Annotated in this window: 47 protein-coding genes and 2 tRNA genes (2 of these 49 cut by a window edge); 28 read left to right on the plus strand and 21 right to left on the minus strand. The window is 71.3% G+C overall.

The window, feature by feature from the left end; all coding sequences use genetic code 11:
* From ACIRB7_RS06575 to ACIRB7_RS06595, 5 genes are all read right to left on the minus strand, one after another.
* Positions 1–340 carry the 5' end (the start) of a carbohydrate ABC transporter permease gene (locus ACIRB7_RS06575; RefSeq protein WP_403593251.1) on the minus strand. It extends 566 nt beyond the left edge of the window, so the window shows 340 of its 906 coding nt (coding positions 1–340); its start codon is at positions 338–340; its stop codon lies beyond the left edge, outside the window.
* Between the two features lie 3 nt (positions 341–343).
* Positions 344–1303 carry a carbohydrate ABC transporter permease gene (locus ACIRB7_RS06580; protein ID WP_403593254.1) on the minus strand — a complete coding sequence of 320 codons (960 nt, stop codon included), beginning with the start codon at positions 1301–1303 and terminating at the stop codon, positions 344–346.
* A gap of 19 nt (positions 1304–1322) precedes the next feature.
* Complete coding sequence (locus ACIRB7_RS06585) at positions 1323–2666, minus strand: ABC transporter substrate-binding protein (protein WP_403593257.1); 1344 nt, start codon at positions 2664–2666, stop codon at positions 1323–1325.
* 53 nt (positions 2667–2719) lie between these two features.
* Positions 2720–3946 carry an ROK family transcriptional regulator gene (locus ACIRB7_RS06590; protein ID WP_403593260.1) on the minus strand — a complete coding sequence of 409 codons (1227 nt, stop codon included), beginning with the start codon at positions 3944–3946 and terminating at the stop codon, positions 2720–2722.
* A 182-nt stretch (positions 3947–4128) separates the two neighbouring features.
* Positions 4129–5190 carry a mechanosensitive ion channel family protein gene (locus ACIRB7_RS06595; protein ID WP_403593263.1) on the minus strand — a complete coding sequence of 354 codons (1062 nt, stop codon included), beginning with the start codon at positions 5188–5190 and terminating at the stop codon, positions 4129–4131.
* A 259-nt stretch (positions 5191–5449) separates the two neighbouring features.
* On the opposite strand from ACIRB7_RS06595, the gene ACIRB7_RS06600 reads away from it, so the two are divergent.
* Positions 5450–6013: an HNH endonuclease gene (locus ACIRB7_RS06600; protein ID WP_351209886.1), complete on the plus strand. Its 564-nt coding sequence runs from the start codon at positions 5450–5452 to the stop codon at positions 6011–6013.
* A gap of 98 nt (positions 6014–6111) precedes the next feature.
* On the opposite strand, the gene ACIRB7_RS06605 is transcribed toward ACIRB7_RS06600, so the two are convergent.
* A complete protein-coding gene (locus tag ACIRB7_RS06605) occupies positions 6112–9279 on the minus strand; it encodes a beta-N-acetylglucosaminidase domain-containing protein (RefSeq protein WP_403593267.1) in 3168 nt (1055 codons plus the stop codon).
* A 239-nt stretch (positions 9280–9518) separates the two neighbouring features.
* On the opposite strand from ACIRB7_RS06605, the gene ACIRB7_RS06610 reads away from it, so the two are divergent.
* The 3 genes from ACIRB7_RS06610 to ACIRB7_RS06620 are packed head-to-tail and all read left to right on the plus strand — an operon-like array spanning position 9519 to position 12086.
* The gene (locus tag ACIRB7_RS06610) at positions 9519–9716 is read left to right on the plus strand and encodes a hypothetical protein (RefSeq protein ID WP_403594370.1); all 198 of its coding nucleotides are present in this window, start codon (positions 9519–9521) and stop codon (positions 9714–9716) included.
* Between the two features lies 1 nt (position 9717).
* On the plus strand, positions 9718–11838 hold the full coding sequence (gene malQ, locus ACIRB7_RS06615) for a 4-alpha-glucanotransferase (protein WP_403593269.1): 2121 nt from the start codon (positions 9718–9720) through the stop codon (positions 11836–11838).
* A gap of 20 nt (positions 11839–11858) precedes the next feature.
* Positions 11859–12086 carry a hypothetical protein gene (locus tag ACIRB7_RS06620; RefSeq protein WP_351209892.1) on the plus strand — a complete coding sequence of 76 codons (228 nt, stop codon included), beginning with the start codon at positions 11859–11861 and terminating at the stop codon, positions 12084–12086.
* 228 nt (positions 12087–12314) lie between these two features.
* Here ACIRB7_RS06620 and ACIRB7_RS06625 read toward each other — a convergent pair whose 3' ends face one another.
* Positions 12315–12821, minus strand: coding sequence for a MarR family winged helix-turn-helix transcriptional regulator (locus tag ACIRB7_RS06625; protein WP_403593272.1), 507 nt, complete (start codon positions 12819–12821; stop codon positions 12315–12317).
* Positions 12822–12941: 120 nt separating this feature from the next.
* Here ACIRB7_RS06625 and ACIRB7_RS06630 point away from each other — a divergent pair, with 120 nt between their 5' ends.
* The 4 genes from ACIRB7_RS06630 to alc are packed head-to-tail and all read left to right on the plus strand — an operon-like array spanning position 12942 to position 17011.
* On the plus strand, positions 12942–13898 hold the full coding sequence (locus ACIRB7_RS06630) for an EamA family transporter (protein ID WP_403593275.1): 957 nt from the start codon (positions 12942–12944) through the stop codon (positions 13896–13898).
* A 5-nt stretch (positions 13899–13903) separates the two neighbouring features.
* Positions 13904–14893, plus strand: coding sequence for a DMT family transporter (locus ACIRB7_RS06635; RefSeq protein ID WP_403593278.1), 990 nt, complete (start codon positions 13904–13906; stop codon positions 14891–14893).
* Positions 14894–14903: 10 nt separating this feature from the next.
* Positions 14904–15830, plus strand: a complete 927-nt coding sequence (locus ACIRB7_RS06640; RefSeq protein WP_403593281.1) for a LysR family transcriptional regulator — start codon at positions 14904–14906, stop codon at positions 15828–15830.
* 59 nt (positions 15831–15889) lie between these two features.
* Entirely contained in the window at positions 15890–17011 is a 1122-nt protein-coding gene (gene alc, locus ACIRB7_RS06645) for an allantoicase (RefSeq protein WP_403593284.1), read from the plus strand.
* Between the two features lie 130 nt (positions 17012–17141).
* On the opposite strand, the gene pepN (ACIRB7_RS06650) is transcribed toward alc, so the two are convergent.
* Both pepN (ACIRB7_RS06650) and ACIRB7_RS06655 read right to left on the minus strand, forming a co-directional pair.
* Positions 17142–19718, minus strand: a complete 2577-nt coding sequence (gene pepN / locus ACIRB7_RS06650; RefSeq protein WP_403593287.1) for an aminopeptidase N — start codon at positions 19716–19718, stop codon at positions 17142–17144.
* Between the two features lie 153 nt (positions 19719–19871).
* Positions 19872–20888 carry an aspartate-semialdehyde dehydrogenase gene (locus ACIRB7_RS06655; protein ID WP_403593290.1) on the minus strand — a complete coding sequence of 339 codons (1017 nt, stop codon included), beginning with the start codon at positions 20886–20888 and terminating at the stop codon, positions 19872–19874.
* Between the two features lie 169 nt (positions 20889–21057).
* On the opposite strand from ACIRB7_RS06655, the gene ACIRB7_RS06660 reads away from it, so the two are divergent.
* Positions 21058–21597: an RNA polymerase sigma factor gene (locus ACIRB7_RS06660; RefSeq protein ID WP_403593292.1), complete on the plus strand. Its 540-nt coding sequence runs from the start codon at positions 21058–21060 to the stop codon at positions 21595–21597.
* Between the two features lie 2 nt (positions 21598–21599).
* Positions 21600–22337 (plus strand): hypothetical protein, encoded by a 738-nt coding sequence (locus ACIRB7_RS06665; protein ID WP_403593295.1) that lies wholly within the window; start codon positions 21600–21602, stop codon positions 22335–22337.
* 69 nt (positions 22338–22406) lie between these two features.
* Here the strand turns inward: ACIRB7_RS06665 and ACIRB7_RS06670 are convergent, their stop codons facing one another.
* Entirely contained in the window at positions 22407–25721 is a 3315-nt protein-coding gene (locus tag ACIRB7_RS06670) for a S8 family serine peptidase (protein ID WP_403593297.1), read from the minus strand.
* A 181-nt stretch (positions 25722–25902) separates the two neighbouring features.
* Complete coding sequence (locus ACIRB7_RS06675) at positions 25903–26445, minus strand: CGNR zinc finger domain-containing protein (RefSeq protein WP_403593300.1); 543 nt, start codon at positions 26443–26445, stop codon at positions 25903–25905.
* Positions 26446–26659: 214 nt separating this feature from the next.
* Between ACIRB7_RS06675 and ACIRB7_RS06680 the strand changes: the two genes are divergently transcribed.
* From ACIRB7_RS06680 to ACIRB7_RS06690, 3 genes are all read left to right on the plus strand, one after another.
* Positions 26660–27220 (plus strand): HPP family protein, encoded by a 561-nt coding sequence (locus ACIRB7_RS06680; protein ID WP_403593303.1) that lies wholly within the window; start codon positions 26660–26662, stop codon positions 27218–27220.
* A gap of 44 nt (positions 27221–27264) precedes the next feature.
* Positions 27265–27429 (plus strand): hypothetical protein, encoded by a 165-nt coding sequence (locus ACIRB7_RS06685; protein WP_403593306.1) that lies wholly within the window; start codon positions 27265–27267, stop codon positions 27427–27429.
* 270 nt (positions 27430–27699) lie between these two features.
* A complete protein-coding gene (locus tag ACIRB7_RS06690; RefSeq protein WP_403593308.1) occupies positions 27700–28845 on the plus strand; it encodes a serine hydrolase domain-containing protein in 1146 nt (381 codons plus the stop codon).
* A 16-nt stretch (positions 28846–28861) separates the two neighbouring features.
* On the opposite strand, the gene ACIRB7_RS06695 is transcribed toward ACIRB7_RS06690, so the two are convergent.
* A complete protein-coding gene (locus tag ACIRB7_RS06695) occupies positions 28862–29869 on the minus strand; it encodes a hypothetical protein (protein ID WP_403593311.1) in 1008 nt (335 codons plus the stop codon).
* A gap of 185 nt (positions 29870–30054) precedes the next feature.
* Complete coding sequence (gene pepN, locus ACIRB7_RS06700; RefSeq protein ID WP_403593314.1) at positions 30055–32616, minus strand: aminopeptidase N; 2562 nt, start codon at positions 32614–32616, stop codon at positions 30055–30057.
* 157 nt (positions 32617–32773) lie between these two features.
* Here pepN (ACIRB7_RS06700) and ACIRB7_RS06705 point away from each other — a divergent pair, with 157 nt between their 5' ends.
* Positions 32774–33409: a DsbA family protein gene (locus ACIRB7_RS06705; protein ID WP_403593320.1), complete on the plus strand. Its 636-nt coding sequence runs from the start codon at positions 32774–32776 to the stop codon at positions 33407–33409.
* Between the two features lie 123 nt (positions 33410–33532).
* Here the strand turns inward: ACIRB7_RS06705 and ACIRB7_RS06710 are convergent, their stop codons facing one another.
* The 3 genes from ACIRB7_RS06710 to ACIRB7_RS06720 form a co-directional block, all read right to left on the minus strand.
* On the minus strand, positions 33533–34177 hold the full coding sequence (locus ACIRB7_RS06710) for a superoxide dismutase (protein WP_403593322.1): 645 nt from the start codon (positions 34175–34177) through the stop codon (positions 33533–33535).
* Between the two features lie 191 nt (positions 34178–34368).
* Positions 34369–35826 (minus strand): amino acid permease, encoded by a 1458-nt coding sequence (locus ACIRB7_RS06715; protein WP_403593325.1) that lies wholly within the window; start codon positions 35824–35826, stop codon positions 34369–34371.
* A 114-nt stretch (positions 35827–35940) separates the two neighbouring features.
* The gene (locus ACIRB7_RS06720) at positions 35941–37314 is read right to left on the minus strand and encodes an amino acid permease (RefSeq protein ID WP_403593328.1); all 1374 of its coding nucleotides are present in this window, start codon (positions 37312–37314) and stop codon (positions 35941–35943) included.
* Between the two features lie 254 nt (positions 37315–37568).
* On the opposite strand from ACIRB7_RS06720, the gene ACIRB7_RS06725 reads away from it, so the two are divergent.
* Positions 37569–38162, plus strand: coding sequence for a biotin transporter BioY (locus tag ACIRB7_RS06725; RefSeq protein ID WP_403593331.1), 594 nt, complete (start codon positions 37569–37571; stop codon positions 38160–38162).
* 74 nt (positions 38163–38236) lie between these two features.
* Here the strand turns inward: ACIRB7_RS06725 and ACIRB7_RS06730 are convergent, their stop codons facing one another.
* Positions 38237–39673: an amino acid permease gene (locus tag ACIRB7_RS06730; protein WP_403593334.1), complete on the minus strand. Its 1437-nt coding sequence runs from the start codon at positions 39671–39673 to the stop codon at positions 38237–38239.
* A 196-nt stretch (positions 39674–39869) separates the two neighbouring features.
* Between ACIRB7_RS06730 and ACIRB7_RS06735 the strand changes: the two genes are divergently transcribed.
* Together ACIRB7_RS06735 and ACIRB7_RS06740 are read left to right on the plus strand one after the other, a co-directional pair.
* Positions 39870–40358, plus strand: coding sequence for a ribose-5-phosphate isomerase (locus ACIRB7_RS06735; protein WP_403593337.1), 489 nt, complete (start codon positions 39870–39872; stop codon positions 40356–40358).
* 75 nt (positions 40359–40433) lie between these two features.
* Complete coding sequence (locus tag ACIRB7_RS06740; protein ID WP_403593339.1) at positions 40434–41243, plus strand: Fpg/Nei family DNA glycosylase; 810 nt, start codon at positions 40434–40436, stop codon at positions 41241–41243.
* Between the two features lie 20 nt (positions 41244–41263).
* Here the strand turns inward: ACIRB7_RS06740 and ACIRB7_RS06745 are convergent, their stop codons facing one another.
* Complete coding sequence (locus ACIRB7_RS06745; protein ID WP_403593342.1) at positions 41264–42493, minus strand: GNAT family N-acetyltransferase; 1230 nt, start codon at positions 42491–42493, stop codon at positions 41264–41266.
* 106 nt (positions 42494–42599) lie between these two features.
* Between ACIRB7_RS06745 and ACIRB7_RS06750 the strand changes: the two genes are divergently transcribed.
* Positions 42600–43745: a PP2C family protein-serine/threonine phosphatase gene (locus ACIRB7_RS06750; RefSeq protein WP_403593345.1), complete on the plus strand. Its 1146-nt coding sequence runs from the start codon at positions 42600–42602 to the stop codon at positions 43743–43745.
* Between the two features lie 167 nt (positions 43746–43912).
* Complete coding sequence (locus tag ACIRB7_RS06755) at positions 43913–44107, plus strand: hypothetical protein (protein WP_015033610.1); 195 nt, start codon at positions 43913–43915, stop codon at positions 44105–44107.
* 57 nt (positions 44108–44164) lie between these two features.
* Here the strand turns inward: ACIRB7_RS06755 and ACIRB7_RS06760 are convergent.
* Positions 44165–44235, minus strand: a tRNA-Gly gene (locus ACIRB7_RS06760).
* A gap of 132 nt (positions 44236–44367) precedes the next feature.
* Here ACIRB7_RS06760 and ACIRB7_RS06765 point away from each other — a divergent pair.
* The 5 genes from ACIRB7_RS06765 to clpX all read left to right on the plus strand — a co-directional run bounded on the left by ACIRB7_RS06765 (position 44368) and on the right by clpX (position 49025).
* A tRNA-Pro gene (locus tag ACIRB7_RS06765) sits at positions 44368–44444 on the plus strand.
* A gap of 171 nt (positions 44445–44615) precedes the next feature.
* The gene (gene tig / locus ACIRB7_RS06770) at positions 44616–46001 is read left to right on the plus strand and encodes a trigger factor (protein WP_403593348.1); all 1386 of its coding nucleotides are present in this window, start codon (positions 44616–44618) and stop codon (positions 45999–46001) included.
* A 241-nt stretch (positions 46002–46242) separates the two neighbouring features.
* Positions 46243–46860, plus strand: coding sequence for an ATP-dependent Clp protease proteolytic subunit (locus ACIRB7_RS06775; RefSeq protein ID WP_073807395.1), 618 nt, complete (start codon positions 46243–46245; stop codon positions 46858–46860).
* Positions 46861–46922: 62 nt separating this feature from the next.
* Positions 46923–47585, plus strand: a complete 663-nt coding sequence (locus ACIRB7_RS06780) for an ATP-dependent Clp protease proteolytic subunit (protein WP_403594373.1) — start codon at positions 46923–46925, stop codon at positions 47583–47585.
* Positions 47586–47741: 156 nt separating this feature from the next.
* A complete protein-coding gene (gene clpX, locus ACIRB7_RS06785) occupies positions 47742–49025 on the plus strand; it encodes an ATP-dependent Clp protease ATP-binding subunit ClpX (protein ID WP_024755522.1) in 1284 nt (427 codons plus the stop codon).
* Between the two features lie 64 nt (positions 49026–49089).
* Here clpX and ACIRB7_RS06790 read toward each other — a convergent pair whose 3' ends face one another.
* Positions 49090–50055, minus strand: coding sequence for a hypothetical protein (locus ACIRB7_RS06790; protein WP_403593352.1), 966 nt, complete (start codon positions 50053–50055; stop codon positions 49090–49092).
* Between the two features lie 138 nt (positions 50056–50193).
* Here ACIRB7_RS06790 and ACIRB7_RS06795 point away from each other — a divergent pair, with 138 nt between their 5' ends.
* Positions 50194–52815, plus strand: a complete 2622-nt coding sequence (locus ACIRB7_RS06795) for a valine--tRNA ligase (protein ID WP_403593355.1) — start codon at positions 50194–50196, stop codon at positions 52813–52815.
* Between the two features lie 82 nt (positions 52816–52897).
* Here the strand turns inward: ACIRB7_RS06795 and ACIRB7_RS06800 are convergent, their stop codons facing one another.
* Positions 52898–55483, minus strand: a complete 2586-nt coding sequence (locus ACIRB7_RS06800) for a YfhO family protein (RefSeq protein ID WP_403593358.1) — start codon at positions 55481–55483, stop codon at positions 52898–52900.
* Positions 55484–55699: 216 nt separating this feature from the next.
* Here ACIRB7_RS06800 and ACIRB7_RS06805 point away from each other — a divergent pair, with 216 nt between their 5' ends.
* From ACIRB7_RS06805 to ndk, 3 genes are all read left to right on the plus strand, one after another.
* Positions 55700–57199, plus strand: coding sequence for a bifunctional folylpolyglutamate synthase/dihydrofolate synthase (locus tag ACIRB7_RS06805; RefSeq protein ID WP_403593360.1), 1500 nt, complete (start codon positions 55700–55702; stop codon positions 57197–57199).
* Positions 57200–57204: 5 nt separating this feature from the next.
* Positions 57205–57570: a DUF4233 domain-containing protein gene (locus ACIRB7_RS06810; protein WP_403593363.1), complete on the plus strand. Its 366-nt coding sequence runs from the start codon at positions 57205–57207 to the stop codon at positions 57568–57570.
* A gap of 66 nt (positions 57571–57636) precedes the next feature.
* On the plus strand, positions 57637–57671 hold the beginning of the coding sequence (gene ndk / locus ACIRB7_RS06815) for a nucleoside-diphosphate kinase (RefSeq protein ID WP_351209965.1). Its footprint extends 379 nt past the window's final position; 35 of the gene's 414 nt are visible here — the first part of the coding sequence; the start codon lies at positions 57637–57639; its stop codon lies off the right edge, out of view.

Here is a 57671-nt window from a genome sequence, read left to right on the forward strand (position 1 = left end):
GTATCGAGGACACCACGACGAGGACGGTGCCGAGTCCCGCGTACAGCAGGGAGTTCTTCCACCAGTCCAGGAAGCCCGGGGTCTCGAAGACCCGGACGTAGTTGTCCCAGTGCCAGCTGTTCGGCGTGAGGTCGGGGGTGAGTGCCTGCTGGTCGCTCATCAGGGACGTCAGGAAGACGAAGACGAACGGCAGCACGAAGAACAGGGCCGCGGCTATGCCGAGGGAGTGCACGGCGATCCAGTGCAGGAGCGCCCTGCGGCGGGCCGTCTTCTCGGCGGCTCCGGCGGTCGCCCCGCGCACGGGACGGTCGAGCGTCGATACGGGGTTTACGGAGGTCATGGATCAGTCACCCGAGCCGATCAGGCCGCCCCGCCGGCGCATGAGCAGCGCCGTGAAGGCCATGGAGAGGGCGAACAGGACGAGGGCCACGACGCTGGCCGCGCCGTAGTCGAAGCGGCCGAAGCCGAGGTCGTAGACCAGCTGCGGCAGCGTGAGCGTGGAGTCGTCGGGATGGCCCGGTTCGAAGGTCTGGCCGGAGCCGCCCATCACGCCCGAGGCGACCTTCGCCGCCACGATCGGCTGGGTGTAGTACTGCATCGCGCCGATGATCCCGGTGACCACCGCGAAGAGGATGATCGGCGAGATGTTCGGCAGGGTGACGTAGCGGAAGCGCTGCCAGGCCGAGGCCCCGTCCAGCTCCGCCGCCTCGTACTGCTCCTTCGGCACGTCGAGCAGCGCGGCCATGAAGATGACCATGAGGTCCCCGACGCCCCACACGGCGAGGACGGTCAGGGCCGGCTTGGCCCACGCGGTGTCGTTGAACCAGGAGGGCGCGGGGATCCCGACGGCCTCCAGGAGCGAGTTGACCGGTCCTGTGCCCGGGTTGAGCAGGAAGACGAAGGCGAGCGTCGCGGCGACCGGCGGTGCCAGGTACGGCAGGTAGAACAGGGTCCGGAAGATTCCGGCGCCGGTCTTTATCTTGGTGATGAGCAGCCCGATGCCGAGGCCGAACACGACCCGGCAGGCGACCATGACGACCGCGAGCCAGAGGGTGTTCTGCATCGCCGGCCAGAACTTCGGCAGGTCGGAGAAGACGTAGGCCCAGTTCTCCAGGCCCCGCCAGGTCGGCGGGTTGAGCCCGTCGTACTTCATGAAGGAGAAGTAGACGGTCGAGACGAGCGGGTACGCGAAGAAGACGCTGAAGCCGATCAGCCAGGGCGACATGAACGCCGCGGTACGAAGCGCGTTGCGCACGCGCTTCGACCGCAGCGCCGCCTGACGCCCGGCGAGGGTGTCGGACATGAGATACCGGTCCCGGGCCTTACTTCGCCTGCGCGATGTCGCGGTCGATCTGGGCGGCCGTCTCCGCGAGACCCTTCTTCAGGTCCGGGACCTGGCCCCTCTCGTACTTCTGGGCGAAGTCCTGGAAGGTGTCCTGGTACGTGGAGCCGTTCACCGCGCCGTCGGAGGTGGTGGACTGCGGGTGCTGGGCGATGTCCAGGAAGGTCTTGAAGCGCGCGTCGAACTTCAGGTTCGGCGACTTCAGCGCCTCCAGGGTGGAGGGGACGTTGCCGATGTCGTTGGCGAAGTTCACCACGGCCTCGGTGTTCATCGTCATGTACTTGACGAGTTCCCAGGCCGCGTTCTGCTTCTTGCTCTGCGGCGCGATGCCGATGATCGTGCCGGAGAGGTAGCCCTTGCCGTACTCGGCGACCTCGTCGTCGGCGACGGGCAGCGGCGCGACACCGACGTCGAGCTTCACGCCGGCGTCCTTGATGAAGTTGAGCCGCCACTCGCCGTCCAGCTGCATGGCGACCTGGCCGGTGTGGAAGGGGTGCTTGGCGCCCCACTCGTCACCGAAGGTGGTGCGGTACTTGTCCAGCTTCTTGAACCCGCCCAGGCCGTCGACCAGCGACTTCTGGTAGGTCAGCATCTCGGCGAAGCCGGGGTCCTCGGCGAGGAGCGACTTGCCGCTCTCGTCGAAGTACGTGTGGTCCCACTGCGACATGTAGTGGCTCGGGGTGGTCTCGTAGCCGAGGTAGTTCGGCATGAAGCCGAGCTGCTCGTAGCTGTCGCCCTTCTCCTTGGTCAGCTTCTTCGCGACCGTCGCGAACTCCGACCAGGTCTTCGGCGGGGCCTCCGGGTCGAGACCGGCCTTCCGGAAGGCGTCCTTGTTGTAGTAGAGCCCGTACGCGTCGGAGAGCAGTGGCAGCGCGCAGCGCTTGCCCTCGAACTGGGTGTAGTCCTGGAGGACCTTCGAGAAGGTCTTGTCGAGGTCGACCTTGTCCTTCTCCAGGAAGGGCTTCAGGTCCGCGAGGGCGCCGGTGTGGCAGAACTTGCCGATGTTGGACGTGGTGAAGGAGGCGGCCACGTCCGGCCCGTTGGAACCGCCCGCGCGCAGCGCCTGGCCGAGCTTGGCGTCGTTGATGTCGCCGACGACCTTCACCTTGATGTTCGGGTGGGCCTTCTCGAACCGGGCGACGTTGTCCTTGATGGCCTTGACCTCGGACGGCGCCGACCAGCCGTGCCAGAAGGTGATGGTGGTCTCGGCCTTGGGGTCGTCGGAGGCCGCGTTGTTCGCGGAGCCGGTACAGGCGGAGGCGAAGAGGGCGATCGAGACGGTGGCGGCGAGCGCGACGGCGGCTCTGCGGGGGCGTACGGGCATGGTGGTGTCTCCCTGTGGCGAAGGGCTTACGGCGGAAGGACGGAGCGAGTGGGTCAGCGCGAGGTGTCGAAGACCTCGTCGCGCGTGGTGGCGAGGGCGCTTTCGAGGGCGCCGCGCAGGACGGGCCGCACGGGTACGGCGCTGAGGACGAGCCGTGGCCGGGAGGCGGCGAGGTCGGCGAGTTCGGACTGCACGCGGGCGCGCAGGGGTTCGCCGCCGGCGACGAAGACGTCACCGGAGAGCACGATCAGCTCGGGGTCGAGGACGGCGACGATCGACGCGAGCCCGGTGGCGACCCGCTCGGCGTACCGGTCGAGCAGCTCCGCGTACCTGGCGTCCTCGCCGTGGGCCTCGGCGGCGTGGCTGAGCAGGGAGGACGCGACCGGGACGTACGGCTGCTCGGGCGTCTCGATCCCGAGGGCGCGGGCGATCCGGGGTACGGCCTGGACGCCGGCGAGTTCCTGGTAGCCGCCGGAGTTGGCCTTGGTGACCTGCCGTACGAGCGGGGTGCCGGGTACGGGCAGGAAGCCGACCTCGCCGGCGCCGCCGGTGAAGCCGCGGTGGAGCCGTCCGCCGAGGACGAGGGCGGCGCCGAGGCCCTCCTCGTTCCACAGCAGGGCGAAGTCGTCGTGGCCGCGGGCGGCGCCCACGCGCTGTTCGGCGACGGCGACGAGGTTGACGTCGTTCTCGTACTCGAACGGCATGGGCAGGACGGCGGCCAGCTCCTCCAGGAGCGTGGGGGAGTGCCAGCCGGGCAGGTGGGAGGCGTACCGCAGGCGCCCGGTGGCCGGGTCGAAGGCGCCGGGGGTGCCGATGACCAGGCGCCGGACCTCCTCGCGGGTGACGCCGGCCGCCTTGACGGCCCCGTCGAGGGCGTCGGTGACCTGGCGGACGACGCCGGAGGGGGCGCGGCCGGAGGAGCGGCCGGGGGTGCGGAGCTCGTACTCGCCGACGATCTCGCCGGTGATGTCGGCGACGGCGGCGTGGACGCGGTACTGGTTGACGTCGAGCCCGGCGGCGTACGCGGCCCGCGCGTTCACCGTGTAGAGCTGGGCGTTGGGTCCTGGCCGGCCTTCGGTGGTGCCGGTGGCGACGACGAGCCCGGCCGCTTCGAGGCGGGCGAGCAGCTGGGAGGCGGTCGGCTTGGACAGGCCGGTGAGCTTGCCGATCCGGGTGCGGGAGAGCGGGCCGTGCTCCAGGAGCAGGTCCAGGGCGGCGCGGTCGTTCATGGCGCGCAGTACGCGCGGTGTACCGGGGGTTCCCGGGGCCGTACCGGCCATGTCGGTCGCACCTGCCTTCCAGCACACTGTTAGGAAAGTTTCCTATTTGATGGGAGGAAGGTAAGGCGACCGTCGCCGGGGCGTCAATACCCGGGAACGCGAGACGCCCCCGAAGGCAACAGAAGTGTTACCCACGGGGGCGCCCGTCAGCCCGTACGCCGGGCCGGGAGGAGACCGGCTTCCTACTTGTTGAGGTCAGTCCTCGGCAGCGGGGTAGCCGCCGCCGACTGCGGCGAGGTCGCCGAGGAGAACGCCGACGGCGCCGCCATGCCCGCGGTCGGATCGGCCGCCGCCTCCTCGGCCTGCGCCGGAAGCCCGCCCACGATCCGGATGCCGGCCTCGTCCAGGCCCTTCTTGATCCGCCAGCGCAGCTCGCGCTCCACACTCAGCGCCTTGCCCGGCATCGTCTTCGCCGAGATGCTGACGGTCATCGAGTCCAGGAGCACCTCGTTCAGACCGAGCACCTCCACCGGACCCCACAGGCGCTCGTTCCACGGCTCTTCCTTCGCCATGGCCTCCGCCGCCTCGATGATCACGGAGCGCACCTTGTCCAGGTCCTCCGTCGGCCGGACCGTGACGTCGACACCCGCCGTCGCCCAGCCCTGGCTCAGGTTCCCTATCCGCTTGATCTCGCCGTTGCGCACGTACCAGATCTCGCCGTCCACACCGCGCAGCTTGGTCACCCGCAGACCCACCTCGACGACCTCGCCGGAGGCCACGCCCGCGTCGACCGAGTCACCGACGCCGTACTGGTCCTCCAGGATCATGAAGACACCCGACAGGAAGTCCGTCACGAGGTTCCGCGCGCCGAAACCGATCGCCACACCGGCCACACCGGCCGAGGCGAGCAGCGGCGCCAGATCGATCTTGAACGCGCCGAGGATCATCAGTCCGGCCGTGCCCAGGATCACGAACGACGCCACCGACCGCAGCACCGAGCCGATCGCCTCCGAGCGCTGCCGCCGCCGCTCGGTGTTGACGAGGAGACCGCCGAGGGCCGTGCCCTCCACGGCCTGCGCCGAACGGTTCATCCGCTCGATCAGCTTCGTCAGGGCGCGCCGGACGGCCATCCGGAGCAGCAGCGCGACGACCAGGATCAGCAGGATCCGCAACCCGGTGTTCAGCCAGGTGGACCAGTTCTGCTCCACCCAGCTCGCCGCGCTCGTCGCCTTCTCCGCCGCCTCGTCCAAGGTCGTCGGAAGGGGTTCGGGCTCGGTGGCAGCCGCCAGGGCGGACCAGGACACGGAAGACCTCCAGGCATCGTGTACGCAAGTCATCCACAGTAACGGGGCGCCAGGCATGGACCCGTCGTCCTGTTCGAGGGAGAGACGGACCTCACCCGGGCAGAGAGGAGAGGAAAGACATGCCGATGTGGTCGAGAACACCCCCCGGCCCGTCACCCCGGTCCTGATACGTGGTGGCGTTCCGACCAGGCATGAGGAGAGACTGAGAGCAGTTCGTCCCGGCGCGAGCCACGCGCCGCCGGCGTCATAGGAGGCATCCGTGCCGCATGTCCTGGTCCTCAACGCGTCGTACGAGCCGCTCGGCGTCGTACCGCTCCGCCGCGCACTCGTCCTCGTACTGGAGAACAAGGCTCTCTGCCTCGAGGAATCCGGCGCCTTCCTGCACAGCGAGACCCAAGTCGTCCCCGCGCCCAGCGTGGTGCGACTGAAACGCTTCGTGCGGGTCCCTTACCGGGGGCCCGTTCCCTTGACCCGCAGAGCCCTCTTCGCCCGTGACGGCGGGCGCTGCATGTACTGCGGGGCCGTCGCGACCAGCGTCGACCACGTCATCCCGCGCAGCCGCGGGGGCACGCACGCCTGGGACAACGTGGTGGCGGCCTGCCGCCGCTGCAACCACGTCAAGGCCGACCGGCACCTGCGTGAGATCGGCTGGAGGCTGCGCCACCAGCCGGCCCCGCCGACCGGCCTGGCCTGGCGGATCATCGGGACCGGACACCGGGACCCCCGCTGGCTGCCGTACCTCACGCCGTACGGCGCCGAGGACGTGATGGCCCGGATCGACTCCGTCGCCGACGCCCCCGTGAGGGCGCTGACGACGGGTTGAGCCGGGCCTTTCGCGTACGGGGGACCGGGGGCCGGTCGGGTTCGGACCGGGACCTTTCCCGTACGCGGGGGCCGCGCGGCTCGGGAGCGGCGCACCCCTCAGGGGGCGGGCCGCTCCTCCGGCGTGCCCGACGCGACGTCCGGCTTCTCCGGGGTACCTGCCTGAGCGTCCGGCTGCTTCTCCGACGTGCCCGGCTGCCCCTCCGGCGCGCTCGGCTGCTTCTCCGGCGGCGACGGCTTCGCCGGTTCCTGCGCCACGGCGTAGGTCTCCACCGACCACAGCGAGTAGCCGTACTCGGTCGCCCGCTTCTCCCCCTGCACCCGCAGGAAGCGCGTGTCCGCCGCGTCCATCCGGACCGACTCCCGGCCGCCCCGGCCCTCCGTGACCGTCGCCGCCGTCCGCCAGACGCGCCCGTCGGCCGAGACCTGGACCCGGTAGCGGGAGGCGTACGCGTCCTGCCAGTGCAGCACCACCTGCCCTATCCGGGCTGGCTCCGGCAGCTCCAGCTGCCACCAGGCGCCGTCCTCCGCCGGAGAGGACCAGCGGGTCGCCGGATCGCCGTCCGCCGCCGAGGACGCGGGGAAGTCCGCCGTCTCGTCGCCCGAGGAGGAGACCGTCGCCGTCCGCGCCAGGTCCGGGCCCGCCGTACGGGGAAACGCCCGTACCGTCAGGACCCGCTCCTCGCCCGCGAAGGACACCGGCACCCGGTACGCGCCCGCGGGGGTGCCCGGCGCCACCGACACCTCGAGGGGCACGGTCGTCCGCGCGCCGCGCTCCACCGCCGCCTGCTTCGGCAGGCGGACCGTGATCCCCTTCGGCGCCTTCGCTGTCAGCGGCCCGCGCACCTCGCCGGCGCGCAGGCCCGACAGCTCCACGTCCACCCGCTGGGCCGGGCCGCCGATCTCCGCGTCCGTCTCCGTACGGGCCAGGTCGAGGCCCGCCCGCGGACCGTCGGCGAACCACGGCACGAGGGAGCGCACCTCGGGAGCCGGGCCCTCGCCGCTCCACACCACCCGAAGCGCCTCGGCCGTCAGCCCCTTGAGCCCGGTCTGCGTCCAGCCGGACGCCGACAGCGGGCCGAGCGACCGCCAGCCCTCGCCCGGGACGTACGCCTCCACACGCGCGTGCGTGCTCCCGGCGCGGTCCGCGCCCGCCGCGTCCGGCTCGGCCGTCACCGCCGGCTCGGTCATCACCGTCAGGGCCTCCACGGGCCGCGCCCGGTCCAGCCGCACGGTGTACGAGCCGGTGTCGCGGTCGGCGGTGGCCGCGGGGGTCCGGTCGGCGCCGGTCCAGGCCGCGGCCCGGTCCACCGCGCGCGTGAGGAACGGGTCGAGCACCCCCGCGCCGACCGTCACCCGGCTCGCCTTCAGGTCCTTCCGCAGCGTTTCGAGGCGCAGCTGGGCCCGCCAGGCCGCCTCCCCGTCACCGGCCGTCTGGGCGAGGAGCATGTCGACGGCCGTCTCGCCCGCCAGGCCGTACCGGGAGAGCTGGTCCAGCCAGGGGCCGGTCTCGTCGTCGAGGGTGCCGTCGGCGGTGCCGGCGAGCCGCCCCGGCGCCTCGCGCATGACGGTGAACGCGGCCCGCAGTTCCCGCGCGGCCCGCTGCTCCGCCTGCCGCGCCTTGCCGTCGCCGCCCGTCCGGGAGGACCAGAACGCGGCCAGGAGCGGCTTCAGGTAGGCCGACTCGCCCGCCGGGTCGAGGACCGAAGAGGCGCCGTTCCCCGCGAGCGCCCGCAGCGCCTCGCGGGCGGCCGGCTCCGGGCCCGCGAGGTCGTCGACGGCCGCGCGCCAGGACTCCTGGGGCCGGTAGCCGCGCGGGTTCCAGGCGTAGTCGGCGGCGGTGAAGAGCGGGATGCGGGATGCCGCGGGCTGCTCCATGGCGAGGGCGAGGAAGGCGGCGGAGCCGGCGGCCACGCCCGGCTCCCGGCCCGTGGCGGGGCCGAGGAACAGCCGGTCCTGCGCGTAGTCGTTGACCGGGTAGTTGTCCATGGTGACCAGCGGGTGGCGCAGGGCGCCGCGGGCCCCGGCCAGTTCGCCGCCGGTGATGGTGCGCGGCACGACCCCGACGCCCGTCCACGCCACCCGCACGTCCGCGTCGAGGGTCTCGGCGAGCTTCGTGCGGTACGCGGTCGCGCCGTCCTGGTAGTACTCCGTCGGCATCACGGTCAGCGGCTCGGTGCCCGGGTGCCGTTCGGCGAGGTGGCGGGCGACCGTGTTCGCCACGCGCGCGTGGGCGGCGGCAGCGGACTCGGGGCCGCGGCCGAAGGTGTCGGCGTCCCGGTCGCAGTGCCACTCGTCGTACGAGGCGTCCTGGAACTGGAGCTGGAAGGCGCGCACCCCGAGCTCCCACATGGCGTCGAGCTTCCCGGTCAGCGCCTTCATGTCGGCGGCCGACGACAGGCACATGGACTGGGCGGGCGCCACCGCCCAGCCGAGCGTCACGCGGTTGGCGCGGGCCCGTTCGGCGAGCGCGCGGAACTCGGCCTGCTGGGCGGCCGGGTAGGGCTCGCGCCACTGCACCCCGCGGTACGGGTCGTCGCCGGGCGCGTACAGATAGCGGTTCTGCTTGGTCCGGCCGAGGAAGTCGATCTGGGCGAGCCGCTGCTCCGCGGTCCAGGGGCGGCCGTAGAAGCCCTCGGTGATCCCGCGCTCGGCGGTGCCCGGCCAGTCGCGCACGACGACCCCGGGGACCTCCCGGCCGGTTCCGACGAGCTGACGCAGTGTCTGCACGGCGTGGAACAGGCCGTCCTCGCCCACGCCGTCGAGGACGACGGTGTCCCGGCCCTGGAGGCGGCCCGTGGCGAGCCGGTAGCCGCCGTGCGGCAGATCGATCCGGTCGGGGACGCGCAGGGCGGCCAGCGCCTGCCCTGCGGCCTCGCCCGAGGGTCCCGAGGCCCGGAGGACGGGCCCGCGGCCCGGGAGCCCGCTGTGGACGGTCCGTACCCCCGCGGCCCGCAGCAGCTCGCGCAGCGCGGCGAGGGCGTACGGATCGGCGTCGCCGTCCGCGACCAGCGTCACGTCGTCCCCGAGACGTACGGAGGGCCCGGCGGCGGCCAGGGACTGCGGCCGGGGCCAGACGGCGGGGAGGGCGGCGGGCGCGCGGTCGGGCGAGGCGGCCGACGGGTCCACCGGAGCGAGCGGCACGGCCGGCGCCAGTGGTCCCCTCGGGGCCGCCTGGGCCGGGCCCGGGGCCACGCCGCCGAGGAGGCCGCCGATGACGGCGGCGGCCACGGCCGTCGCGGTGCGCTTCCTGCGCCCGAGGTGCACGGGGTCTCCCTTCGGCGGGGCCGGCCGCTCCGCCGGTTGGTCACGAGTGGGTCACGAGCCCACCACCCGTCGCACTGAGGTGTCAATGTGCGTGGCCGATGTGTCGCCTTTGCCCGGCGAGCCGTCGGCGAGGTGACGTCTCTCCCTCACTTTCCGCCGGTAAAACGAGGTGCGGTGGGTAGGCCTCAGTCGTTACCCCTGGTCCCACCTGTCGAGACGAAACCCGGGAGACCCCCGTGATCACCACCCCCCACCACCTCGGACGGATACGGATGCCGGAGCAGCCGGCCCGTACCGGCGAACCGCTGACCAGCGAACCGCCCCTGCCCGACGCCGAACCCCTCACCAGCGAACCGCCCCTGACCGAGGCGGCCCCCCTCACCAGCGAACCCACCGCCCCCGGCAGCGCGGGCGGCACGGAGTCCCCCGGAGTGTGAAGTGACCCTGGCCCGTCTCGCCGCCCGTCACGGCGTCGCCACCGCGTACAGCCCCTCCGAAGGTGTCACCGTGCCCGTGCCGGACGCGACCGTCGTGGCCGTCCTCGGCGCCCTCGGCGTCGACGCGACCACGCCGGAAGCGGTCACCGCCGCTCTCGACGCGGCGGACCGGGCCGACCGGGAGCGCCTGCTGCCCCCGACGCTCGTCCTGCGGCGCGGCGAGTCGCCCCTGCACCCGCCCGGCGAGTCGCCCACGCACCCGCCCGGCGACCTGCCGCCCGGCACCTTGCTCCGGGTCACCACCGAGGACGGCGCCGTCGTCACCGGCCAGGACTGGGAGCGGCTGCCCCTCGGCGTCCACACGGTCGAGGCGCAGGCCCCCGACGGGCGCACCGCCACCAGCACCCTGATCGTGAGCCCCGCGCGCGTGCCCGGCCCCGAGCACCGCGCGTACGGGCTCCTCGTCCAGCTCTACTCGCTGCTCTCGCACCGCTCCTGGGGCATGGGCGACCTCGGCGACCTGCGGGAACTCGTCACCTGGGCGGGCCGCGTCCACGGCGCCGGTTTCGTCCAGGTCAACCCGCTCCACGCGGGCGTGCCCGGCGCGCCCAGCGACCCGTCCCCGTACCGCCCCTCCTCACGCCGCTTCCCCGACCCCGTCCATCTCCGGATCGAGGAGATCCCCGAGTACGCCCTGGTCGGCCCCGAGCACCGCGAGGAACTCGACCGGATCCTCGCCGAGGCGGCCGAGCTGCGCGAGCGGGTCCTCGGCAAGGGCGCGGCGATCGACCGGGACGCGGTGTGGGAGCTCAAGCGGCGGGCCCTGGAGCTAGTCGTCGAGAGCGTGGAGCTCGGCCCCGGCCGGCGCGCCGACTTCCACGACTTCCTCGCCGCGCGGGGCCGCGCCCTGGAGGACCATGCCACCTACCAGGCCCTCGCCGAGCGGCACGGTCACCACTGGCGGGAATGGCCCGAGGAGCTGCGCGAGCCGCGCGCGGCCGAGGCCGCCGTGTGCGACGACCCCGCCCTCGCCACCCGGGTCGACTTCCACTGCCGGCTCGCCTGGCTGACGGACCGGCAGCTGGCCGCCGCCGCCGAAGCCGCCCGCGAGGCCGGGATGGAGGTCGGGATCGTCCACGACCTGGCCGTCGGCGTCCACCCGGAGGGCTCCGACGCCTGGGCCCAGCAGGAGGCCTTCGCGGCCGGCATGTCGGTCGGCGCGCCGCCCGACGCCTTCAACTCCCGCGGCCAGGACTGGGGCCTGCCCCCGTGGCGCCCCGACGCCCTCGCCGCCTCGGGCTACGCCCCGTACCGGGGGCTCCTCCAGGAACTCCTGCGTCACGCGGGCGCGCTGCGCATCGACCATGTGATGGGTCTGTTCCGGCTGTGGTGGGTGCCGGAGGGCCACGAGCCCACCCAGGGCACATATGTCCGGTACGACGCCGAGGCGATGCTCGCCGTCCTCGTCCTCGAAGCCCATCGCGCGGGGGCCCTCGTGATCGGCGAGGACCTCGGCACGGTCGAACCCGGCGTACGGGAGGAGCTGGCCCGCAGCGGGGTGTTCGGCACGTCCGTGCTCTGGTTCGAGCGGGACTGGGCGGGCACCGGCCGCCCGCTGCCCCCGGCCGAGTGGCGCGCCGAGTGCGTGGCCACGGCCACCACCCACGACCTGCCGCCGACGGCCGCCCGGCTCTCCGGCGACCACGTCACACTGCGCCACCGGCTCGGCCTGCTCGCCGGGGACCTGGAGCGCGAGCGGGCGACGGACCGGGCCGACACCGCCGAGTGGCTGGGCATGTTCCAGCGCCTCGGGCTGCTCCCGGAGGGTCCCGGGGACGAGGAATCCGAGATCAGGGCCGTCCACCGGTTCCTGCTGGGCACCCCGGCTCGCATGGTGGGGGTGTGGCTGCCGGACGCGGTGGGGGACCGCAGACCGCAGAACCTGCCGGGCACCTGGGACGAGTACCCCAACTGGCGGCTGCCGCTCGCGGCACCGGACGGGCAGCCGCTCACCCTGGAGCGGCTGGCCGCCTCCCCCCGGGCGCACGCCCTGCTGCGCGAACTGCACGCTCGTACGGCCGCGGGCGCCCGTACGGCACCCCCGGACGCGCGGCCCGTTTAGGTGTTCGCTACGTTTGCACCGTGGACAAGAAGAACGCTCTGCGCGCCGGCTCGCTCGCGGCCGGTACGACGCTGATGATGCTGCTCATGTCGTCCCCCGCGCTCGCTCTCACCCGCGACGACGGCGACGACCCGGCCCCCAAGCTGGAGGTCATCGAGACCCTCGGTCTGTTCGTGGTCGCCCCGCTGGTGCTGTTCCTGGTGATCGCCGGCCTGGTGATGGTGCTCGACAAGTCCAAGAAGGCCTGACCGCCTCCTCGTACGCTCCGCCGAGGGCGCCGCACGGTACGACGTACCGCGCGGCGCCCTCGCGTGCGTGCGGCCCTGAGACGGTGACGGCCCGCCCCGTCCCACGATGCCGGCCATCACGCGAGCCGGCCCGCCCCGTCGCACGATGCCGGCCGTCACGCGAGCCGGCCCGCCCCGTCCCACGATGCCGGCCGTCACGCGAGCCGGCCCGTCGCCCGAGCCGGCCCGTCACCCCGTGCTCGCGAGCAGCCTGCGCAGCAGCCCGGCCAGCTGGTCCGCCTCCTCCTCGCTGAGCGCGCCCTCCAGGGCGGCCCGCTGTTCCGCGAGCCCGGCCCCGACGGCCTGGTCCGCCAGCTCCTTGCCGCGCTCGCTGAGGGTGACCCGCAGCCCGCGCCGGTCGGTCGGGTCGGGGCTGCGGGTGAGCAGCCCGGCCTTCTCCAGCTTGTCGAGCCGGCCCGTCATCCCACCGGTGGTGATCATCAGCGTGGCGGTCAGCTCGCGCGGTGAGAGCGTGTACGGCTCCCCGGAGCGACGCAGCGTCGCGAGCACGTCGAACTCCCCGAGCGCCATGCCGTAGGGCGCGTACGCCTTGTCCACCTTGCCGCGCATGGCGTTGGCCAGCCGGTAGATCCGCCCGAAGACCGCCATGGGGACGGTGTCCAGGTCGGGGCGGACGGCCGCCCACTGGTCGGTGATGGCGTCGACGGCGTCGTGGGCGGGGCTCTGCGTGTCCATGGCTCCAGTGTTCCCTTCTCTCCTCCTCGATGGCAACTAAGCCACTTGCAAGTAAGTAGCTTAGTGGTAAGTTAATTACCGCCAAGCCAGTCCGGCATCCGCATCGAGGGGGAACCAGTCATGTCCCGCAAGGCAGCCGTCGTCGCGCTCACCGCCCTCGCCCCGATCTCCTGGGGCTCCACCTACTTCGTCACCACGGAGTTCCTGCCGCCCGACCGGCCGCTCTTCACCGGCCTCATGCGCGCCCTGCCCGCCGGACTCCTGCTCCTCGCCCTCACCCGCAAGCTCCCGAGGGGCGCCTGGTGGTGGAAGTCCGCCGTCCTCGGCGCGCTCAACATCGGCGCCTTCTTCCCGCTGCTCTTCCTCGCCGCCTACCGCCTCCCCGGCGGGGTCGCCGCCGTCGTCGGCTCCGTCGGCCCGCTCTTCGTCGTCGGCCTCGCCGCCCTCTTCCTGGGCGACAAGCCCACCGTGAAGTCCCTGGTCACGGCCGTCGCCGCCGCCTTCGGCGTCAGTCTCGTGGTCCTCAAGGCCGGGGCCGCGCTCGACCTCGTCGGAGTGGTCGCCGGGCTGCTCTCCGCCCTGTCGATGTCGGTGGGCGTCGTCCTCACCAAGCGCTGGGGTCGCCCGGAAGGCGTCGGAGCCCTCGCGCTCACCGGTTGGCAGCTCACCGCGGGCGGCCTGTTCATCCTGCCGATCGCCTTCCTGATCGAGGGGGCCCCGCCCGCCCTCACCGGCACGAACCTGGCCGGCTACGCCTACCTCGCCCTCGGCAACACCGCGATCTCCTACTTCCTCTGGTTCCGCGGCATCGAGCGGCTCAGCGCCTCCTCGGTCACCCTCCTCGGCCCGCTGTCGCCGATCACCGCCGCGATCATCGGCTGGGTGGCGCTCGGTCAGGCGCTCGGCCCGGTGCAGGTGCTCGGCATGGTCATCGCCTTCGGCGCCACCCTGGCGGGCCAGCTGGCACCCCGTACCCCGAAGAAGCTCGCTCCGGCCGGCGAAGGACCGTTCAACTCAACTGAACGGAATGGTCACAAAGTTTCGATGGACCTGGAGGTTTCGGGAGTGCGACGGTAGGCGGCATGAACCTGATCACCGCCCCCCGCCACCCGACCACCCCCACTACCACCACCCCGACCACTGTCACCACGACCGTCACCGAGAAGCCGGCGCCCGCGAGGAAGCTCGCACGGGGCGCCGGCCTCGGCGTGCTCCTCGCCCTGCTCGCCACCGTCGTCTGGTCCGGCAGCTTCGTCGCCACCCGCGACATGGCCGACACCGTCCCGCCCGTCCAGGCCGTCTTCTGGCGCTGGATCATCGCGCTGCTCGCCGTCGCGCCGTTCGCCGCCCGCCCGTTCCTGCGCCAGTGGCGGACGATCCGCCGTCACCTCGGCTTCGTGGCCCTCGCCTCGCTGTTCGGCGTCGCCCTCTACAACACCCTCGTGCACCAGGCAGGACTGACCACCTCCGCCTCCAACATGGGCATGATCATGGCCGCGTCGCCGGTGATCATGACGGTCTACGCCCGGCTCGGCGGCGAACGCCTCGGCGCCCGCCGCGTCCTCGGGATGCTGACCGCCGCCCTCGGAGTGCTCCTGCTCGTCGGAAAGGGCTCGCTCGCCGTGGACCTCTCCGCCGGCGACCTGTGGATGTTCGCCGCGGCCCTGTCCTTCGCCTCGTACAGCGCGCTGCTCAAGCGCAAGCCCGCCGAGATCGACGGACTCGCCTTCCTCTTCACCACCTTCCTGCTCGGCGCGCTGATGCTCGCGCCCGCGTACGCCGTGTCCGTCGCCGTCCAGGGCGGCTTCACCGTCGGCGCCGCGACCGTCGGCCCCCTCCTGTACGTCGGGGTCCTCTCCTCCGCCGTCGCCTTCTTCGCCTGGAACAAGGCGATCGCCCTCATCGGCGCGGCACGCGCGGGCGTCGTCTACTACCTCCAGCCCGTCTGCGTCGCCCTCCTGTCGTACGCGCTCCTCGGCGAACGGCTCGGAGTCCTCGGCGTCGCGTGCATGGCGCTCATCCTCGGCGGGGTCGCGCTGGCCTCCGCCACCGGGGCGCGGAAGGCCGGATAGGTTGCGGCCCATGACCGAGTGGGACATCAAGAAGCTCCAGATCCTCCGCACCCTCCGCGACCGCGGCACCGTCACCGCGACCGCGGAGGCGCTGCTCATGACCCCCTCGGCCGTGTCGCAGCAGCTCACCAACCTCGCGAAACAGCTCGGCGTACGGCTCCTGGAGGCCCAGGGCCGCCGGGTCCGCCTCACCGACGCCGCCCATCTGGTGCTGCGGCACGCGGAGGTGGTCTTCGCCCAGCTGGAGCGCGCCGACGCCGAACTCGACGGCTATCTGCGGGGCGAGGCGGGACAGGTGCGGGTGGCGGCGTTCTCGACGTCGGTGCCCGCGCTTCTCGTGCCCGCCGTACGGCAGTTGCGGACCGCGCACCCGGGGCTCGACGTCCGGATCCGGGAGGCCGAGGCGGCGGAGGCGTACGAGCTGCTCTCGGCCGGCGAGGTCGACCTGGCGCTCTCGCTCGCCGCCCACGCGCCCTCCGCGCGCGACCCCAAGTTCAGCCGGGTGCCGCTGCTCGCCGATCCGCTCGACGTCGCGCTGCCCGCCGGGCACCCCCGCGCCGACGCCCCCGGACTCCGCCTCGCGGACCTCGCGGCCGAGCCGTGGATCTTCGGCGGTTCGGGGCCCTGGTCCGAGATCACCACGGCCGCCTGCGAGGCCGCCGGCTTCGTGCCCGAGCAGGCCCACAGCGCCTCCGGCTGGACCGCGATCCTCGCCATGGTCGAGGCGGGGATGGGCATCGCCCTCGTCCCCCGCATGGCCTCCGCGGAACGCCGCGGCGGCACCGGGGTCGTCATGCGCGTCCTCTCCGCCGACCAGCCGCGCCGCCATGTCGTCGCGGCGGTACGGCGCGGGGCGGAGGAGGGCCCGGCGGTGGCACGCGTCCTGACCGCGCTGAGGCAGGCGGCGGCGGCTCGCGAAACCGTTCAGCAGGGCTGAACAGACCTGTCGAAAACATTCGATGGACCCGGGAGGCCGGACGGGAGGAGGCTCGCTCCATGAGCTTCGACGAGAACGCCGACCCGCACGCCAACGACGCCGCCCCGTACTCCGGAGGCGACCCGTACGCCGACTACCGCACCGGTGACTTCCCCTTCACCGATCTTGTCGACCTCGCCGACCGCCGCCTCGGCGCCGGTGTCGTCGCCGCGAACGACGAGTTCTTCGCGGAGCGGGAGAACCTCCTCGTCCGCGAGCGGGCCGTCTTCGACCCCGAGCACTTCGGCCACAAGGGCAAGATCATGGACGGCTGGGAGACCCGGCGCCGCCGTGGCGCCGACGCCGAGAACGTCTTCCCCGCCCCCGAGGACCACGACTGGGCGATCGTCAGGCTCGGCGCCCCCGGTGTGATCCGGGGCATCGTCGTCGACACCGCCCACTTCCGGGGCAACTACCCGCAGCGGGTGAGCATCCAGGCCACCTCCGTGGAGGGCACGCCCAGCCCCGAGGAGCTGCTCGACGCCAAGTGGGAGGAGCTGGTCCCGCCGACGCCGGTCCGAGGCCACGCCGCCAACGGCTTCACGATCACCGCCGAACGCCGCTTCACCCACGTCCGGGTCTGCCAGCACCCCGACGGAGGCATCGCCCGCCTCCGCGTCCACGGCGAGGTCGTGCCCGACCCCGAGTGGCTCCAGCTGCTCGGCACCCTCGACCTGATCTCCGTACTCAACGGAGGCTCGTACGAGGACGCATCGGACAGGTTCTACTCCTCGCCGACCCAGATCATCCTGCCCGGCACCTCCCGCAAGATGGACGACGGCTGGGAGAACCGCCGCCGCCGGGTGCGCGGCACCAACGACTGGGTGCGGTTCCGGCTCGCCGCGCAGGGCGCCGTCCGCGCCGTGGAGATCGACACCGCCTATCTGAAGGGCAACTCGGCGGGCTGGATCGCCCTCCAGGGCCGTAACGGCGAGGCCGGCGAATGGTTCGAGATCATCCCCAGGACCAAGCTCCAGCCCGACACCCTCCACCGCTTCAAGCTCCCCGCCCAGGCCGTCGTCACCCACGTCCGCCTCGACGCCTTCCCCGACGGCGGCGTCGCCCGGATGCGGCTCCACGGCACCCTGACGGACCAGGGCGCGGCCGACCTGCGCGCCCGGTTCACGACGCTCGGCGGCTGACACCGGGCGAAGGACTTCCGCCCGGCGGCAGCGGCAGCGCACCGACGCCCGCCCGCCGGGCGGACCTCAGGCACGGCGAAGGGGCGCCCCACGGGGGAGGCGCCCCTTCTCCGTACCTGGTTCGGCGGGATCAGACCGCCGCGGCCGCGTCCGCCGCCCGGGCCCTGAGCGCGCGCTCGACGCCCGCGCGGCACTCCGTCACCAGGCGTCGCAGCGCCGGCGCCGGGTCGTGCTCGGCGATCCACGCGTCCGTCGCGTCCAGGGTCTCCTGCGAGACCTGGAGCGTCGGGTAGAGACCGACCACGATCTGCTGGATCATCTCGTGGCTGCGGGTCTCCGCCACACCCTTGATCGACGCGAAGTACTTCGCCGTGTACGGGGCGAGCAGCTCACGCTGGTCGGACTGCACGAAGCCGCTGATGACGGCCTCCTGCACGGCGTTCGCCAGCTTGTCGTCCTCGACGACCGAGGCCCAGGCCTCCGCCTTCGCCGCCTCCGACGGACGGGCCGCGCGCGCGGTCGCCGCGTGCCGCTCGCCCGCCGCCGTGCGGTCGCGCTCCAGTTCGCCGGCGATCTCCGGCTCGTCGTAGACACCGGTCGCCGCGAGCCGGTGGACGAACGCCCAGCGCAGCTCGGTGTCGACGGCCAGGCCCTCGATCGACTCGCGGCCCTCCAGGAGCGCGGCGAGCAGGTCGAGCTGCTGCGGGGTGCGGGCGGTCGAGGCGAAGGCCCGCGCCCACGCAAGCTGGTGGTCGCTGCCCGGCTCGGCCGCCTGGAGGTGCGCGAGCGTGGCCTCGGTCCAGCGGGTGAGGCCGGCCTCCCGCCACTCCGGCGCCGCGTACAGGTCGATGGCCGCCTTGACCTGGCCCTGGAGCGACTGCACCACGCCGATGTCGGACTCCTTGGCGACACCGGAGAGGACGAGCTCCAGGTAGTCGCGGGTGGCCAGTTCGCCGTCGCGGGTCATGTCCCAGGCCGAGGCCCAGCACAGGGCACGCGGCAGCGACTCGGCGAAGTCACCGAGGTGCGAGGTGACGTTGGCGAGGGACACCTCGTCGAGGCGGACCTTGGCGTACGACAGGTCGTCGTCGTTGAGGAGGACGACCGCCGGACGGGCCTTGCCCTCCAGCTTCGGCACCGCGGTCAGCTCGGCGGCCGCGAGGTCGAGTTCGAGGCGCTCGGTGCGGACCAGCTTGCCGGCCTCGTCCAGGTCGTAGAAGCCGATCGCGATCCGGTGCGGTCGCAGCACGGCCTCGCCCTTGGCGCCGGCGGGCAGCGCGGGGGCCTCCTGCCGGACGGCGAAGGAGGTGATGACACCGCTGTCGTCGGTCTCGATCTCCGGGCGGAGGATGTTGATGCCGGCCGTCTCCAGCCACGCCTTCGACCAGGTCCTGAGGTCGCGCCCGGAGGTCTCCTCAAGCGCGCCGAGCAGGTCGGAGAGGCGGGTGTTGCCGAAGGCGTGCGCCTGGAAGTAGGCCTGCACACCCTTGAAGAACTCGTCCTGGCCTACGTAGGCGACGAGCTGCTTCAGGACGCTCGCGCCCTTGGCGTACGTGATCCCGTCGAAGTTGACGAGCACGTCCTCCAGGTCGTTGATCTCGGCCATGATCGGGTGCGTCGACGGCAGCTGGTCCTGGCGGTAGGCCCAGGTCTTCTCCGCGTTGGCGAAGGTCGTCCAGGCGTTCGGCCAACGGGTGCCGGGCACCGACGCCTGGCAGGCGACGGAGGTGTAGGTGGCGAACGACTCGTTCAGCCACAAGTCGTTCCACCACTCCATGGTGACGAGGTCGCCGAACCACATGTGGGCGAGCTCGTGCAGGATCGTCTCGGCACGCCGCTCGTACGCCGCGTCCGTCACCTTCGAGCGGAACACGTACTGGTCGCGGATGGTGACCGCGCCCGCGTTCTCCATCGCGCCCGCGTTGAACTCCGGCACGAAGAGCTGGTCGTACTTCGCGAACGGGTAGTCGTACGCGAACTTCTCCTGGAACCAGTCGAAGCCCTGCCGCGTGACGTCGAAGATGTGGTCGGCGTCGAGGAACTCGGCGAGCGACGGCCGGCAGTAGATGCCCAGCGGGACGGTCTGGCCGTCCTTCTCGTACGCCGAGTGCACCGAGTGGTACGGGCCGACGATCAGCGCGGTGATGTACGTGGAGATGCGGGGCGTGGGCTCGAAGACCCACACGTCATCCTTCGGCTCCGGGGTGGGGCTGTTGGAGATGACCTTCCACCCCGCCGGCGCCTTCACGGTGAACTGGAAGGTCGCCTTCAGGTCGGGCTGCTCGAACGAGGCGAAGACGCGGCGCGCGTCCGGGACCTCGAACTGCGTGTACAGATAGGCCTGGTCGTCGACCGGGTCGACGAAGCGGTGCAGGCCCTCACCGGTGTTGGTGTACGCGCAGTCGGCGACGACCTTGAGCTCGTTGCGGCCCTCCCTGAGGTGGGCCAGCGCGATCCGCGAGTCACGGAAGACGGCGGCGACGTCCAGCGAGTGCCCGTTCAGGACGGCCTCGTGGACGGCGGGCGCGACGAGGTCGATGAAGGTCGAGGCGCCGGCCTCGGCGGAATCGAAGCGGACGGTGGTGACGGACCGGTAGGTGCCGCCCTCCTGCGCACCGGAGAGGTCGAGTTCGACCTCGTACGCGTCCACGGTCAGCAGCGCCGCCCGCTGCTGAGCCTCTTCACGGGTCAGGTTCGTGCCAGGCACCCGGTCAACTCCTAGGTTTCGTGACGTTTGGCCCATCCTTCCACGGGCCGCCGTCGTGGCGCACGGCACATTTCCCCGGCCTGCCCGAACGAAGGAGGGGCGGCGCCCGTAACGGGTGCCGCCCCTCCTGGGGGTCGTACGGACCGGCCGGTGTCAGCCCTTGAGCTCGGCCGCGACCAGCTCCGCGATCTGCACGGCGTTCAGGGCCGCGCCCTTGCGCAGGTTGTCGTTGGAGAGGAAGAGCGCGAGGCCGTTGTCGACGGTCTCGTCCACGCGGATGCGGCCGACGTACGAGGCGTCCTTGCCGGCGGCCTGGAGCGGGGTCGGGATCTCGGAGAGCACGACGCCCTCGGCGTCCTCGAGCAGCTCGTAGGCGCGCTCGACGCTGATCGGACGCTCGAAGCGGACGTTGACCTGGAGGGAGTGGCCGGAGAAGACCGGGACGCGCACGCAGGTGCCGGAGACCTTGAGCCCGGGGATCTCCAGGATCTTGCGGGACTCGTTGCGGAGCTTCTGCTCCTCGTCGGTCTCGAAGGAGCCGTCGTCGACGATCGAACCGGCCAGCGGGACCACGTTGAACGCGATCGGGCGCTTGTAGACGGCGGGCTCGGGGAACTCGACGGCCCCGCCGTCGAACGCCAGCTGGTCGGCGGTCTCGGCCACGGCACACGCCTGGGTGCGCAGCTCGGCGACACCGGCCACGCCCGAGCCGGAGACGGCCTGGTAGGTGGTGGCGATCAGCGCGGTGAGGCCGGCCTCCTGGTGGAGCGGCTTGAGGACCGGCATGGCGGCCATCGTGGTGCAGTTCGGGTTGGCGATGATGCCCTTGGGGCGGTCCTTGATCGCGTGCGGGTTGACCTCGGAGACGACCAGCGGGACCTCGGGGTCACGGCGCCAGGCGGAGGAGTTGTCGATCACGACGGCGCCCTGGGAGGCGACCTTCTCGGCGAGGGCCTTGGAGGTGGCGCCGCCGGCGGAGAAGAGCACGATGTCCAGGCCGGTGTAGTCGGCGGTGGAGGCGTCCTCGACCGTGACGCCGTCCACGACGGTGCCGGCGGAACGGGCGGAGGCGAAGAGCCGCAGCTCGTCGAGGGGGAAGTTCCGCTCGGCCAGGATGCTGCGCATGACTGTGCCGACCTGACCGGTGGCTCCGACGATTCCGACCTTCACGGGGACTCCTCCGTACGTATGTGCAGGGTGCTGCCGGTCCATGATGCGTATGTCCCGGGGCGCCTTGTCCAATCCATTGTCCACAGGTCGGGACGTGGGACGGAGGCCGGATCGAACGTTTCGTGCCGCTTCCGCGTCACAGGGGGGACGCGGAAGGGAAGGAGGCACGGTGGCGGTAGTGAGGAAGGCCCGGCGCCCGGCGGCGGACGATGCGGCGGACGATCCGCTGGACGCGGCCCTCGTGGACCGGGTGAGAGCGGTCCTGGCACTGGGCGGGGTGCCGCACGCGGAGCTCCAGGACGGCGTGCAGCAGGTGCGGCTGAAGCTCCTGGAGTCCCGGGCGAAGGGACGGGAGCCCCTGCGGTCCACCGCCGCCTGGTGCGCGGTGGTGGCCTCGAACATCGCCGTGGACTGGCACCGGGACCGGCGCCGCCGGGAGCGGCTCGACGAGCGGCTCACCGCGCTGCGGCCGTGGGGCACGGAGCAGCCCGGCGTCGAGGAGGCCCGGGTCCTGACGCTGTCGGTCGCGCAGGGGCTCGACGCGCTGCCCCTGCCGCAGCGGCAGGTCGTGGTGCTGCGCTTCTACGCCGACCTGCCGGTGGCCGAGATCGCGGAGGCGCTGGAGATCCCCGAGGGAACGGTCAAGAGCCGGCTGCACGCCGCCGTGCGCGCGCTGCGCGCCCGGCTGCACACGGACGAGGTGGTGTGAGGGTGGAGAGGGACGAGCGGGACCCGGTACGACTGGCGGTGTCCGACGGGCCGCTGCCCGAGTGGGCCGAGGGGGATCCCGACGTGCGGGCGGCGCTGGCCGACGTGGAGACCCTGCGCGAGCAGCTGGCGCTCATCGCCACGGCGGTGGCCGGACCCGCCCCCGAGCCGCCCCCGCCCACGGCGCCCGGCCCCCGCCGCCGGCGTGCTCCGCGGCGGGTGCTCGCCGCGGTCGCGGCGGTGGCCGTGCTGGGCCTTCTGGGGACCGGGGGGTCGTACCTCGTGGCCCACAACGGGGAGCTGGACGGGGGGATGGGGAGCGCGGCGCTCACCGCGGAGGGCCTGGTCGCGTGTGCCACGGACATCGCCGAGGGAACGGTGGCCCGGGTCGAGCGGCTGGGCGGGGACCAGGGGGTCCGCGTCACCCTGAGCGTGGAGCGGAGGTACAAGGAGGCCAGGACGGCGGGGACGGCGGCCGGGGAGCCCCGGCTCGTCTTCACGGCCGGGGACGCCCCTGCCGAAGAGTCCGCCGATCCCTACTTCCGGGTGGGCACGCGCATGCTCGTCATCGTCTCGCGCTTCCCCGGAGAGGGGCCGCTCACCTACCGGGAGGGGGACCGCCCGCCCGGGAATCTCGGCACGGACGTCGGAGCTGGGCGTGACGATCTGGAGTACGGACGCGCATGGGTGGAGAAGGCGCTTCCGGGGTCCGCCGGAGTCGACTGCTCGCACCCCGGCTGACCGGCGCGCGGAAGAACGGGAGAGGGGCGGGCACCGGTTCCGGTGCCCGCCCCTCACTGTCTCGCGGTGTTACGGGGTGACGCTGCCGATCAGGACGCTGCCGGAGCCCGCGACGGTGCCGCGGGCGTTGAGCAGCTGGACCTCGCCGAAGAACTGGCGGCCCTCGGGGGCCGCGCCGGCGACCAGGACGTGGGCCGTGACCTTGGCGCTCGCGCCGTGGGCCAGCGGGTAGGTCGTGGCGTTGTCGACCTGGACGCTGCCGAGCGCGGCGGAGTAGTACACGTCCTTGTAGTCGTAGGTCGTGCCGCCCTCGGCGTGGACCGCGTAGCCGTCGATGACGACGGTGTACGTGCCCGCGGCCGGCTTCACGAGGGAGACGGACTCCTCCGAGTCACCGTCCGCCGCCTGGCCGACCTGCTTGCCGTTCAGGAGGACGGTGAGGTCGAGGTCGGCGGCCTTGTCGGACGTGTTGCCGATCGCGATGTCGAGCCGCTCGACGCCCTCACCGACGGTGACGGTCTTCGTCTGCTGCTCGTGGTGCTGGATGGTCGGGGTCTCGACCTTGGCCGAGCCCAGCGAGCCGCCCTTCAGCTTGCCGTCGATGCCGGCGAACTTGTTGGTGACGGTCCACTCGACGGCGGCCGGGGTGCCGACCTTCGCCTCGGCGACGGTCTGGACGGCCGGGTCGAAGTCGGCGCCGAGCACCTTGGCGTCCAGCGTGAACGGGTTGTCCAGGTCGGGCGAGGTGCGGCGCGACTCGACCTCGATCTCCCAGACGCCCGGCGTCGGGTTCGGGTACGACCGCAGGTCCGGGCGGCAGGTGTTCGCCGGGTTGTAGTGCGGGTAGCACGCGGTGGACGCGGTGGACTCGATGGCCACGCCGTACGGGTGGATCGCGATGAACCGGGTCTGGCTCTTCTCCTTCAGACCGCCGATGGCGACCTCGAGGGTCTTGGCGCCCTCCGGCACGGTCACGAAGTACGACGTGTGGCTGTTGCGCTGGACGGTGCCGGCGGCGGAGAAGCCGTAGCCGGGCGCGACCAGGTCGCTCGCGACGACCGAGGTGGCGAGGATCTGCTTGTCCACGCCCTCGGTGCGCTCGTCGTCGGCCTCCAGGATCACGCTGTGCACGCCGGCGGTGGTCGGCCGGGCCTGGACCTTGACGGTGACCGGCTTGTTCAGCGGCAGGTCGATCTCGTCGTCGCCGAGGATGCGGAAGGTGCCGTCGTTGTACTTGAGGTCCAGCTCGTGCTCGATGGCACGGTCCGGGCCGCTCGTACGCGTGACGGTGACGTCGTAGACCTTCTTCTGGCCGACCTTGAGGCCGCCCTCACGGTCGTACACACCGGTGCCGGTGTGCGGGGCCGGGAAGATCGCGGTGTCGACCGGGGCCTCGACCTTGTAGTCGTGGGCGGTCGCGCCGTCCTTGATCGAGTCCCAGGCCTCGTCGATGTCGATCAGACCCGAGCCCTGCTCGTGCGCCTTGACACCGGAGATCGGCTTGGCGGTCGAGGTGAGCGCGGTGCGCAGGGTGAGCGGGGAGAGCTCGATGCCCCTCTGCTTCGCGGCGGAGAGCAGCAGCGCGCTCGCGCCCGCGACCTGCGGGGAGGACATCGAGGTGCCGTTGAGCATCCCGTAACCGGCGGGCAGCGCGTAGCCGGACTCGGCGACGCCGGCGCCGGCCAGCCAGGTCGGGATGGTGTTCACGGCCGAGCCCGGACCGGTGATGGTCGGGGTGAAGCCGCCGTCCTCACGCGGGCCGCGCGAGGAGAAGGGGAACATGGCGTACGACTTGGAGACGGCCGAGCCGTAGTTGGCGGCCCAGGTCGACTTCGAGATCGCCGCGCCGACCGAGACGACCTTGTCGGCCAGGCCGGGGTCGCCGATCGTGTTGATGCCCGGGCCGGAGTTGCCGGCCGAGATGATCAGCTGCACGCCGTACTGGTCGATCAGACGGGTGTAGAGGCGCGAGCGGACGTTGTCGCCGTCGTTCTGCGCGGGCAGGCCGCCGATCGACATGTTGACGATGTCGACGCCGCGGTTGACGACGAGGTCCGTCATGCCCTCGGTGAGAGCGGTGTTGGTGCAGCCGCCGGTCCAGGTGCACGCGCGCGAGGAGACGATCTTCGCGCCGGGCGCCGCGCCGTTCATCCGGCCGCCGAAGAGGCCGTGGGCGGCGGTGATGCCGGCGACGTGGGTGCCGTGGGAGGACTCGACGATGCCGATGTTGACGAAGTCGCGCTTCTGGCCGACCCAGGTCCCGCCCAGCGGGTCCATCGCGACGTCCTTGCGGATCTCGACGACGAACGGCGTCTTCTCGACGACCTCGGTGGCCGGGTTGTCGGTACCGAAGTAGCCGATCTGGTACCCGTCCTTGTACGGCTTCATCGGCGCGTTGTCCGTGAAGTCGTTGTTCTGGTCGGCGTCCACGCGGACGGTGCCGGCGGCCGGGTCGTACAGCATGCCGAAGACGTCGGTGGTGTCGCCGTCGCGGTTGATGTCACCGGCCGGGTCGCCGCCCGCGGTGATCGACTCGCTGAAGCGGCTCCACTGGTAGGAGCCCTCGGGCGCCTTCCAGCTCTGGGTGGCCGCGGTGAAGACGGGGCCCGTGACCGGGGTGATCTGGGCGCGCCAGGTGGCGTCGCCCTCGGTCAGCGGGTCGGTGGCGGTGACCCAGTCGACGATCTTGCGCTCGCCGGTGGTGGTCTTCCGCAGCGCCGGGTGGCCCAGGTCGACACCGGAGTCGAGGACGCCGATGGTCACGCCGCGGCCGTCGGCCCGCGGGTGGTCCTCGACGAACTCGACCGCGCCCGTCTCGTGGGAGGGGTTGTACGGGTTCTTCGCCGGGGTGTTCCTGCCCGGGGCCGGGTACGTCGTGGTGACGGTCGTGCCCTCGACGGCGCCGGTCGTCGCGCCGGCGTCCGGGGTCGGGTCGTCCAGCTTGATCTCGGCCTGGAGGTCGATCGACTGGACGGAGGAGAGCTTCGCCGCGGCCTTGATGGCCGCCTCGGCCTTGGCGGTCGGCAGGGTCGCGCGGACGTAGCCGAGCGCGTCCTGCTGCTTGCCGACGGAGGCGCCCGCGACGGCGTCGAGCTGGTCGGCGACCTGCTCGGTGGCGCCGGGGGCGGTGGCGACGAGGATCGTGACGTTCTTGTCGCCGCTCACCTCGGCCTCGGTGAGGCGCTGGGCGTCGGTGGCGCCGAGCTTGTCGGTAGGTTCGCTTGCCTTCACCGGGGGAGTGGTCGCCGGGTCGTCGACGGCCAGGACCGGGGCGGCTCCGGCCGCGACGAGCGCGGCGACGAGTCCTGCGGCGGCCGCGATGCGGGCCGCGCGTCTCCCGGAGGGCGAGCGCCCGGGTATGGAGCTCTGGGGGGTCATGTACATCCCTGGTTATGAAAGAGAGGGTCCGGATTTCGGTACCGGATGACCGCTCAGCCTTTCGTAACCGACAGGGATTTGTGGAGGGTTGGCAGGTGACGGAATGCGTCGATGGCGTACATCCGCCACTGCGGACGACACGCCATCGAGGACAAAGGGTCCTCAACCGGGGCGAGTGGGCGGGGCGTCAGTTGTCCTTCGTGCGGGCGTAGTGGCGCGAGGCCTTGGCCCGGTTGCCGCAGGCCGCCATCGAGCACCAGCGGCGGGTGCCGTTCCGCGAGGTGTCGAAGAAGTGCAGGATGCACGCCTCGTGCGCGCAGGCCCGGATCCGGTCGGGCGCGGTGCGCAGCAGGTCGAGGTAGTCGCGGGCGGCGGTCCAGCCGGGGCCCCGGGCGGGATCCGCGAACTCGGCCCGTTCCCCGGGGCCCTCGGCGGTGAGGGTGGCCCGGATGCGGCCGTGGTCGAGGACGGCGTCGACACGGGCGGTGGCGGCGGGATCGCCGGGGTGGTCGACGAGCGCGGCGAGCGCGTCCCGGGCGGTGAGGGTGTGGCGCAGGGTGGGGGCGTCGGCGGCGAACCGCCGGTCGAGGCCGTTGGCGGCGAGCCAGACGGCGAGCCCCTCGACCCCGGTGAGCAGGTCCTGACGCACGCCCTCCTCGTTCCACCGGGTGTTGAGGAGGTCGAGGGAGACGGGTTCGCCGGTGAGCGGTCGTGGATCGATGGCGGTCATGACGGAACCCTCCTCGTGGACTAACCCTTCAAGGGTACGTGAGCGGTTGACCCCCGCCTCATCTAACCTCTAAAGTCTATCTAAAAGGTTAGATCCACCACCTCCCTGGTTGTGGGCATTCGTTCCGCTGGGGCGGAACGGGTGGGCACAACCCGAACGCGCCCCCGCGCCAGGCCCGCCCCCACCCGCACCACCGCGACCCCGAGGACCGCCCATGACCACCACCGGAACCGCCACCACCGAAGCCGCCCCCGCCCCCGCCGCCTCCGCTCCCGCCGCCTCCGTCCCCGCCACCCCCCGCCCCGGCCCGCCCCCGCGCCCCCGCCCCCGGATCCTGCTCGCCTCCACCGCCGGCAGTGTCGCCGCGCTCCTGCTCCTGGTCGCCGTCGGCACCGTGCTCGACCAGCCCCTGCTCATCCCGCCGCTCGCGGCGAGCATGGCGCTCGTGGCGGGCGCCCCCGACCTCCCGCTGTCCCAGCCGCGCTCGGTCGTCGGCGGCCAGCTGCTCTCCGCCCTCACCGGCTTCGCCGTCCTCGCCGTGGCGGGCCCCGGCCTCTGGGGCGCCGCCGTCGCGGGCGGCCTCGCCCTCGGCGTGATGATGCTGGCCCGTACCCCGCACTCGCCCGCCGCCGCGACCGCCGTGATCGTCGCCCTCCAGTCCCCGCCGCTCTGGTCGTTTCTCGGCCTACTCGCCCTCGCCTCCCTCCTCCTGGTCGTTGTCGGCCTCGGATCCGCCCGCGCCACGGGCCGGACGTACCCCGCCTACTGGTTCTAACCTCTCCTCATGAAGCAGGAGTTGAGGGTGGCGGCCTACGCCGTGTGCGTACGGGACGGCCAGGTGGGATCGACTCCATCCGGCGCGGCTGGCTGCGCCGCCTCGCGGGCCCCGGGGACTTCCAGGGCCTGCGGATCATCTACGAGGCCCAGGTCACCGGCGGTGCGCTGCGCAACGAGACGGGCGGCTCCACCGACCTCTCCCCCTAGGCCCGGGGGCCTGGGGGGACCCCCGGCCTGGCATCCGCTCGACGCCGTACCCGGCCTGCCCCGGGTCGAACTCGTCGACATCGGCCTCGACCTGTGGCGCGAACGGCCCCCGGTCGGCCGCTCCCGGCTCGCCGATCCGGCGAACGGCTGACCCCTCTGTCGGAAGGCTGAAAAGCGCTCAACCGTTCCCCTCTCGCTCAACCATCCCGCCGACCCCGTGGTCCTCCCCGCCGACCGCAGCACGCACAGCAGAATCACAGGGGAGCCCGCATGTCAGCCGTACGCACGACCCGTACCGTCCTCGCCACCGCCCTGGTCGCGGGACTCACCGCCACGGCGCTCGCCACCCCCGCCCTCGCGGCACCCGCACCGGTGAAGCGGGACCACGCGGCCACCCAGCAGGCGCTCCAGGCCGCGGTCGACGCCGGCGTGCCCGGTGTCGTCGCCGGGGCCCGCGACGGGCACGGCCGCTGGACCGGCACCGCGGGCGACCGCAAGGGCGACGACCGCTACCGGGTCGGTTCCATCACCAAGACCTTCACCGCCACCGTCCTCCTCCAGCTCCAGGCCGAGGGCCGCCTCGACCTCGACGACCCGGTCGAGAAGTGGCTGCCCGGCGTCGTCAGGGGCAACGGCCACGACGGCCGGAAGATCACCCTCCGCCAGCTGCTCAACCACACCAGCGGCATCTACAGCGTCACCGCCGACCCCGGCTTCCAGGAGAAGGTCTTCGGCCCGGCCTTCCTGGAGCACCGCTACGACCGGTGGACCCCGCGCCAGCTCGTCGCCATCGCCATGACCCACGAGCCGGACTTCGCCCCCGGCACCGACTGGAACTACTCCAACACCAACTACGTCCTCGCCGGCCTGGTGATCGAGAAGGTCACCGGACGCCCCTACGGCAAGGCGGTCGAGAACCGCATCATCAAGCCGCTCAAGCTCCGCGCCACCAGCGTCCCCGGCACCGACGTCACGATGCCCGCCCCGAGCTCCCCCGCCTGGTCCAAGCTCTCCGGCGGCCCGGAGGCGCCGGTCCACGACGTCAGCGAACTCAGCCCCACCATCGCCTACGCGGCCGGCGAGATGATCTCCGACTCGAAGGACCTCCAGACCTTCTACCGCGCCCTGCTCGGGGGCCGGCTGCTGCCGAAGGCCGAGCAGCGGGAGCTCACCACCACCGTCACGTCCGACCGCATGGGCCCCTCCATCCGGTACGGCCTCGGCCTGATGCAGGTCAAGCTGAGCTGCGGCAAGGAGGTCTGGGGCCACGGCGGCGGCATCCACGGCTCCGCCTCCGAGGCCGCGGTCACCAAGGACGGCCGTCACTCGCTCGCCCTGAACCTCAACGCCGACTGGACGGGCGACTCCTCGTCCGTCGTGGAGGCCGAGTTCTGCGGCGTCACGCCCAAGGGCTGACCCGCACCCCGGCCCCTCACCGCGGCAGGACGACGACATACGCGGCGGGCTGCCGGCCGGACGCGGCCATCAGGGCCGTACGGACCACGGTGGCCTGCTGGTCCATCGCCTCGCGCAGTTTGCGCGGGGTGAGATGGACGACCGTGATGCCGAGCCGCTCCAGATGCTCCCGCTTGCGGGTGTACTCGGACCAGAGCGCGTCGTCGTCCTGCCGCGGGGCCCGGGTGTCCAGCTCGACGGCGACGGCCTGGTCGGGCCAGTAGGCGTCCACCCCGCCCAGGTGCGGGCCGCCCGGCAGCCGCAGGTCCACGTTCCACAGCGGGTCCGGCAGGGCGAACTCCCGCACCATCTCGTACAGGCGCTCCTCGGAGAGCGACCGCCCCTCGGCGAGCAGCGCGTCCACCGCGTCCACCACGTGCGGACGGGTGAGCAGCCGGGCGCGGCTCAACTCGCGTACCACCGCACCCGGTTCGCAGTGCCCGCCGCGGACCGCCTCGGTGAGCAGCCGGCGTACCGTCTCCGCGTCCGAGAGCCCCGACACCGCGTCGGCGACGGCGCGGGCGACCGGCGCGACGGGCACCCCGGTCAGCTCCACCGGCTCCGGCGACTCGGGGGCGGCGCGCACCACCCGCACCCAACCGGTGGAGCGCAGCCGCCGGGTGCGGGGCACCAGGACGTCGATCCGGTCCAGGGTGGTGAGCGGGGGAGCGGAGGAGAAGCGGTGCAGGGTCAGCGCGGCGAGTCCGGTGATCATCGCGTCCGGCCCCTGCGCGGGGACCGCCCCGGTCCTGCGGGCGTAGAGGAGCGCGGCGCGGAGCCGGTCCTCGCTGGTGGGCGGGCCGGGCTGGAGCAGGAAGACGCCGGGCAGCAGCTGCTGCCAGCCGCCGGGCCGGCAGCGCGCGGCGACCTCACCGGCCGGGATGCCGAGCGCCCTCAACTGGTCGGCGGCCGCCAGGCGTTCGGGGCGGCCGGTGCGGGAGGCGAGGGGGAGGGGGCGGGGGGTGATGGGGGTGTTGTGGTTCATGCCGGGGGTCTTCCGCTTCCGAAGGCTCCCCTAACCCCTGTTACACGCTCGTCGACAATCAGGGACAAGCCCGCCCTAAAGTACGCACGTTCGACTGCCGATGAAGGGGCCGCGCCGCAGGGTGTCGCGGCACGCACACCGATGGGGGCCGCGCGCCGAGGCGCACGACCCCCATCAGGGAAGAGCTACGCCGCCAACCGGTCGCACGCCTGCGCGCGCAGCGCCCGCGCCAGGTCGTCCCGCGCCTCCAGGACAAGGCGTCGCAGCGCCGGCGCCGCCGACTCGTGGGCCGCAAGCCAGGCGTCCGTCGCGGTCAGCGTCGCCTCGTCGTCCTGGAGTCCCGGGAACAGCCCCCGGACGACATGGATGCCGATCTGGATGGACCGCGCCGCCCACAGCCGCTCGATCGCCGCGAAGTACTTCTCCGCGTACGGGGCGATCAGTTCACGCTGCGAGGGCTGCGTGAAGCCCGCGATCGTCGCCTCCACCAGCGCGTTCGACAGGGTGTCCGACTCGACGACCTGCGCCCACGCCTGCGCCTTGACGGCCGCCGAAGGCCGCGAGGCCAGCAGCCGGACCTGGTGGCGCTTGCCCGTCGCCGTGTCGTCCCGGGCCAGCTCCGCACCGATCCGGTCCTCGTCCGCCCGGCCGTGCGCCGCGAGCGCGGAGAGCAGCGCCCAGCGCAGCTCCTGGTCGACGTCGAGCCCGTCGATCCGCGCCGTACCGTCGAGCAGCCCTTCGAGGAGCTGGAAGTCGGCGTCGTCGGAGGCCGTCGCCGCGAGGAACCGCGCCCACGTCAGCTGGTGTTCGCTGCCCGGCTCGGCGACGCGCAGCTCGCGCAGCCCGCCCTCGGCGAGCAGCCGCCCGCCCCGCTCGCGCCACTCGGGAGCCGCGTACAGGGTGACGGCCGACTTCGTCCAGGCGTGCACCATCTGGAGGACGCCGATGTCGGTCTCGCGGCCCGCGAAGGCGAGCGCCACGGCGACGAAGTCCCGGGCGGGCATCAGCCCGTCGCGGGTCAGGTTCCACAGCGCCGACCAGCACAGGGCACGGGCCAGCGGGTCGGTGATGTCACCGAGGTGTGCCCGCAGGGTGGCGAGCGAGCCCTCGTCGAAGCGGATCTTGCAGTAGGTGAGGTCGTCGTCGTTGACGAGGACGAGGTCGGGCCTCTCCTCGCCCGCGAGTTCGGTGACGACGGTCCGGGCACCGGTGATGTCGGCCTCGGTCCGCGCGTACCGGACGAGCTCCCCGCCGGAGAGCCGGTAGAGGCCGACGGCGGCCCGGTGCGGGCGGAGCTCGGCGCCCTCCTGGACGACGGCGAGCTCGGTGATCCGGCCCTCCGCGTCGTAGGTGACGGCGGGCGTCAGGGTGTTCACCCCGGAGGTCTGGAGCCAGGACTTCGCCCAGGCCTTCATGTCGCGGCCCGAGGTGTCCTCCAGGATGGTGAGGAGGTCCCCGAGCCGCGTGTTCCCGTAGGCGTGGCGCTTGAAGTAGCGGCGCGCGCCCTCCATGAACGCGTCCCGGCCGGCGTACGCCACGAGCTGCTTGAGCACCGAGGCGCCCTTGGCGTACGTGATGCCGTCGAAGTTCAGCTTGGCGTCCTCCAGGTCACGGATGTCGGCCGTGATCGGGTGCGTGGACGGCAGCTGGTCGGCGCGGTACGCCCAGGCCTTGCGGTTGTTGGCGAAGGTCACCCAGCTGTTGGTGAAGCGGGTCGCCTCGGCGTTCGCGAAGGAGCCCATGAAGTCGGCGAAGGACTCCTTCAGCCACAGGTCGTCCCACCACACCATGGTGACGAGGTCGCCGAACCACATGTGGGCCATCTCGTGCAGGATGACGTTGGCCCGGCTCTCGTAGGCGGCCTGGGTCACCTTGCCCCGGTAGATGTACTCCTCGCGGAAGGTCACCATGCCCGGGTTCTCCATCGCGCCGAGGTTGTACTCGGGGACGAAGGCCTGGTCGTACTTCCCGAAGGGGTACGGGTAGTCGAAGTTGTCGTGGAAGAAGTCGAAGCCCTGCTTGGTGATCAGGAAGACGTCGGCCGCGTCGAAGTGCCGGGCGAGGCCCTTGCGGCACATCGCGCCGAGCGGGATCTCCAGGTCGGTCCCGTCGGCCAGCGTCCGCTTGTAGGTGTCCGTCACGTAGTGGTACGGCCCCGCCACGACACAGGTGATGTACGTGGAGATCGGCGCCGTCTCCGCGAACCGCCACACGCCCTCGGCGTCCCGCTCGCCCGCGCCGTTCGACCAGACCGTCCAGCCCTCGGGCGCGGTCACCGAGAAGCGGTACGGGGCCTTGAGGTCGGGCTGCTCGAAGTTGGCGTACACCCGGCGGGCGTCGGCCGGCTCGTACTGCGTGTAGAGGTAGACCTCGCCGTCCTCCGGGTCGACGAAGCGGTGCATGCCCTCGCCGGTCCGGCTGTAGGCGCAGCGCGCGTCCACCACGAGCGTGTTCTCGTCGGCGAGGCCGTCGAGCGCGATCCGCGAGCCGTCGAAGACGACCGCCGGGTCCAGGGAGCGCCCGTTGAGCGTGACCGCGTCGACGGCCGGGGCGATCAGGTCGACGAACGTGCTCGTGCCCTCGCCGGTGCGGCGGAAGCGGATCGTCGTCTCCGAACGGAACGTGCGGACCGCCTCGGCACAGTCGCCGACCGCCGACCGCAGGTCGAGGACGACCTCGTACCCGTCGACGGACAGCAGGTCCGCCCGCTCGTGGGCCTCGTCGCGGGACAGATTCTCACCGGGCACGGTCACTCCTTCGTGGCGCGTTCGAAACAGCACCGATCCTCCCATGTGCCACTGTCACCCGGCGCACGGGAATGCGGTCACCGGCCCGTGGCGTTGGCTCCTTTCGGCGCACCACCTTCCGACGCACCACCTTCCGACGGCCGTACCGAGGAGTGACATGTCCGAGAGCAGGACCACCGCCGAGTTCTTCTTCGACCCGCTGTGCCCGTGGGCCTGGATGACCTCCCGCTGGATGCTGGAGGTCGAGAAGGTACGGCCGGTCGACGTCAGCTGGAAGGTCATGAGCCTGGCCGTGCTCAACGAGAACCGGCTCGACGAGCTCCCGGAGGAGTACCGCGAGATGCTGGAGACCAAGGCGTGGGGCCCGGTCCGGGTCGTCATAGCCGCCCAGCAGCTGCACGGCGACGAGGTCGTCGGCAAGCTCTACACCGCGCTCGGTACCCGCTTCCACAACGACGGCGAGGGCCCGACCCGCGAGGCGATCGTCGCGGCCCTGACGGACGTCGGCCTGCCCGAGGACCTCGCGGACTACGCCGACAAGGACACGTATGACGCGGAGCTGCGCTCCTCCCACAAGGAGGGCATAGACAAGGTCGGCCAGGACGTCGGCACCCCGGTCATCGCGGTCCCGGGCCCCGAGGGCGACGAGGTCGCCTTCTTCGGTCCCGTCGTCACGCCGACCCCGCGCGGCGAGGCGGCGGCCCGGCTGTGGGACGGCACGCTGCTCGTGGCGTCGACGCCGGGCTTCTACGAGATCAAGCGCACCCGGACGGCGGCGCCCAGCTTCGAGTAGTCCGCCCCGGCAGCACAGAAGAACCCCCGTGATTCACGTCATCACGGGGGTTCTTCGTCATTCCGCCCACACGTGAAGGTTGAGAAGACGATCACGAGCAGGACGACTGGGTGGTGCAGCCGGTCAGAAGGAGATCAGCGGGACCGAGGCCTTGGCGGCGTGGTAGCGCTTGCTCACGTCCTGCCAGTTGACGACCTGCCACATGGCCTCGATGAAGTCGACCTTCTGGTTCTTGTACTGGAGGTAGAAGGCGTGCTCCCAGGCGTCGAAGACCAGGACCGGGACGGAGCCCTGGCCGACGTTGCCCTGGTGGTCGTAGACCTGCTCGACGATGAGGCGGCCGCTGATCGGCTCGTACGCGAGGACACCCCAGCCGGAGCCCTGGGTGGTCGCGGCGGCCTTCGTCAGCTGGGCCTTGAACTTCGCGAAGGAGCCGAAGGACTCGGTGATCGCGTCCGCGAGGTCACCGACGCCGTCGGCGGCCAGCGGCTCGCCGCCTCCCCCGCCCTTCGGGCTGTCCATGTTGTTCCAGTAGATGGAGTGGAGGATGTGGCCGGAGAGGTGGAAGGCCAGGCTCTTCTCCAGGCCGTTGATCGCGCCCCACTGGTCCTTGTCGCGGGCCTCCTCCAGCTGCTCCAGGGTGTCGTTGGCTCCCTTGACGTACGCGGCGTGGTGCTTGTCGTGGTGCAGCTCGATGATCTGCGGATTGATCACCGGCTCCAGCGCCGCGTAGTCGTACGGCAGCTCCGGAAGTGTGTAGATCGCCATGCCCGGCTCCTTCAACGGCTCCTGCTTATTGCAACCCATATGCAAGTGCAGGCTAACAGTAGGTGCACGTCGTAGTTGATCAGCCCTTCGTCCTAGGTCCCGCGTCCCGCCCCGGCCCTCCTGCGGACGGACGAAACCCCCGGACCGAGCGGCGGTCCGGGGGTTTCGGGGAAGCGGGAGCGGAGGGGGTGTCAGGAAGGGCCGGCCGTCGCCTTCTCCGTCGCGTTCTCCGCCGCCTTCTCCGCCGTCCTCTGGCGTACGTAGCCGACGACGGCGAGCAGCAGCGTCAGGCCACCCGTCGAGTACAGCTGCACCCGCGTGCCCTCCTCGCGGGCCATCAGGACGAAGATCGCCGCCATGCCGGCGAGCGCCACCCAGGTCAGCACCGGGAAGGCCCACATCCGCACGACGAGCTTCTCGGGCGCCTCGCGCTCGGTGCGGCGGCGCAGCACCAGCTGGGAGGCGGCGATGAAGAACCAGACGACCAGGATGATCGCGCCGATCGTGTTGAGCAGCCAGATGAAGATGTCGTCGGGACGCCAGTAGCTGAGCAGCACACAGGCGAAGCCGAAGACGGAGGAGACGAGTACCGCCGCGCGGGGGACCCCGCCGTAGGTGCGGCCGAGCGCCTTCGGGCCCTGGCCGCGTGCGACGAGCGAGCCGGCCATGCGGGAAGCGCCGTAGATGTTGGCGTTCATCGCCGACAGCAGGGCGACGAGCACGACCACGTTCATGATCTCGCCGGCCGCCGGGATGCCCAGGTGGTCGAGGGTGGCGACGTACGGGCCCTTCTCGACGACCGTCTTGTCGTCCCACGGCACGAGGGTGACGATGACCGCCATCGAACCGATGTAGAAGAGCGCGATCCGCCACATCGCCGTCCGCACGGCCTTGGCGACGCCCTGCACCGGGTGCTCCGACTCGGCGGCGGCGATGGTGACCGTCTCCAGACCGCCGTACGCGAAGACGGAGGCGAGCAGGCCCACGATCAGGCCCTCGGAGCCGTTCGGGAAGAAACCGCCGTCGCCGGTGAGGTTCGCGGTGCCGGGGGCGTCCGTGCCGGGCAGGACTCCGGCGATGGCGAGCACGCCGATGCCGAGGAAGAGGACGATCGCGCCGACCTTGAGCGCGGCGAACCAGAACTCGAACTCGCCGAAGTTCTTCACGGCCGCCAGGTTGGTGGCGCAGAAGACCAGCATGAAGAGCGCGACCCAGGCCCACTCGGGGCTGCCGGGGAACCAGCCCGTCATGATCTTCGCCGCGCCGATGCCCTCGAGGCCGACGGCGACGCAGAGCAGGAACCAGAAGGCCCACCCGGCGGTGAAGCCCGCCCAGGGGCCGAGGGCCCGCTCGGCGTGGACGGAGAAGGAGCCGGAGGCCGGGTTCGCCGCGGACATCTCGCCGAGCATGCGCATCACCAGCATCACGAGGATGCCGGAGATGGCGTACGCGATCACGATCGAGGGTCCCGCGACGGCGATGCCGGCGCCGGAGCCGACGAAGAGTCCGGCGCCGATGACTCCGCCGAGGGCGATCATCGAGAGATGGCGCTGCTTGAGGCCGTGCGAGAGGCCGTTCGAGGGGCCGTTCGAGGAGTTCGCCACGTCGTCCTTGCGGTCGACGGGCTCGGGCGCGGTGGTCCGGGACATGGGCCGCCCTGTTCATTGGCTGAGACGGGGAACGCGCCACAGTCTGGGTGGGCACACCGCTCACAGGGAACAGATGTCCGCTATACGGGCACCAGCCTCACACAAGGTGAAGATCTACCTCCGCTTCGTGCGCAATTCTCGCACCCCGGCCACCAGGAGCACCGCGGCGGTCGCCGCCCCCGACCACAGCACCTGCGGGCGCGCCGCGTCGTCCGTCAACATCAGGACAAGCACCGCCGCCATTCCGGCGAGCGCCATCCAGGTCAGCCACGGGAAGCCCCACATCCTGAGCGTCAGCGTCTCCGGTGCCTCCCGCTCGATCCGGCGCCGCAGCCGCAGCTGCGAGACGGCGATCAGCGCCCATACGAAGAGCAGCACCGCCCCGACCGCGTTGAGCATGTACAGGAAGACGGAATCCGGCCACTTCAGATTGAGGAGTACGGAGACGAAACCGAAGGCCACGGACGCCAGCACCGCCCGCCGCGGCACCCCGCCACCCGACACCCGGAGCAGCCCCTTCGGTGCCTCCCCGCGCTCCGCGAGCGAGAACACCATCCGGGAGGAGCCGTACAGGTTGGCGTTGAGCGCGGAGAGCAGCGCCACGAACACCACCACGTTCATGATCTGCCCCGCCGCCGGCACCCCGATCGCGTCCAGGACCGAGACGTACGGCGACTCGCCCGGCTTCATCGACGTCCACGGCAGCAGCGTCACGATGACCAGCATCGAGCCCACGTAGAAGAGGAGGATCCGCCACACCGCGCTGCGGACCGCCCGCGCCACGTTCCGCGCCGGGTCGTCGGACTCGGCCGCCGCGATCGTGACGACCTCAAGCCCGCCGAAGGCGAAGACGACGGCGAGGACCCCGGAGACGACCCCCGCCCAGCCGTTCGGCAGGAAACCGCCCTGCCCGGTCAGATGGGACAGCCCCACCGGGTCGGTGTCGGGGAGCCAGCCGACGATCGCAAGCGTCCCGAGGATCAGGAAGAGCACGATCGCGCCGACCTTGAGCGCCGCGAACCAGAACTCGAACTCGCCGAAGTTCTTCACCGCCGCGAGGTTGGCGAGGGTGAACACGACCATGAAGATCAGCACCCAGCCCCACTGCGGCACCCCCGGCACCCAGCCGTGCGCGATGCGCGCCGCGCCCGTCGCCTCCACGGCGAGGACCACCACGAGCAGGAACCAGTACAGCCAGCCCACCGAGAAGCCCGCCCACCGGCCGAGCGCCCGCTCCGCGTGGACCGAGAAGGCCCCCGACGCCGGCATCGCCGCCGACATCTCGCCCAGCATCCGCATGACCAGCATCGCGAGCGCGCCTGCGATCAGATACGAGACCACGATCCCGGGCCCGGCGACGGCGATGCCCGCACCCGAGCCGACGAAGAGTCCGGCGCCGATCACACCGCCGAGCCCCAGCATCGTCAGGTGACGCTGCTTCAGACCGTGGGAGAGGGGCTCCGGTTCGGGGGTGAGGGAGTCGTGCATGTGGGGGCTCGTGCTCTCTGACGGTTTATGGAGACCCCACAGTCTCTCCAGTGAACGTCCTCTGGCGCAAAAGGGACCTCCGTGCAGGAGTTCCCAGTGACAAGCGTCACGTGGCGCGAGGTGTCAGTGGAGGGATTTGTTTGATCTCCACGAACCGTCCGCCCGCCGCTTTGTCGGCCGCTGACGGTGATCGAGCGTTCACTCCTGGCATACCGTCAATCAGTCCCACCCACCCTCACCCTCGCGGAGTACCGATGAGCACCGCCGCAGCCCCCGCCCGTACCCTCCGTGCGGGCACCGTCCTCGCCGACCTGCTCCCGGCGAGCCGCGCCCGCGACATCGCCCTCGTCGTCGGCGGCGCCGCCCTCACCGGCCTCGCCGCGCAGCTCTCGGTCCCGGTCCCCGGCTCACCGGTCCCGGTCTCCGGCCAGACCTTCGCCGCCCTGCTCGTCGGCACCGCCCTCGGTGCCCGCCGCGGCTTCCTCGCCCTCGCCCTGTACGCGGTCGCCGGCATGGCGGGCGTGCCGTGGTTCGCGCAGGCCACCTCCGGCTACGGCATGCCGTCCTTCGGCTACATCCTCGGCATGCTCCTCGCCGCGACCGTCGTCGGCGCCCTCGCCCGCCGCGGCGCCGACCGCTCGGTGCTCCGCACGGCCGGCGCGATGGTCCTCGGCTCCGCGATCATCTACGCGGTCGGCGTGCCCTACCTGGCGCTCGCCACCGGCATGACCCTCGGCCAGGCCGTGGCCGCCGGCCTCACCCCGTTCCTCATCGGCGACGCCCTCAAGGCCGCGCTCGCGATGGGCGCCCTGCCGGCCGCCTGGAAGCTGCTCGGCAACAAGGGCTGAGCCCCGCGCACACACGAGGAGGGCCCGCCGTTCCCCGAGGAACGGCGGGCCCTCCCGCGTGGGAGCCCCGGGCGCTACACGCGCTCGGAGGCCTTCTTGAACCGCTCCTTGACCAGCGCGATCACGATCACGAGCGCGGCCACGAGCAGCGAGAGCACGACCTGCTCACGGGCGCTGCCGCCGTCGTAGATCATGTAGCCGAGGACGAAGACGATCATCGCGATCGTCGCCCAGGTCAGGTACGGGAAGAGCCACATCTTCACGACGAGCTTCTCCGGCGTCTCGCGCAGGATGATGCCGCGCATCCGCAGCTGGGTCACACAGATGACCAGCCAGACGAAGAGCGCGACCGCGCCGGAGGAGTTCAGCAGGAAGGCGAAGACGGTGTCCGGCCACTTGTAGTTGAAGAAGACCGCGACGAAGCCGAAGACGACCGAGCCGAGGATCGCCGCCGTCGGCACGCCCCGCTTGTTGACCTTGGCGAAGGCCTTGGGCGCGTCACCGCGCCGGCCGAGCGAGAAGGCCATGCGGGAGGCGGTGTAAAGACCCGAGTTCAGGCAGGAGAGCACGGCCGTGAGGACGATGACGTTCATGATCTGACCGGCGTGGGCGATGCCGATGGAGTCGAGGGCGGCGACGTACGAGCCCTTCTCGACGATTGACTTGTCGTTCCACGGCAGCAGGGTCAGGACGATGAAGATCGAGCCCAGGTAGAAGACGCCGATCCGCCAGATCACGCTGTTGGTGGCCTTGGTGACCGCGCGCTGCGGGTCCTCGGACTCGCCGGCGGCCAGCGTGACGATCTCGCTGCCCATGAAGGAGAAGACGACCATCAGCACACCGGTGAGGACCGCGCCCGCGCCCATCGGGAAGAAGCCCCCGGTGTCGGTGAGGTGCGCGAATCCGGCGCCCGGGTTGTCCGAGCCGGGCAGCACGCCGAAGACGGCGAGCATGCCGATGACGACGAAGGCGCCGATGGCGACGACCTTGATGCCGGCGAACCAGAACTCGAACTCGCCGTAGGAGGCGACCGAGCCGAGGTTGGTGACCGTGAGGACCACCATCACGATGAGCGCCCAGGCCCACTGCGGCACGGCCGGGACCCAGCTCTCCAGGATCACCGCGCCCGCGGTCGCTTCGACGGCGAGCACGACGACCCAGAAGAACCAGTAGAGCCAGCCGATGCTGAAACCGGCCCAGCGGCCGAGGGCGCGGTCGGCGTAGGCGGAGAAGGAGCCGGAGGACGGCCGGGCGGCGGCCATCTCGCCGAGCATCCGCATGACGAAGACGACCATGGTGCCGACGAGGAAGTACGACAGCAGGATCGCGGGTCCGGCCGCGGCGATGCCGGAGCCGGAGCCGACGAAGAGACCGGCACCGATGACGCCACCGATGGCGATCATCGACAGGTGGCGGTTCTTGAGACCGGCCTTGAGGCCGTCGGAGGAGTGCGGTGTCCCGGGGGTACCGGTCTCCTCGCCGTCCTTGGTCAGGGTCGGTTGCGTGTTCATGAACGCTTCCTTGCGTGTGGGGGGCGCTCGGATCGCGAGCCCGAGCATTGAACACCGGGAACGGGTGTGATCGGAAGACCTCATTCCGGATCGTTGTGTGGACCACTTCGCGAGAGTCGAAGGTCCGTACCAGACCGGGTGAAGGCCCCGACCCCGCTGCCTGCTACCCGGCCCCTGACATGCCACACTCGGTTTCATGCGCGTCTACATCGGTTCCGACCACGCCGGATACGAACTCAAGAACCACCTCGTCGAGTGGCTCACCGCACACGGCCACGAGCCCGTCGACTGCGGTCCCCACATCTACGACGCCCTGGACGACTACCCGCCGTTCTGCCTGCGTGCCGCCGAGAAGACGGCCGCGGACGCGGACAGCCTGGGCATCGTCATCGGCGGTTCCGGCAACGGCGAGCAGATCGCCGCGAACAAGGTGAAGGGGGTGCGCGCCGCCCTCGCCTGGAGCGAGCAGACCGCCGCCCTCGGCCGCGAGCACAACAACGCCAACGTGATCTCCGTCGGCGGTCGGATGCACACCCGGGAAGAGGCGACCAAGTTCGTCGAGATCTTCCTGACCACCCCGTACTCCGGTGACGAGCGTCACACCCGCCGGATCGACATGCTCACCGCGTACGAGACCACCGGCGAGCTCCCCCCGATCCCGGCCCACCACCCGCAGGAGGGCTGACCGCCCTTCACCCGTGCCGCCGGCCGAGCCCGGCGGCACGGCCATGCCGTCGTCCCGTCAGCCAGGAGAGCAGCCGTGCCCGAGGGGCATACGATCCACCGCCTCGCCCAGGACCACCTGGAGCGCTTCGGCGGCCGGCCCGTGCGCGTCAGCAGCCCGCAGGGCAAGTTCTCCGACAGCGCGGCGCTCCTCGACGGCCGGATCCTGGACGGCGTCGACGCCCACGGCAAGCACCTCTTCCTCGGCTTCGAGGACACCGGCTGGGTCCACGTCCACCTGGGCCTCTTCGGCAAGCTCGGCTTCGGTACGACTCCGGCGCCGCCGCCCACGGACACGGTCCGGCTGCGCCTCGTCGACGACGAGCACTACGCCGACCTGCGCGGCCCGACCACCTGCGCGCTGATCACCGAACCCGAGAAGCGCGCGATACACGACCGCCTCGGCCCCGACCCGCTGCGCGACGGCGACGACCCCGAGAAGGCCTGGCGCCGGATCTCGACGTCCCGTACGACGATCGCGGCCCTGCTGATGGACCAGAAGGTCATCGCGGGCGTCGGCAACGTCTACCGGGCGGAGGTCCTCTTCCGCCACGGCATCGACCCGTACCGCGCGGGCAAGGACATCACGCGCGAGGAGTGGGCCTCGATGTGGACGGACCTGATCGGCCTGATGCGCGAGGGCGTCCGCCTCAACCGCATCGACACGGTCCGCCCCGAGCACACCCCCGAGGCCATGGGCCGCCCCCCGCGCGTCGACGACCACGGCGGCGAGGTGTATGTCTACCGCCGCGCGACGATGCCCTGCCACCTCTGCACGACGGAGATCCGCACGGCGGACCTCGCCACCCGCAACCTCTTCTGGTGCCCCACCTGCCAGCAGTCCTAGGGGCCAGGGGTTGCGCCCCTCTAGAACCCGTGCGGCAGCCACGGCGCGACCGGTGACCCGAACGCCACCGACGCCTCCACCAGCGCCCCCTCCCGAAGCTCCCGCACCCGCCCGGCCGCGGCCAACGACACCAGCGAGGTCCCGCCCAGGTACGCCGCCCCCAACTCCCGTACGGACAGAGCGACGTCCGCCGCGTCCTCCGTACGGGTACAGCTCGCGCCCTTCGCGTCCCCGGTCAACCGCCAACGCCCCCCGTTCCACGGACAGAACGCGTCCTCGACCTCGAACACCACATCCACCGGCGCCTGATACGTCCGCGCCTCGAGCGCCGCGCCCACATCCACGAGCCGCAGGAACAAACCCTCCCGCAGCGTCGGCTCGCACCGCCGTACGTCCGACACGAGGCCCAGCCACGCGTCGTCCACGGGACGACTGTGGATCCGTACCTTCGTGGTCAGGTCCACCGAGCACACGAACCGCCACAGCGCCGCGTCCGCCGCCGGATCGAGCCCCATCAGTTCGTGGACCACCACCGTCCCGTCGGCCCCGGCGAACGACCAGTCCGGCTTGATCGCGTAGCGCACGAAGCCCACGACCTCCCCGTCCCGCTCCGCCACCACGCACTGCCGGGGCGACGCGCCCTCACGGCTCCCCGCCGGATCGAGCAGCGGCAGCCGCTCCCACCCCGGTCGCCGGGCGAGCATCCCCGGCCGGGTCGGCACGAGACGCGCGTACACCGCCTCGCACGCCCCCGAGGCCTCCACCGGGTCGACGGCCCGCAGCCCCACCGCGTCCGTGCCCTCCGGGACCGTCAGCCGCACCCGGTCCGTGTGAATCGTCGCGTGCGCCGAGTACGAGGCCGCGCCGTACCCGAACCGCCCGTAGATCTCCGCCTCCGAGGCCGTCAGGACGGCCAGCGGCTCGCCCCACGCCCGGACGTCCTCCAGCTGCCGCCGCATCATCGCGGTCAGGATCCCGCGCCGGCGGTGCGTGCCGGCCACGCTCACCATCGTCACCCCGGCCGCCGGCACCGTCGCCCCGCCCGGCACCGTGAGACCGAACGAGAACGCCCCCGCCGTACCCACCGGCAGGTCCCCGTCCCAGGTACCGAGGAACCGCTCGTGCTCGGTCAGGTCCTGCCAGAGCCGCCGCTCCTCCGGTTCCTCCGGCACGCCCCCGAACGCAAGCTCCAACACCCCGTACCAGCGGTCCCATTCATCCGGGTCGAGAACCCGCAGTTCAGTCGTCATATGCCATCGATATCAGCGGCGCCCGCCCGGGGCGACCCGATTTCACGCACATTGTCACCGGGGTACCCCTGCGCGATGTCGGACGGGATGGATAGGGTCCAGGCCAATGGGACACCGCGCCGGAGTGAACACGACCGCGGCCAGGCTGCGCAGACGCGCCCGCCGGGCCCGCATCGCGCTGCGCAGATCCGGCGTCGACTACTTCCGCGGGGACGGCTCCGACTGGCTCGCGTTCGCCGGACTCTTCCTGATGATTCCGGCCATCGCCTGCGGAACCCTCCTCGACCCGGTCTGGTGCGCACCCGCCGCGCTCGTCCTGCCCATCGTCGCCGGCGGACTGCTGTTGCGCCCCGCCAGCCTCCTCGGTCTGTACGCGGCGGCGGCCGGCGCCCTCATCGTCGAGTCCGTCGTCCTCGGCCCGTACACCCAGGGCGCCGCCCGGGTCACCCCCGGCACCGTCCTGGTCGTCGCCGCCTGCGGCCTCTTCGGACTGCTCATCGCCCAGTTCAGGGCCCGGGTCGGGGTGCCCTGGCGGCGCGGCGGCACCATGCTCTTCGACCTGCGTGAACGCATCCGCGTCCAGAGCGCCCTGCCCCGCCTCCCGCAGGGCTGGCACCGCGAGATGGCGCTGCGCCCGGCCGGCGGTCAGTCCTTCTCCGGCGACTTCGTCGTCGCGGCCAGGACCCACGGCGGCCGCACCCTGGAGGTCGTCCTCACCGACGTCTCAGGCAAGGGCATGGACGCCGCCTCCCGGTCCCTGCTGCTCTCCGGCGCCTTCGGCGGCCTCCTCGGCTCGCTCCCGCCGCACGGCTTCCTCCCCGCGGCCAACGGCTATCTGCTGCGGCAGAACTGGGACGAGGGCTTCGCCACCTCCATCCACCTCGTCCTCGACCTGGACTCCGGGGACTACGAGCTGTTCTCCGCCGGCCATCTGCCCGCCCTCCAGCTCCACGCGGGCAGCGGCCGCTGGGAGGAGAAGGCCGCCGAAGGCCCCCTCCTCGGCGTCTACGACCGCGCCGAGTTCCACCCGGTCAAGGGCTCGCTGCGCCCCGGCGACGTCCTGATGCTCTTCACCGACGGCCTGGTCGAGGCCGCGGACCGGGACATCGCCGAGGGCATCGACCGGCTCACCGGCGAGGCGGACCGCTGCGTCGCCGAGGGCTTCGAGGGCGTCGCCTGGCACCTGATCGAAGCCGTCGCCAAGGACGTCAACGACGACCGCGCCCTGCTCCTGATCAGCCGCCCGGCCTGAGAAGCCCTGGCCGTTCGTCTCTGATTCCACCGCCTCTCGATACGAGACGATTCGTCACCGGGCAGCGAGGGCAGGGAGGTTGGTGGCACGATGGAGACAGCGGGGGGTGTTCCGGGACTCGGGCTCCCTGGCCGGCAAGGCGGGACCGACCGAGGGTGTGATCAGTTGTGGCCATTTCACTGTCTGTGGTGTTGCTGTTGGCAATCATCCTGGTGGTGCTGATCCGAGGGGGGAACCTCAAGGGCGGCCCGGCGGTGGTCGCGGTGCTCTTCGGCTTCTTCCTCGCCTCCACCGGGATGGCCGACGACATCCAGCGCTTCCTGGACTCGATAACGCAGACGGTCGCCTCCATCAAGTTCTGAGCTGCGGCGGCCCGAAAACGAAGAAAACCCCAGGTGGCCTGGGGTTTTCTTCATGAGAGCGGGCGACGGGAATCGAACCCGCGTAGCTAGTTTGGAAGACTAGTGCTCTACCATTGAGCTACGCCCGCACAGCATCGCGCCGCAGGTCACACGGACCGCGGCACGAAGAGCATGGTAGCGGTTCGAGGGCCGTTCGCGCACACCCGTAAAAGAGGGGGCGCCGTACAGTCCCCGTCCATGTACCCTACGTGTCGCACCGACGGGGTGTGGCGCAGCTTGGTAGCGCGTCCGCTTTGGGAGCGGAAGGCCGTGGGTTCAAATCCCGCCACCCCGACCATGACGATCACGCGCCCACCATGCGCGCTCTTGATCACGTTGTGGGCGTCATCCCGCTTGCGGTTACTATGCAAGCTGCGTGCCCGTGTGTCTTTCTGACCGGGCCGACCCGCCGGAACCGCCACACGCGGCGCCGGTGGATTCCAGGAATCAGCCACAAGGAGACCGAACCGTGAAGAGCGCCGTGGAGACCCTGAACCCGACTCGGGTTCGGCTCACTGTCGAGGTGCCCTTCGAGGAGCTCAAGGACAGCCTCGACGCGGCGTACAAGAAGATCAACCAGCAGGTCACGGTCAAGGGCTTCCGTAAGGGCAAGATCCCGGCTCGCGTGATCGACCAGCGGTTCGGCCGCGGCGCCGTGCTGGAAGAGGCCGTCAACGACGCGCTCCCGAAGTTCTACACCGAGGCCGTCAACGAGGCCGAGGTCAACCCGCTGGGCCAGCCCGAGGTGGACATCACCGAGCTGAAGGACGGGGAGGTGCTGGCCTTCACCGCCGAGGTCGACATCCGCCCGACGATCGAGATCCCGGACTACTCCGGCATCGAGGTCACCGTCGACTCGATCGAGGTCACCGACGAGGACATCGAGAAGTCCGTGGAGCAGCTCCGCGAGCGCTTCGCCTCGACCTCCCCGGTCGAGCGTGCCGCTCAGGACGGCGACGTCGTCACCATCGACCTCGAAGCCAAGGTCGACGGCGAGATCCTCCCCGACGGTGTCGCCGACGGTGTCTCGTACACCATCGGCTCCGGCGAGCTGCTCGACGGCATCGACGAGGCCGTCAAGGGCCTGGAGGCCGGTGGCGAGGCCACCTTCACCTCCCAGCTGAAGGGCGGCTCCGCCGAGGGCAAGGACGCCGAGGTCACCGTCAAGGTCACCACCGTCGCCGCCCGTGAGCTCCCCGAGCTCGACGACGAGTTCGCGCAGATGGCGTCGGAGTTCGACACCCTCGACGAGCTCAAGGCCGACAGCCGCAAGCGCCTCGAGAACATGAAGCAGTTCGACCAGGCCACCCAGGCCCAGGAGCGCGTCCTCGACGAGCTCCTCAAGCTGGTCGAGGTCCCGATGCCCGAGAAGCTTCTCGAGGACGAGATCAACACCCGCAAGCACAACCTGGAGCACCACCAGCTCGGCCAGATGGGCATCGACCTCGCGAAGTACCTGGAGCTCCAGGGCAAGACCGAGGAAGAGTTCCTGGCCGAGACCAAGGAGCAGGCCGAGAAGGGCATCAAGACGCAGTTCATCCTCGATGAGCTCGTCAACCGGGAGAAGCTCGACGTCTCCCGCGAGGAGCTCACCGAGCACCTGTTCCGCCGTGCCGCCTCCTCCGGCATGAGCCCCGACCAGTTCGCCCAGGCCGTGGCCCAGGGCGGCCAGGTGCCGATGCTCGTCGGCGAGGTCGCCCGCGGCAAGGCCCTCGCGGTCGTCGTCGAGGCCGCCAAGGTCGTCGACACCAACGGTGAGGTCGTCGACCTCTCGGACGACGAGGACGAGACCGAGACCGCCGCCGACGCCGTCGAGGCGGCCGCCGGCGAGGCCGAGGTCTCCGAGGACAAGTAAGGGGCCCCCGCCCCGCGCGGACCCTGTTCCACGGGCCCGTACGCACTCCTGTGCGTACGGGCCCGTGGACGTACGCGGGACCCCTCCCGACGCCCCAACTACCTTGCGCTCCCAGCGAACAGTTCGGGAACCGGGATGGCTCTGTCCCACCTGCGCGTTAGGGTCCATGAATACGAGGGCAGTGCCCTCGGAACGAGACGCTGAGACGGCCCCCGGCCGTCGGAGACGAGCAGGTGGATACGTGACGAATCTGAAGCCTTACGCCGCGGGTGAGCCGTCCATCGGTGGCGGCCTCGGCGACCATGTCTACAACCGGCTGCTCGGCGAGCGCATCATCTTCCTCGGCCAGCAGGTCGACGACGACATCGCCAACAAGATCACCGCCCAGATGCTCCTCCTGGCCGCAGAGCCGGACAAGGACATCTTCCTGTACATCAACAGCCCCGGTGGCTCCGTGACGGCCGGCATGGCCGTCTACGACACCATGCAGTACATCCCCAACGACGTCGTGACCATCGGTATGGGCATGGCGGCCTCGATGGGCCAGTTCCTGCTCACCGGCGGCACCCCCGGCAAGCGCTTCGCCCTGCCGAACACCGACATCCTGATGCACCAGGGCTCCGCCGGCATCGGCGGCACCGCCTCCGACATCAAGATCCAGGCCGAGTACCTTCTCCGTACGAAGAAGCGCATGGCCGAGATCACCGCGCACCACTCCGGCCAGACCGTCGAGGCGATCATCCGCGACGGTGACCGCGACCGCTGGTTCACCGCGGAGGAGGCCAAGAACTACGGCCTCATCGACGACATCATCACGCACGCCGCGGGTGTTCCCGGCGGCGGCGGCACGGGCGCCTGAGCCCCGGCAGTCCGCTCACGAGCCCCAGCCCACCGAACGCCACCAGGACGGTGAACACCCAGATGCAGAACAACCTCTCCGCGAGCGGCCTCTACACCGGCGCTCCGATGGACAACCGTTACGTCGTGCCGCGCTTCGTCGAGCGCACCTCGCAGGGCATCCGCGAGTACGACCCCTACGCGAAGCTGTTCGAGGAGCGCGTGATCTTCCTCGGCGTGCAGATCGACGACGCCTCCGCCAACGACGTCATGGCGCAGCTGCTGTGCCTGGAGTCGATGGACCCGGACCGCGACATCTCGATCTACATCAACAGCCCCGGTGGCTCCTTCACCGCGCTGACGGCCATCTACGACACGATGCAGTTCGTGAAGCCGGACATCCAGACGGTCTGCATGGGCCAGGCGGCCTCCGCCGCGGCCGTGCTGCTCGCCGCCGGTACGCCCGGCAAGCGGATGGCCCTGCCGAACGCCCGTATCCTGATCCACCAGCCGTCCGGCGGTACCGGCCGTGAGCAGCTCTCCGACCTGGAGATCGCGGCCCGCGAGATCCTGCGCATGCGCAGCCAGCTGGAGGACATGCTGGCCAAGCACTCCTCGACGCCGATCGAGAAGATCCGCGACGACATCGAGCGCGACAAGATCCTGACCGCCGAGGACGCCCTGGCGTACGGCCTCGTCGACCAGATCGTGTCGACCCGTAAGAGCACGTCCGCCGCGGCGCACTGACGCCCGACCTTCCCCTGGCACGGAGCACGTGGCCGAATCGCGACCATGTGAACCGTGCCAAGGGGGGCCCGAACGGGGGGCCCGGCAAGGTACCGTCGAATATGAGGCACCAGGAGTCGCTGAACCAAGCGCTCCCAGGCGAAGGGGAAGCACCTCGTGGCACGCATCGGTGATGGCGGCGACTTGCTCAAGTGCTCGTTCTGCGGAAAGAGCCAGAAGCAGGTGAAGAAGCTCATCGCGGGACCCGGTGTGTACATCTGCGACGAGTGCATCGACCTCTGCAACGAGATCATCGAGGAAGAACTCGCGGAGACGAGCGAGGTGCGCTGGGAGGAACTTCCCAAGCCTCGCGAGATCTACGAGTTCCTCGAGGGGTACGTCGTCGGGCAGGAGCCCGCGAAGAAGGCCCTCTCGGTCGCGGTGTACAACCACTACAAGCGCGTCCAGGCCGGAGAGAACGGCGGCGGGGCGGGCCGTGACGACGCCATCGAACTGGCGAAGTCCAACATCCTGCTGCTGGGCCCCACGGGCTCCGGCAAGACGCTCCTGGCCCAGACGCTGGCCCGCATGCTCAACGTCCCGTTCGCCATCGCCGACGCGACGGCGCTGACGGAGGCCGGCTATGTCGGCGAGGACGTCGAGAACATCCTGCTGAAGCTGATCCAGGCCGCCGACTACGACGTCAAGAAGGCCGAGACCGGGATCATCTACATCGACGAGATCGACAAGGTCGCCCGTAAGAGCGAAAACCCGTCGATCACGCGCGATGTCTCCGGTGAGGGCGTGCAGCAGGCTCTCCTGAAGATCCTGGAAGGGACCACGGCCTCGGTCCCCCCGCAGGGCGGACGGAAGCACCCGCACCAGGAGTTCATTCAGATCGACACGACGAACGTGCTCTTCATCGTGGGCGGCGCCTTCGCCGGCCTGGAGAAGATCATCGAGTCGCGTGCGGGCGCCAAGGGCATCGGCTTCGGGGCGACCATCCGCTCCAAGCGCGAGATCGAGGCGAGCGACCAGTTCCAGGAGGTCATGCCGGAGGACCTGGTGAAGTTCGGGATGATCCCCGAGTTCATCGGCCGCCTCCCGGTCCTCACCTCCGTGCACAACCTGGACCGCGAGGCGCTCCTCCAGATCCTGGTCGAGCCGCGGAACGCCCTGGTGAAGCAGTACCAGCGCCTCTTCGAACTCGACGGCGTGGAACTGGACTTCGACCGCCCGGCCCTGGAAGCCATCGCCGACCAGGCGATCCTCCGCGGCACCGGCGCGCGCGGCCTGCGGGCCATCATGGAGGAGGTCCTCCAGTCGGTGATGTACGAGGTCCCGTCCCGCAAGGACGTGGCCCGGGTCGTCATCACGGCGGACGTCGTCCGCAACAACGTGAACCCGACGCTGGTCCCGCGCATCGTGAAGAACGACGGCAGGCACGAGAAGTCGGCCTGAGCCGTACGGACAGGAAAGGGGCGCCCCACCGGACAGGTGGGGCGCCCCTTCCGCGTGTGCTGTGTCAGAGCTTGACGCGGACTTCCTTGCGGAGCTTGGCGGTGATGGTGGCGGCTTCCTCGGGGGTGCCGGCCTTGCCCGTCATCACGGAGCCCAGGTCCATCGGGACCACGAAGCCCACGGTGCTGTGGTCGGCCCACACGCACATCGTGATGGTGAAGGCAGGCACGCTCTTGCTGGCGTCCCCCTTCGTCTTGGCCTGCTGGCACTTGAGGATCGCGCCGTCGAGCTCCGCCGGCGTGTACTCCTGCGGGCTGCCCTCCAGCTGCGGCGTGTCGGGCTTGGCCGCCTCCTTCTCGGACTCGGCCTTGGCGGTGGCGAAGATGGAGTCGACGACCTTCTCGGGGTCGTCGATCTCGCCGTAGAGGCCGCTGAAGGAGATCATCTTGGCCGCGAGCGGGTTGGCCTTGTTCTCCACCTGGTAGCTGGCGTTGACCTTCTGGGCGTTCTTGACGCCGTTCTTCTCGGCCTCCTCCAGGGAGTCCTTGCCCGCCGAACCTCCCTGGTCGGGAGACTTCTTGTACTCGGTGAGCACCGTCTCCGGCGTGATCAGCTTGTGCGGGCCGTCGTTCGCGACCGAGGCGCCGGCGCCGCCGCCGAACACGAAGTACGCGCCCACGCCGAGCGCCGCGACCACCGCGACCGCGCCGATGATCCAGCCCGCCTTGGACTTCTTCGGGGCCGGCGGGTGGGGGACGTAGCCGCCGGGGCCCTGGGGGGCGCCGTACGGGGGCTGCTGGCCGTACGGGCCCGGCTGCTGCTGCTGCTGCGGATAGCCGTAAGGCGGCTGCTGCTGCGGCGGGACGCCCTGCGGGGCCTGCTGGGGGTACCCGTAACCCGGCTGCGGAGCCTGCGGCTGGCCGTACGGGCCCGGCTGCTGCGGCTGCTGGCCGTACGGGCCCGGCTGGCCGTAGGGGCCGGGCTGCTGGGGCGGCTGGCCGCCGTACGGGCCGGGCTGGTTGTAGCTCATCGACAGGTTCCCCTCACAGGATGTTTATGCCTGCCGAACATCCTGACGGAACCGCTGACCGGGAAGTGCGGCGGGGGCCACACCGTTACCGAACCAAAGCGTTTCAGGACAAGGCGAGGACACCCCTAAACTGACCCCGTGACCGAGAACACTCAGCAGCAGACAGCGCCCACCACCGAACTGCCGACCCAGTACGCGCCGGCCGAGGTAGAGGGGGAGCTGTACGAGCGCTGGGTGGAGCGCGGGTACTTCGAGGCCGACGCGAAGAGCGAGAAGCCGGCGTACACGATCGTCATCCCGCCGCCGAACGTCACCGGCTCGCTCCACCTGGGCCACGCCTTCGAGCACACGCTGATCGACGCCCTGACCCGCCGCAAGCGCATGCAGGGCTTCGAGACGCTGTGGCAGCCGGGCATGGACCACGCCGGTATCGCCACCCAGAACGTCGTCGAGCGTGAGCTCGCCAAGGAGGGCAAGTCCCGCCACGACCTGGGCCGCGAGGCCTTCGTCGAGCGTGTCTGGGAGTGGAAGGCCGAGTCGGGCGGGCAGATCGCCGGCCAGATGCGGCGCCTCGGCGAGGGCCTGGCGTGGAGCCGGGACCGCTTCACCATGGACGAGGGTCTGTCCCGGGCCGTCCAGACCGTCTTCAAGAAGATGTTCGACGACGGGCTGATCTACCGCGCCGAGCGCATCATCAACTGGTGCCCGCGCTGTCTGACGGCCATCTCCGACATCGAGGTCGACTACCAGGACGACGACGGCGAGCTCGTCTCCATGAAGTACGGCGAGGGTGACGACACCATCGTCGTCGCCACGACCCGCGCCGAGACGATGCTCGGCGACACCGCCGTCGCCGTCCACCCCGACGACGAGCGCTACGCCCACCTGATCGGCAAGCAGATCAAGCTGCCGCTGACGAACCGTACGATCCCGGTCGTCGCCGACACCCACGTCGACCCGGAGTTCGGCACCGGCGCCGTCAAGGTGACCCCGGCGCACGACCCGAACGACTTCGCCATCGGCCAGCGTCACGACCTGGCTTCCATCGAGGTCCTCGACGAGCGCGGTGTCATCACCGTCCACGGCCCCTTCCAGGGCCTCGACCGCTTCGAGGCGCGCTCCGCGATCGTCGCCGCCCTGCGCGCCGAGGGCCGGATCGTCGCCGAGAAGCGTCCGTACGTCCACTCCGTCGGGCACTGCTCGCGCTGCAAGACGACGCTGGAGCCGCGACTTTCCCTGCAGTGGTGGGTCAAGGTCGAGACGCTGGCCAAGGCCGCCGGTGACGCGGTCCGCGACGGCCGGGTCGACATCCACCCCGCCGACATGTCCCAGCGGTACTTCGACTGGGTCGACAACCTCAACGACTGGTGCATCTCGCGTCAGCTGTGGTGGGGCCACCGCATCCCGGTCTGGCACGGCCCCGACGGCGAGCTGGTCTGCGTCGGCCCCGACGAGGAGCCGCCGACGGGCGAGGGCTGGACCCAGGACACCGACGTCCTCGACACGTGGTTCTCGTCCGGCCTGTGGCCGTTCTCCACGCTCGGCTGGCCGGAGCGGACCCCGGACCTGGAGAAGTTCTACCCGAACTCCGTCCTGGTCACCGGCTACGACCTCATGTTCTTCTGGGTCGCCCGGATGATGATGTTCGGCCTGTACGCGATGGACGGCCAGCCGCCGTTCCGCACGATCGCCTTCCACGGCATGGTCCGCGACGAGTTCGGCAAGAAGATGTCGAAGTCGTTCGGGAACACGGTCAACCCGCTGGACTGGATGGACAAGTACGGCTCCGACGCCCTGCGCTTCACCCTGGCCAAGGGCGCCAACCCGGGCGTCGACGTCCCGATCGGCGAGGACTGGGTCCAGGCGTCCCGGAACTTCGCCAACAAGATCTGGAACGCGACCCGTTTCGCGATGATGAACGGCGCCACCGTCGAGGGCCCGCTGCCGGACGCCTCCGAGATGACGGCGACCGACCGCTGGATCCTCTCGCGGCTGAACAAGGTCGTCTCCGAGGCGGACGCCTACTACGACGACTACCAGTTCGCGAAGCTCGCCGACGCCCTCTACCACTTCGCGTGGGACGAGGTCTTCGACTGGTACGTCGAGCTGTCGAAGACGACGTTCTTCGCGGGCGGCGAGCAGGCCAAGGTCTCGGCCCGCGTCCTCGGTGAGGTCCTCGACGTCACCCTGCGCCTGCTGCACCCGATCGTCCCGTTCGTCACCGACACCCTGTGGACCACCCTCACCGGCGGCGAGTCCCTCGTCGTCGCCGACTGGCCCAAGGACAGTGGCTTCCGCGACGCGGCCGCCGAGCAGGAGATCGAGCTCGTCCAGCAGGTCGTCACCGAGGTCCGCCGGTTCCGCTCCGACCAGGGGCTCCAGCCCGGTCAGAAGGTCCCGGCCCGCCTGGACGTGACCGGCACCGCGCTCGCCCCGCACGAGGCGGCCATCCGTCAGCTGCTGCGCCTCCAGCCGGAGGGCGAGGGCTTCGCCGCCACCGCCTCCCTGCCGGTCGCGGGCGCCACGGTCGCGCTCGACCTGTCGGGCACCATCGACGTGGCCGCCGAACGCAAGCGCCTCGCGAAGGACCTCGCGGCCGCGGAGAAGGAGAAGGCCCAGGCGAACGGGAAGCTCGGCAACGAGGCGTTCCTCGCCAAGGCCCCGGACAACGTGGTCGACAAGATCCGCACCCGCCTCGCCAAGGCGGACGAGGACATCGCCCGCATCGAGGCCCAGCTGGCGAACCTGCCGCAGGCCTGACGGCCCGGCACGACACCACGGGAAAGGCTCCCGCTCCGGATCTTCCGGGGCGGGAGCCTTCTTCGTTCGGCCTGTCGCCGGGTCAGGCCCGGCGCCGCCGGACGATGCCGGCGATCAGCACCCCGGCGAGGGCAAGCACACCCGCGCCGGTGCCGCCGAGGCCCGCCTTCAGACCCGGCGGGGAGTACGAGCAGGCGATGCGATCGGCGCCCTCTCCGAGCGGTACGCCGAGCAGACCCCGGTAGGAGACCGGCGCCCGTGACGCGCCGCCGTCGACGGAGCAGGACCAGCCCTGGATGGCGGGCGTCGCCACGACGGCGGTTCCGGTGGAGCCCTTCGGCAGTTCCGCCTCGACGGTGTGACCACCGACGTCGAGGCGCGTGGGCGCCGTGGCACGCAGGGCCTGGACGGCGTCCTGGAACTTCTTCGGGGCCATGCAGCCGACGGCGTCGTACGGCAGCACCTGGTTCGGCTGCGAGGCACCGATCGCGAACTGCAGCTTCCCGTCCGCAGGGACCCTGCCCAGCGGATTGACCGGACTCATGACGACCGGCGGCCGGCCGCTGTTGCTCATGGGCTTGGAGCCGGTGGCCACGGACAGGCCGGAGAGAGCGGGCGCGTACAGGTAGGCCTGGTCACCGGGGGCGCAACGCGCGGTGAAACCGGTCCAGGCCTTCCCCGCCTCGCGCGGGCTCAGCTGCCAGCCGTTCGCACCGCGCACGGCCGACGGGCCCTTGACGTAGTGGATCTCGGGCACCGTGTACACCTGCGCGCCCAGCGCCGCCTGACGGTTGGCCCAGACCGAACCGGCCGGCGCGCCGTACGCCTGGTCGCTGCCGGGGGCGCGGAGGCTGACCAGCGGCACGCTGGGGACGGGACGCGCGGCGACCCGCGGGCCGCTCGTCGGCTCCAGGAGAGTGCCCACGCCCATCAGGGCGTTGAGGAACGGGTCCCGGGGGATCCACAGGTTGCGCCCGCCCATCGCGTAACCGATGCCCAGCTCGCGCAGGCCGGTGACGGCCTCCTTGGTGAGGTAGCTGCTGTAGTAGCCGCCGCTCTGGACGCCGAGGAGCAGGGGGTCGTTGTTGGTGACGTACAGCGAGGGGGCGACGCCGACGCGGGACTGCGGCCAGTCGTCGTTCTCGACGGCCGCGCGGTGCACGTTCGTGGTCAGCATGCTCATCGTGGTCGTCGTGTTGTACGAACGGCGGGCCGTGTCGAAGACCACCTGGACGCCGTAGACCGCGTACGCGGTGGTCACGAGGACCGACAGGGCCAGCGCCGAGACGACGAGGGCCCGGCCCCCGCGACCCAGGCCGCGGGCGTGGAGCACGAGGAGCGCCCCGACGACCACGCCGCCGATCACCGTGCCCTTGAGGGCGTACGAACTGACGGGCTGTGCCGAGTACGTGAGGAGCACCAGGCCGGTCAGGAGCGCCCCGCCGCCGAGCAGCGCCCGGGGCCTGGGGGCGTGGGCGAGACAGATCCACGCGGCCATCACCAGCAGTCCGCTGAGGACGAAGCTCTCCCGGAAGGGCGCGCCGTGGGGGAGCGTGAAGCCCTGCCACACCTTGGCGGTGGGCGAGAAGACGAAGGAGAGCGCCGTCAGGACGATCAGCGTGAGCCAGGCGGCGCGGTCCCGGCCCCGGATCCTGGACTGGAACGGGAGGGCGAGCACGAGCAGCAGGACGAGGACGCCGGTGAAGATGTTGGGCGCGGCGGGCTCGGGGACGCTGCCGGGGAGGAGGAGCCCCAGATAGGTGAGGGGCCCGGTGGTGACGTCGACGACGTAACTCGTGGTCGGCTGCGACTGCTTGTTGGCCAGCGCGGGGACGAGGACGGCGGGGGCGGCGAGCAGGAGTCCGGTGGCCGCCATGCCGACGGCCCGGCCCAGGACGCGGGCGCGGTCACGCCAGGCGGTGTCGCTCAGGAACAGGCGGAGCAGCAGGACGAGCGCCGCGCCGAGGGTCGCCATCGCCGCGCTGTAGAAGTTCGCGAACCAGCAGACGGCGAAGACGACGGTGCCGAGCACCCAGCGGCGTCCGGCCAGGCAGTCGTCGACGGCGATGCAGAGCAGCGGCAGTGCGACGAGGCCGGTCATCCACATGGGAACGATGCTCGCGTCCAGCACGGTCCAGCCGCAGACGGCGTAGCCGGTGGACAGCAGGGCCCGCAGCCAGGGGGAGCCGGGGCGCAGACGGCCGAGGAAGACCGTCATGGCGGCCGCGGCGAGGCCGATGCTGAGGAGGGAGACGAGGAAGACCGGGAAGTCGACGTACTGGCGGGGGAAGAGCCCGGTGATCCAGGACAGCGGGTTGCTCAGATAGGTGAAGAACTCCGCGAGGAACCCGTTGCCGAAGCCGCTCTGCCAGTTGAACAGCAGGTCACCCTTGGCCGCTCCGTGCTGAAGGTCCCACAGGTGCGCGTGGAACGGCACGTACTGGTGGCGCAGGTCGTTCATCGCGCGCGTGCTCGGCCCGAAGGGGTACGTGCCGTGGGCGGCCATGCCCACGCAGAAGGCCGTCATGGACAGGATCGCGGCGGAGAGCGCCGCTGCCTTCTCGCTTCCCCGCAGACGGTCGACGATCCGTCGCCCGCCCGCCGCGGAGGCCCTGCCCTGCTGCTGCGGGATGTGTGTGCCCGCAGCAGTGTCTATCGGAGCGGTCATGGTGAAGTGGTCCCGTGGTGGTCGTGTCCGGCCGCCCCACGGGGCCGAAACTCAGACGCTTATCATATGTGGACGTCTCGTGAACGCCGGTGCCCGAGCCGGGGGGAGAACGTGCGGGGGCGGAAGGCCGTACGACCCGCCCACCGCTCGGCGCCGAAAAGGCGGGTCCACGGTCCTGTCGGTCGTTCTGTCGGTACCCGTCCGTAGACTGGGCCTGTGAGTGAGCCGAGCGACCCGAATGACCAGTTCGACGACATCGTCGACGCCGAGACAGTCCGCGACCCCGACCTGGCGGTGATCGAGGCGGGCAGCCGCACCCTGCGCACGCAGGGCGGTCCGCCCCCGGGCGACCCCGTGCCGGGCCGCCCCCAGGACCCGGAGCTGGACAAGGCGCTGCGCGAGGTCGAGACCGAGCTGTCCACCCGCTGGGGCGAGACCAAGCTGGAGCCCTCGGTCACCCGGATCGCCGCTCTGATGGACGTCCTCGGCGATCCGCAGCGCGCGTACCCCTCGATCCACATCACCGGCACCAACGGCAAGACGTCCACGGCCCGCATGATCGAGGCCCTGCTCGGCGCCTTCGAGCTGCGCACCGGGCGGTACACCTCGCCGCACGTGCAGACCATCACCGAGCGGATCAGCCTGGACGGCGCCCCGATCTCCGCCGAGCGGTTCATCGAGACCTACCAGGACGTCAAGCCGTACGTGGAGCTGGTCGACGCGCGCGAGGAGTACCGGCTCTCCTTCTTCGAGGTCCTCACCGGAATGGCGTACGCGGCCTTCGCCGACGCCCCGGTCGACGTGGCCGTCGTCGAGGTCGGCATGGGCGGCACGTGGGACGCGACGAACGTCATCGACGCGTCCGTCGCCGTCGTCACCCCGATCGACCTCGACCACACCGACCGGCTCGGCGGGACGACCGCCGAGATCGCCGGTGAGAAGTCCGGGATCATCAAGCCGGGCGCGACCGTGATCCTGGCCCAACAGCCGGTGGACGCGGCGCAGGTGCTGCTCAAGAAGGCCGTCGAGACGGACGCCACCGTCGCCCGCGAGGGCATGGAGTTCGGCATCGTCTCCCGCGAGGTCGCGGTCGGCGGCCAGCTCCTCACCCTGCGCGGCCTCGGCGGCGAGTACGACAACGTCTTCCTGCCGCTGCACGGCGCCTACCAGGCGCACAACGCGGCGGTGGCCCTCGCGGCGGTCGAGGCCTTCTTCGGGATCGGCGCCGACCACGCCAGGACCCTGGACCTGGACACGATCCGTACGGCCTTCGCCCAGGTCGCCTCGCCCGGCCGCCTGGAGATCGTCCGCTCCTCCCCGACGGTGCTCCTGGACGCCGCGCACAACCCGCACGGCGCGCGGGCGACGGCGGAGGGCGTGAGTGAGGCCTTCGGCTTCTCGCGGCTCATCGGCGTGGTCTCCACGAGCGGGGACAAGGACGCCCGGGGTCTCCTGGAGGCGTTCGAGCCGATCTTCGCGGAGGTCGTGATCACCGCGAACTCCAACCCGCGGGCCACGGACGTCGACGCGCTCGCCGCGATCGCGGTCGAGGTCTTCGGCGAGGACCGGGTCGTGGTCGAGCCGCGGCTGCCCGACGCGATCGAGGCGGCCATCACCCTCGCGGAGGAAGAGGCCGAGTACGGCGGCGCGGGTGTCCTCGTGACCGGTTCGATCTTCACGGTCGGCGACGCCCGGCTGCTGCTGCGAAGGGGCTGAATCGCATGCGTACGCTCTGTTCGTCGACGCTCATCGGCGAGTTCTTCGTGATCGGTTTCGCCGGGCTCGTCGCCATGAAGGACGACAGCCTCGCGATGTCCACCGTGTGGTGGGTCTGCGGTGTCGCGATGGTCTTCTCGGTGCTGCTGTGCGGGATGGTCACCCGTCCCGGCGGGGTGCAGCTCGGCTGGGCCCTGCAGATCGGCCTGGTCCTCAGCGGCTTCGTCGTCCCGACCATGTTCTTCCTCGGCGCGGTCTTCGGCGGTCTGTGGTGGGCCTCGGTGCACTACGGGCGGCGGATCGACGAGATCAAGGCCGGCTGGGCCGAACAGCAGACCGCCGGGGCCTCGGCAGGGCCTGACGCTGCGTAATCGAGGGGGGTGCGGGGCCTGTAGCCTCGGAGGTCCCGCACACCGCTTTTCCGAAGGAGTTCCCCCGTGAGCCAGCGCACGCTCGTCCTGCTCAAGCCCGA

Source organism: Streptomyces sp. NPDC093795, assembly GCF_044764665.1.
GTDB lineage: Bacteria > Actinomycetota > Actinomycetes > Streptomycetales > Streptomycetaceae > Streptomyces.

What these genes read in the sequence shown, in the direction of transcription:
- ACIRB7_RS06635 (WP_403593278.1), top strand. Translation starts at nt 13,904, where the DNA reads ATGAACCTGATCACCGCCCCCCGCCACCCGACCACCCCCACTACCACC.
- ACIRB7_RS06730 (WP_403593334.1), bottom strand. Translation starts at nt 39,673, where the DNA reads ATGAACACGCAACCGACCCTGACCAAGGACGGCGAGGAGACCGGTACC.
- ACIRB7_RS06710 (WP_403593322.1), bottom strand. Translation starts at nt 34,177, where the DNA reads ATGGCGATCTACACACTTCCGGAGCTGCCGTACGACTACGCGGCGCTG.
- ACIRB7_RS06705 (WP_403593320.1), top strand. Translation starts at nt 32,774, where the DNA reads ATGTCCGAGAGCAGGACCACCGCCGAGTTCTTCTTCGACCCGCTGTGC.
- ACIRB7_RS06725 (WP_403593331.1), top strand. Translation starts at nt 37,569, where the DNA reads ATGAGCACCGCCGCAGCCCCCGCCCGTACCCTCCGTGCGGGCACCGTC.
- ACIRB7_RS06695 (WP_403593311.1), bottom strand. Translation starts at nt 29,869, where the DNA reads ATGAACCACAACACCCCCATCACCCCCCGCCCCCTCCCCCTCGCCTCC.
- ACIRB7_RS06680 (WP_403593303.1), top strand. Translation starts at nt 26,660, where the DNA reads ATGACCACCACCGGAACCGCCACCACCGAAGCCGCCCCCGCCCCCGCC.
- ACIRB7_RS06580 (WP_403593254.1), bottom strand. Translation starts at nt 1,303, where the DNA reads ATGTCCGACACCCTCGCCGGGCGTCAGGCGGCGCTGCGGTCGAAGCGC.
- ACIRB7_RS06630 (WP_403593275.1), top strand. Translation starts at nt 12,942, where the DNA reads ATGTCCCGCAAGGCAGCCGTCGTCGCGCTCACCGCCCTCGCCCCGATC.
- ACIRB7_RS06720 (WP_403593328.1), bottom strand. Translation starts at nt 37,314, where the DNA reads ATGCACGACTCCCTCACCCCCGAACCGGAGCCCCTCTCCCACGGTCTG.
- ACIRB7_RS06625 (WP_403593272.1), bottom strand. Translation starts at nt 12,821, where the DNA reads ATGGACACGCAGAGCCCCGCCCACGACGCCGTCGACGCCATCACCGAC.
- ACIRB7_RS06585 (WP_403593257.1), bottom strand. Translation starts at nt 2,666, where the DNA reads ATGCCCGTACGCCCCCGCAGAGCCGCCGTCGCGCTCGCCGCCACCGTC.
- ACIRB7_RS06690 (WP_403593308.1), top strand. Translation starts at nt 27,700, where the DNA reads ATGTCAGCCGTACGCACGACCCGTACCGTCCTCGCCACCGCCCTGGTC.
- ACIRB7_RS06675 (WP_403593300.1), bottom strand. Translation starts at nt 26,445, where the DNA reads ATGACCGCCATCGATCCACGACCGCTCACCGGCGAACCCGTCTCCCTC.
- ACIRB7_RS06780 (WP_403594373.1), top strand. Translation starts at nt 46,923, where the DNA reads ATGCAGAACAACCTCTCCGCGAGCGGCCTCTACACCGGCGCTCCGATG.
- ACIRB7_RS06735 (WP_403593337.1), top strand. Translation starts at nt 39,870, where the DNA reads ATGCGCGTCTACATCGGTTCCGACCACGCCGGATACGAACTCAAGAAC.
- ACIRB7_RS06800 (WP_403593358.1), bottom strand. Translation starts at nt 55,483, where the DNA reads ATGACCGCTCCGATAGACACTGCTGCGGGCACACACATCCCGCAGCAG.
- ACIRB7_RS06590 (WP_403593260.1), bottom strand. Translation starts at nt 3,946, where the DNA reads ATGGCCGGTACGGCCCCGGGAACCCCCGGTACACCGCGCGTACTGCGC.
- alc (WP_403593284.1), top strand. Translation starts at nt 15,890, where the DNA reads ATGAGCTTCGACGAGAACGCCGACCCGCACGCCAACGACGCCGCCCCG.
- ACIRB7_RS06810 (WP_403593363.1), top strand. Translation starts at nt 57,205, where the DNA reads ATGCGTACGCTCTGTTCGTCGACGCTCATCGGCGAGTTCTTCGTGATC.
- ACIRB7_RS06750 (WP_403593345.1), top strand. Translation starts at nt 42,600, where the DNA reads ATGGGACACCGCGCCGGAGTGAACACGACCGCGGCCAGGCTGCGCAGA.
- ACIRB7_RS06745 (WP_403593342.1), bottom strand. Translation starts at nt 42,493, where the DNA reads ATGACGACTGAACTGCGGGTTCTCGACCCGGATGAATGGGACCGCTGG.
- ACIRB7_RS06790 (WP_403593352.1), bottom strand. Translation starts at nt 50,055, where the DNA reads ATGAGCTACAACCAGCCCGGCCCGTACGGCGGCCAGCCGCCCCAGCAG.
- ACIRB7_RS06670 (WP_403593297.1), bottom strand. Translation starts at nt 25,721, where the DNA reads ATGTACATGACCCCCCAGAGCTCCATACCCGGGCGCTCGCCCTCCGGG.
- ACIRB7_RS06715 (WP_403593325.1), bottom strand. Translation starts at nt 35,826, where the DNA reads ATGTCCCGGACCACCGCGCCCGAGCCCGTCGACCGCAAGGACGACGTG.
- ACIRB7_RS06640 (WP_403593281.1), top strand. Translation starts at nt 14,904, where the DNA reads ATGACCGAGTGGGACATCAAGAAGCTCCAGATCCTCCGCACCCTCCGC.